The following is a 55,412-nucleotide window of genomic DNA, read 5'->3' as shown; positions in this document are numbered from 1 at the left end:
GTATGGTGTTATGTTGCCTTTCTCCCGTAAGCACGAATCCGAGGCTGACTATATGGGACTGGTCTTTATGGCAATGGCCGGCTATAACCCCGAAGTCGCCGTCAACTTCTGGCAAAAAATGTCCGCCGGCAAATCCGGCTCTACCCCCGAATTTATGAGCACGCACCCCAGCGATGCCACCCGCATCAATGAGATTAAGCAGCATTTGCCGGAGATAGAGAAGTATAGGGCAAAGAAATAGAAGGTATAAGCAAAACAAATCTCCTAATTTTGAGTATATACGGTTTGATTAGGAGATTTGATTTGTTATGTGATAAAACTTATTGTTGTTTGATATCACCAGTATTTATATTTATAGAAAAATTGATTTGTTGTTTGCTACCATCATAATTGAGAATATCCACTTGATAAATCCAAATATCGGATTGGCTATCTAATAAGTTCCATGTAACTTTTGAGTTGTCTGGTATAGTCGCAATTGTTTGTTGCCAAATGGGAAAGGTAGCATAGCTAACCAAACTATATCGTCTGATTCTTAATGACGCTGTTCCATTTCCCCACCCCCAATAGTCATTCCAAATGTATTCTGTAAAAGAAACTGGTATTGGTTTTGTATTACCTGTCCTAAAAGGATCAACATAATGATCTGGTGTCTTTTTTTGTTGTAAAATTAGCTCTCCATTTTCTGAATATATTGTATAAACTATGGAATATTCGTATATGAGAAACGAATCATCATACCAATTATGTAGAGAAAAATCATGAGAAGGTGCATCTATCCTCTTCATTTTTCCATCTTTGCATATGAATAAATCAAAAGTGATATAATCAGTTGAATAAGCTGCCCCTGGAGCAAAAATATATCCCCAATTTGTTTTTAATAAATTCCTAAAAAGAAATTCTTTTACATAGTAATTTTCATATTCTCCATATCCTTTGTATATTTTCTTATTCCGATCATAAACATCATCCCCTACATATTCTTGAATGAGTTTATTGCCTTTATATATACCAAGCCATGCTTTCCCTTGTTTAAATCCAGATAGGAAATCATTTTCTTCATCGGTTTGTTTATATTTAATTACAACTGTATTAACAAGTTCTTCTCCTTCTTTAGAATAGATATATCCATTATTAGATGAATGATAAATTAATATATTGTTATCTATTTCTGATACTCTAAACCATTTGTCATTACCCCAAGCTATGTTATCATAACTTTTTAAAAGAATAGCATTATTCTTTTGTAATAGAAATGGTTCACATGTGAAAAAATCTACATGGTTAATCGTTTCTTTATTTGGATATTCTATGAAAATATAAATCCATCTGATATTTTAAATGGTTTAAAAGGTATGCTTGCTTGATTATTTAACGAATATGATGCTGTACCTAACCATTCGTCAAGTTGCTCTTTTGTAAGGGGGGATAAACGAAATGTATAAAAACAGACAACCCCAATATTATACGTGATTCACTGTAAAACAATAAATTAAACACAAGGACACGCAAGACAAAATGAAAAACAAGAAGCGTAATTCAGTTGAATCGGCTTGAACTGGTGTTTAATTTTTAAAGGGATTTGAACGGTTTACCGGAAATAGGCTTTAATCGGATGGTTGATATAGTTTAATATTGGGGCTGTATGGGCGTAAACGGGGCGCACAGGTGCGTTTCTCCGGCCTGGTTGATGACTTGGCTGCCAGAAGAATAAAGAGGCTTAAAACGGCCTCTTTTATTTTGCCCTTTTGTTGTGTGTGAGTGGCTCAATATATAGCCATATTATTCCATATAATTATTATTTAGTACATTTGCGACAAAGAAAATACTAAATGAGTTATGACAAAGGTTATCCATGTACATTTGATCTTCGAAAAGAAAAACTACTATTTCGGTAGCATATCGGCCATATTTGACGTACTGAGTGAGGCTGAGGTTGGCATTACCAAAAGCAGCCTTCAGCACGCTGGTTTGACCGATGGAGGCTGCAAGATCACCAAACGGGCGATGATTATCCAGTCGCACCTGATAAGAAGTTGTAAGTAGTTGTTTTATTAACGTTTAAGCTGTATTTGAACAGCATTTTATGGGAAGGCGGTATTCTTTGCTGGTTTGAACGGCAAAAAATACCGTTTTTTTGTGTTGGATGGACACGAGGATGGACACAAGGATGGACATTTAGGTGTTTGCAAAAACGAAATGTGTTTAAAGGATGGACATAAGGATGGACAAAAACGTGTGTTTTTTATGTATATTGATATTGGCATATTGGTTTTAAAATTGAAAATAAAGTAGATTTTGTATGTATTCCGTAGGGGAAAATATGTTTTTATCACAATATTCCCCTATCTAATATTTTGTTTATTACTTTATCTATCAGTTATTTATAAAAAAATGAAACCTCTAAAACATCTCATCCTACACTCGCAATTTCTGAAGTGGATACAGCCGAAGCATGTTTTTTAAGCTCATATTCAAGTTGTTTTATACGTTCTCTGAGACCTCCTATTTCTTCCGCTTGTTTGCGTAGTTCCTTTTCTTTTTCAGATAATGAATCAAACAATTTGTTGAGAACTTCGGTGTCTGAATTAGTTTTTCTTTCAGAAACTTCAGTTTGAGGAATATGTGGTACTGGCATAATATTAGTCTTTTGAGAGCGCCCATTTTCTTTCAGCATTTCACCTTCTCCCCTCATTAGCCATTCAGCCGAAATCTCCGGATATACGGATAAAATTTTAACCAGCATATCTCCGCCTGGCTGAGACTGCATATTTTTCCCTTTAAAGTTACTGGCCTGTATGCCTGTAGCCTCAAAAAAATCATTCTTCTTTATATTTTGCAATCGCAAAAAAGTCACTATTTTGTCCTTTATGGTTAAAAAATCTCCCATTTTTATTTCGAGGTTAAAATTTTGTCCTTATATTTGCAGCATATTCAAAATATGAACACGCCCCAAAGATATGAAAAGGCAGTCATATAAACGAATTTTAGAAGTAAAACTTAAAAAAGATAAGGAGATGAGAAGGTACTGGTTCGAATTGGAAGATGATTGCTACAACGATTTAGGTGCGGCGATTCCGGATGGCAGCAACAAGCAAGCCGCCATCAACAGAGCGAGACAATGGATGAAGAGTAATGGCATCAAGGAGGCGAAACTTATAGTCAATAGTATGCGGACGGACAACATCTTGGATGTGATAGATATAGAGTTAAACTAAAAATACATAGAGAAATATGACACAGAAAGAATTTGAAGATCGTACAGGATGGCTAATAAAAGCAGAAGACTTTTATATCATCAACAACCTTTACATGGCTACTGAAATGGATAAAGATGTGTTTTGTAAGGAGTTTAGGAGTATGCAAGCAAGTGGAAAACTGGAAATCCGTCAATCATTAAAAGAAATTGGTAACCGTATAGGTACTATGGAGACTGAAAATCAAACAATGAGAAAAGCTATGAGGCAGCGGAATGCCGACCTTGCCGACTTCCTGATTGGAAAGGCACATGCGTATGACGACACCGATTTTCGTAGCCAAGCGGTGAAGTTAGTAGGTGAAGCTGATGTGGTCAAACGGACTATCGAATTAGGGCTTCCGCTTTGGGATGAAGATAGAAAGTTTGTCCTTTCAATGATAGAGACACAAGGCTAATAGATTGCAGGTTAACTGGCAGCCTGGAAAGACGGGCGGGCGATTAGTTCAGGCAGGTAGAACAGGCGAAACTTACCCACAGAAGCCATTGTCCCCGGTTCGAATCCGGGATCGCCCACAAGAAATAACGATAAAAGATTTAAGAATATGAAAGCAATTAGAGTTATCGTGAATTTTCGCGAATGGTCGAAGGTCAAGGACTTTTTAGACCGGTTTAAGGGTGAAGAAGATACCTTCATCTACCAAGTGGATAACGTGACGTTTGTTGCCGTATTCGACGGCGAGTGTACGATGGCTTATTTCAAAGCGGAGTTGGCCAGAACGTTTGATGAAGAACTGATTATTGTTGAACTAAGATAAATAAGTACAATGAAAAATCAATCCGAATTGAATACCGGATATACAACAAATTCTATGAGTGAGGATTCCGTCTTTTTTAATTTAAAGACGGATCCATATCCTCGATTAATAAGTTTTCAAGACTTGCTGCAGTCACACAAAGAGTCTTTTCTTTCCCATTATGGACTTCCACATACGGATATGATAATGGACGATAAAACTTTTCAGGAAAAGGATACACTTTTGAATATTTCTGCAATAGTCTCTGAACATCGAAAAAATGACCACATAGAAAGACCTCATAACCTCGAAAGATATTGTCAATTATTGAACGAAATTCCTTTATTGAAGATAATGAGTTTGGTGAAGAACGAAAATAAAACATGTCTGCAACAACATCTTGCAGTTCTCCATGCAAATTATCGCGCATTTCGTCATAAACTGGGGATTCGATCTTTATCGCGTAGTCAATTCTGCGAAGTGTTGCAACAGAGATTAGAGTATCATGGACAAAGCGTCTGAATCCTTCTGCTTTGTCGGAATCCAAATATGTAACAACATAGTTTAATCTCCATCTTCTTGGAGTTTTTTTACTTGTTTTCATGAATAATAATTTTAGTGTTTGATATGCTACAAATGTAGCAAAACTTCCGTGGTTCGGGAGAATAGCGGAAGACTTTTAATGACAATGAATTAAAATAGATATAGCAATGAAGAAACGAATAGTAGTAGATCATGGTGAAGTAAAGCGGATAGCCCGCCTTATGAACTGCACTTACGAAATGGTGTCACATTCGCTGGCTTACCGGAAGGATACAAAGCTGGCAAAGGCGATCCGAAAAATGGCTTTGATGCGAGGTGGTGTTGAAGTGGGTGACGAACCAATAAACGACGTGAACCATGAAAGCGGATTGGTTGAAACCGTTTAGCGGTGAGATTGCCTGGTGGAACAGCCTCGCCGGGAAAGAAAAGTGGTATGTGGGTTACTTCTTACTGAGCTTTACCCTATTGGTCGGGATGGCTGATTGTAATCCGGTATGGATAATGTTTTTAGCCGTATTGAACTTCGGTAATTCTGCACGGCTGATAAAAAGAGTACCGATAGACAAACTGGAAGATTATTAACCGGTAAAACAACTGAGAGATGGAATATTTCGATAACGAACTATGTGTGACATACGAGGAGCTTACCTCTGGGGATGACCCTGTAATAAAACGGGGTACGCTTGATAAAGCTATGCAAAGAGGAAGAATACTTCGTCACCATCGTGGAGGTGGTGAAGGCTCCTATGCGTTGATAGTTTATTCCTCACTCCGTGAAAAATACAAGGTCCGTTATGTGGCAAAATATGGCAATCCGGAAGAAGCATTCAAATTACAGCGTATGAGAGACAGAGTGAAAACAGACGAAAAGGCAAGGGAGTTTTTCGAGACATTCAAATACAATATGAATGGTGTTCAAACAAAGCTCAGCGATAAATTAATAGCCGAATACACGCAGAACGCCTCCGTCCTGAACGCGCTGGTGCTCGACCTGGAGGACAAGACCACCAAACGCAAGATGTACGGCAACAGTCTGAGCACCGTGTGGGAAAACGTCGCCGCCACCAGCGAGAACCTGCGCAAAATCTACGGGCATACCTTACCGGAAAACCTGTCGCGCCTGCGGGAGAAAATCAATCGCTACAAGAAAGAAAGCTACGTTTCCCTGATCTCCGGAAAGGTGGGAAACGCCAGCACGGTAAAGATCACCGAAGAGGCAGGCCGTTTCCTAATTGCTTTGAAGCGCAGCCGGGTCCCGGTCTATACCGACATACGGATATTCGAAGAGTATAACCGTGTGGCTCCGGATAAGGACTGGAAGCCGTTGAAGAGCAAGCGCAGCCTGACGATGTGGTTTGCCCGTCCGGAGATTGAACCCTTGTGGTATGATGCCGTACATGGCGAACTTGCCGCCCATCAACGTTACGGACGCAAGCATCGGACGGAACTGCCCATGCGTCGCGACACACTTTGGTATGGTGACGGAACGAAACTGAACTTGTATTATCGGGACGAAGATGGAAATATGCGCACCACGATGGTGTATGAAGTGATGGACGCATATAGCGAAGTGTTGCTGGGCTACCATATCAGTGACCATGAGAACTTCGAGGCACAATATAACGCCTACCGTATGGCCGTCCAAACAAGCGGGCACAAACCTTACGAGATTGTACACGATAATCAAGGGGGCCACAAACGGCTGGAAAAAGAGAAAGGTTCGAAAGAACAAGGCTTTTTCGATCTGATCTGCCACATACACCGCCCGACTGCACCCTACAGCGGCCAATCGAAAACGATAGAAAGTGTATTCAAACGTTTCCAGGAACAGGAACTGAGCAAGGACTGGCGGTTTACCGGAATGAACATTACCGCCAAGAAGGACAGCTGCCGCCCGAATTTGGAGCTTGTCGAGGCGAACAAGGACAAACTTTTCACGCTGGAGGAACTGGAGGCCCACTATATCGAGGCACGTAAGGCATGGAACGAGGCCAAGCATCCGGCAACCGGCATCCCCCGCATCGAAATGTACGAAAAGAGCGTGAACGAGGAGACGGACGTTGTGACGGTTTATGACATGGTGGACATCTTCTGGATATGGACAAAGCGACCGGCCACCTTCACCGATTCCGGCATAGAAATCACTATCGGCGGGAAGAAGTTGGCATACGAGGTGTATGAGCGTCCCGGCGTCCCCGACCATAAATGGCGCATGAAGAATACCTACCGTACATTCCACGTGAAATATGATCCAAACGACCTGCGCAGCATCCGGCTTTATTGGGAGGATAAAGCCAAGGAACGCCGGTTTGAACGGATTGCCGAACCCTATATGGTCATCCATCGTGCCATTCAAGACCAGACAGAAGGCGAAGCCGCATTCATCCGTCAAGAACAGGAAGCTAACATTCGCGACCGCATCGACCGTCAGGTGATTGCCAAGGAGATTGAATATGCTTATGGCGTGGCTCCGGAACAGAACGGGTTGAGTACTCCGAAGGTGAAGGGCGTAACGAAAGAGGTACAACAGGAAATCGACCGCCGCACGAGGACGTACAGCCGAAAGCCGGAAGAATACCGCATCGGCCGTGCCACCAAGAAAGCCAGCCTGATGACCTGGGACCAGTTGACGGAAAACAAGACAATGGATACCCGCAAGGTAGCCGGCAAACTATAACACTGAAAATAACAACGAATAAAATACAATTAACATGGAAGCATTAAGCAACAACGAGAAAGACGCAATCCGCGAAGCACTTCGCGCCTACGTCGCCAAATATCCGAGCCAGAACAAGGCGGTCGGAAGCCTGAAGAACACAAGTGTCGGGACGGTCAGCAACATCCTGAACGGCAAGTACGACAACATCAGCGACAAGATGTTCCGCGACATCGCCGCACAGGTGGGAAACCGGACGAAGGAAACCGGCTGGCAGATCGTGGAAACATCGGCCTATCAAGAAATCCGCTACGCGCTGGACGATGCCCAGCATTGGCGCAACGTGACCTGGATCGTTGGAGAAGCCGGGTGCGGAAAGACAACAACGGCAAACCTTTATACCCGGGAGAACCGGGAAGTGTTCTACATCCTTTGCTCCGAAGACATGAAGAAAGGCGACTTCGTGCGTGAGATAGCACGAAAGGTGGGTATCAAGACGGACGGCCACAACATCCGCGAAATCTGGAGCCTGATCCTGGACGACGTGATACAGATGGACGCGCCCCTCTTGATATTCGACGAAGCCGACAAACTGACCGAACCGGTCTTCCACTACTTCATCAGCATGTACAACAAGCTGGAGGACAAAAGCGGGATCGTATTCATGAGTACCGACTATATCAAGAAGCGTATCAGCCTCGGCCTGCGCCACCAAAAGCCCGGATATAAGGAGTTCTTCAGCCGCATGGGCCGCAAGTACTTCGAACTGGAGGAAACGACCGCGAATGACGTGTATTCCATCTGCGTGGCCAACGGCATACAGGATAAAAAGAAGATCGAAGAGGTGATACGCGACGCCGAGCCGTGCGACTTCGACCTCCGCCGGGTAAAGAAAGCCATCCACCGCGCCAAACGGATGGGCGAATAACAGCATTTTAACAGCATTCAAATACCGTTCAAAGGACATGAAAAGAGCATTAAGCGTAAGGGACATATTGGATAAGAAATACGACACCTTCCCCTTCGAGGGGAAATGGAAAGAGGCGTTCGGCACGCCGGAGCGTGTCGGCGTGTGGTTCATCTGGGGCAACAGCGGCAACGGCAAGACATCGTTTGTCATGCAGCTCTGCAAGGAACTCTGTAAATACGACCGGGTGGTTTATAACAGTCTGGAAGAGGGTGCCTGCCTGACGGTGCAGAACAGCCTACGGATGCACGGCATGTCGGAAGTGAGCCGCCGGTTGGCCTTCATACAGGAGGACATGGAGGCGTTGAAAGCCCGCCTGCGCCGGCATAAGAGTTATAACATCATCGTGGTAGACAGCTTTCAATACACCCGCATGAGTTACCGCGAATACATCACGCTGAAAGAGGCCTTCCCCGGCAAGCTGTTCATCTTCATCAGCCACGCCAGGGGCAAGAACCCGAAAGGCGACGCCGCCGAGAGCGTGATGTACGATGCCTCGCTGAAGATATGGGTCGAGGGCGGGAAAGCCTTCAGCAAAGGACGGTTTATCGGTGAGACGGGCGAGTACGTCGCTTACCCAAAACTGGCCGAGGAGTATTGGAGTGAAAACGGAACAAAATCCTGGAATCATGAATAATACAATTTGATTGGACATGAAAATCATACAAATGAAACCCAAGCAGGGTTACGCGAGACCAGACAATTACGCAGCCTTTTACGGCCTGTTGAAGAAGATGCCGGGAGCAATCAAGGAAGAAATCGTTCTCCAGTTCACGGGTGGACGCACTGATAGCCTGCGTGAAATGTCGCTCCACGAATACAACGAAGCCATCCGATCAATGGAGGAGCTGACACGTATGGAAGAAACCGAAACCGAGCGTCTTCTAAGAAAGAAGCGTTCGGATGTATTGAAACAGATGCAACTGTTTGGAGTCAACACGGCCGACTGGCAGAAGGTTGATGCCTTCTGCCTTGACAAACGGATCGCCGGAAAACGGTTTGCCATGTTGGATTACGAAGAACTGGAACGGTTGCTGGTGAAGATGCGTGCCATCCGCCGGAAACAAAAGGAAGGGGAGAAATGACAATGGCACGATACATCCCTCTACAAGACAAACTGGACGAAATCGAGGAACAGGGCAAACGCCTCCTCCGCCGGCAGGACTACCTGAAGGGAGAACGCGACTTCCTCACCGACATGCTGCTCACCCGCCCGGTAAAGGACATGGAGGCGCAACGCCGCCTCTTACGCGAATGGGACGAGGAAATCGACCGGCTGGAACAGTCGCTCACCTACCTTCGACAGGAATATGCGAAATACAAACAAAGACAGAATAAACAGATGTGTAACACTCAAAAACAAACAACAACATGGAAACAATGAAACAAACCGTCGAAATGACACCGGAAGAAAAACAAGAGTACGAAGCCTTCAAAGCGGCACAGGCCGAAAAGAAAGCCAAGGAACAAGCCAAACGCGACCGCGAGGCTTATAAAGAACTGGTGGACGAAACCATCGAGGAAGCGATTATGAGACTGCAAGCTGTCAGCCATCACATCAAGACAGACAAGCAAAATGTATTGAACGACTTCCGCCGCGTCATCGACATGAAGTCGGAAGTATTGAAACTGAAAAAGGACGGCCAGCGTTCGGACACCTTCACCAACTCAGCCGGGGACAAACGTATCACGGTCGGCGTGTATGTCACCGACGGCTACCGCGACACAGTGGAAGACGGCATCACCATCGTGAAGGAATATATCGAAGGATTGGCAAGCGACGCCAAGACGCAATCGCTTGTGAAAATGGTGCTCCGCCTATTGGCCCGTGACGCGAAAGGAACCCTGAAGGCAAGCCGTGTAGTCCAGCTTCGCAAGATTGCCGAAGAAACCGGATCGGACCGCTTCATGGAGGGCGTACAGATCATCGAAGAGGCCTACCAGCCCGCCATCAGCAAACAGTTCATCCGTGCCGAAGTCAAAGATGAAAACGGGGCTTGGACCAATATCCCTTTAGGCATGACAGAAGCGTGAAAGTCAAAACCGCCACCCTCACCCCCGGCCGTTGGATATACGTCTGCCCCTGCGGCTTTCGTTACACCGCCTGCCGGGTGGTGAGGACCTCCGGCAAATGGATGGTTTACTGCTTCAAATGCAAACAACAAACAGGAAAATATTATAAGATCATGGACGAACGACTGGAATTTGAAGAGAACTTCAACAATAAACTGAACTGTACCTGTTTCACGACGATCCGCCTCCACCATCCGGTGAAGAACGCCATCGGCGCAGTGAAGCAAATCTATCTGAAAGGCATCTGGAAAGGCAACGCAAAGATCATGCACGCCGTCACTCTCACGCTCGACCGCATCAACCTCCCGATGGCGAAGCTCGACACCGGCCTCATGCCGGAAGAGTGCCGCCGGTTGATCCGGAACCTCTACAAACACCGCCCCGGCATCAACTGGGCGACGCAACCGCTGGACTATCTGGTGCTGGAGTATATCAAGGAATCAAAAGAACCGACATTATTCTAAAGAAGAAAGGAAAATAATATGAGCGAAATGAAACACATTTTGGAAATCAGCCCCGACCGCTACGGCACACGGACAGAAATCCGCTACGCTTCCGGCTTCACCTGCCCCCGTTGCAGTGGCCAAGGCGGTTTTCCGGATACGAACGGCCACGGTAACCGCATCTTTATCCCCTGCGACCTCTGCGACGGCACCGGCAAGGTGAGAGCCAACATCACGGTGGAATGGGAAGCGGATTATGAATCATAGACGAACAAATATGAATTAAAAATAGGAGGATTTATGAACAACATTTTAGAACGATTCAGAAGAAAGCAGGAAAAGCGTCGCTTGAATGCACAGCGACCAATCGGCGCAGAGATAACGGTACCCAAACGTGAAAAGATAATCCCGCCACACATCGTGGCCTGTAAAGTGTGCGAGGGGAAAGGGATAAAGGAAGGCGATACTTGCCCGCAGTGCAAAGGTTCCGGCCGGGTGATCGTGTCGTGTGAGGTAACAACGTATGTGACGGCTTATGTACCGGAAAAACAATTTTAAAACAATGAATTATGGGATATGACTTAATACCTAAGAAAGAAGGGGTCGATAGTAAAAGCGGAATGATATTTACATGGCCCGTCATACTGAATGAAACAGGAGCTTGCTACCTGTTCGGCTATGGAGATTTTAAATTCGAACCGGGGAGATACATTTATGACGGTTCCCGAAAAGATGGGAGTCCGGTAAGCAATGACGGATTCGAGGTCACAAAAGAGGAGGCCGTTATCATGGCAAGGATGTTCAAAGGATATGTCTCTGTAAAAAGGGCATTACGGGAAGAATGGGATAAAAAGACGGAAAGAGAACAAATCATGATTAAAAGCATGATGGGGAATAAAGTCGAGCCACCCGCCGAAGAGTTCTTGCACAAAGTAGAAATGCTGGCGGATTTTTGCGAACAGTCGGAAGGGTTTAATATATATTGAAACAGACAAGGTTATAAATATTTAGAACCTTATGGTGTATAGGTCAACCGTAGATAATTATGAATAAAAGATTTTCAGGAGCATTTTGTGGAACTGTAGTTGTATGGGCCATTGTGATCGTCGTATTTGGTGGTTTATATGGATATCCCCGGTACAATGTTTGGCAGCAGGAAATGTCAGGAAAAGCAGAGTTTGCCAAAGCAGAACAAAACCGGCGTATCAAGATCGAGGAAGCAAAGGCAAATTTGGAAGCCGAGAAACTGAACGCGCAAGCAGAAGTGGAACGAGCCAAAGGAGCAGCGGAGGCCATTAAAATTGAAAACGGGAGCATCACGCCGGCCTACATTCAATATTTGTGGGTCCGACAACAAAATAACCTGAACGACAAAACGGTTATTTATGTTCCTACCGAAACGAATTTGCCAGTGTTAGAAGCCTCACGGAATAACAAACAATGATGGCCATGAAAGATTTGAGTTTAATGCCAAGTGTTGCCCAATGTATCAAAGATGCAGAAGGAACGATTGAGTGTATCAAGGAAAGAATGCCTCGTTTAAGAAGCCGGGACGCGAAACGGCAAAGCAAAAGAAGCCTTGAATTTTTCGAGGCGGTAGTCCACCACTTGAAACGATTGCAACAAATGGAATTAGGAAAGGAGCAATAATCATGGACAAAACAAAATCCGTCCTGATCCGCAACCTGACCGAAGAAGACAACCGGATGCTACAGGGGATAAAAAAAAAGACAGGCTACCGGCAATCCTCGAAGGCCCTGTTGCAAACGGGACATGCTTATCTCAGGCTTTTGGAAACAAGTGGATCGCAAAAGAAGAAAATAGCTGCGCTGGAGGAAGAGAACCGGAAACTCCGCCAAAGTTCGGCAGCCATACTGAAGGCGGTCAAGGACATAGAAAGTGTTATCAAAAACGACACGTGAAAGACGTTCGGAAAGAAAGATGATAACACTATGAAAGAAAGGCCCGGAAATGGTTGTAATAACCTTCCGGGCCTTTTATCTTTGTGTGGAAAGGTTGTTTAGTTTATCTGTTTACATGGGATACCACCGGAATACGTTAAGGAGAATCGAGCTTGTTTGCGACATCGTCCGCACGCATTACGAACCGGGCAGGCGCGACCGCTGCTACAAAGAAGTTTGGCGGCGGTACGTCTGCCCGGTCTATCCCATGTGCTACCGCACATTTCTCAATTATATCGGGGTGAACGTGGAGCGTGAACGCCATCGGGAGGACAACCGGCGGCAGCTTTCGTTATTCTGACCCGTCCGTCTCGATCAGGTACTCCGTCGTGAAGGTCATTGCATATTCCCTCACCGCATCCTCGCGGTTGTAGCGCGTGATCTCTTGTTGTTCCAACTCGTTGAACGCATCGCCCCCGAACCCATACAGGCAGTTACCGATCCGTTCCATCAGGTCGAAGATGGCGAACGCCCGCTGTTTGTCCCGTTCCGGCGCGGCCATCGTGGCCGACACCGCCGGCGCGTCCGCCACGCGGATCAGGATGCTCATCCGCACCCGGCGCGTCTGTAGCGTTTCCGACTCGAATTGCAGCCGGTTCATGCTGACCAGCGCACAAGGGAACTTCGCCGGCGGCGTGTCATGGTAATAATCCAACTGCCCCCAGTCTTCGGCGATATAACGGAGGTCGCCCACCTCTTCCTGTAGCCGTTCCATGACGGCTTCCAAAATCTCTTTCATATCTACATTTATCTATTAAAGTTACGTGTCGCTTCCTGTAGGGTTCGTTCGGCCTCTTCCCGGACAACCTTCCCGGCGATCTCCCATACGCGGGAATGTTCCCCGACAAAAGGACGCGGGGGTACTACGATCGTCCGCTTGATCCGTTTGGCCAAAGCCATGCGGCGGAATTTCTCTTCACCGGGTTTGTCGCCCTGTTCCTTCCGTTCGCGGGCTTTTGCCCAAGCCCACCGGCGCATCTTGTCGGAGGGAACAAAATCCTGCTTCACCGTCCCACCGTAGTTTTGCAATCCTGCATATTTCAGGCTGCTCTCATAGACCAACTTCGTGCCGTCTATCCGGCTACGGAGGCTCTTGCGCAAGGCACCGGTGCGCATCAGCATCGACCCCTCCGACGGGTTGTAGTTCGGGCTGAGCGGTGCCCACGGTTGGTCGAAAAAGGCTTTCCGCTCGAAATTGCGGTCAAACTCGCCGTCCAGCTCGACTTTGATGTCCTTCAGGACGTTTTGCATGAAATCGTTGTTGTCCATATTGAAAATGTTTGTATATTTGCAATGGTTCTAAGCCGCAAGGCCGTGAGCCCCCTTCTGGCAGATTTGATTATTTCAGGTCTGCCAGTCGTATTTTAAAGTCTTCCGATATAATTTCTGTTCGAGTCCAACGAATATCCTTGCCACCCATCACAAGCGTAATCGTTTGTATGTTTTCAGATCGTCTTACCCGCGAACGTATTGCCGCGCTTAAATCCTCAAAAGAAATATCCGATTCAACCCATAACACAATATGGTCCGCCTGCTTTTTAGCATCCCGAATCAATCGGTCGATTGAATTTTTAGTCGGGTGCTCCTTTTGGTTCACCTTGTACTCCTCTTCCCATCCCAACGTCCGGTTGTAGCTGTCTGCCGATTTCACCCCGTCGGGATTGTCGAGCAGGTCGATCTCGTAGCCATACTTGTTGGCGAAGTGGGAAGCCACCCGGATATTCTCCTGCCGTTCCCCCTTGCCATGACCGGAGTGGATGCGGAGCGTCCCGTTTTGGGTGGGTACCACCGTGTATTCCTTCTCCTCCGGACGCAGGGCAGCTTGTACCGCCTCCCGTTCCCGTTGGCTGACGTTATAATACGGGTGGTGCTTGGGAAACACGACCTGCTGCTTGCCGGGATTGAAGCGGAACATCTCGGCACGGTTTACCCCGTTCTTCCCTGCCTGGTAGGTCGCCTCGCGTCCCTGCTGGATGGCGGTCGCGCTGTCCGACTCGGGGTATTTTCCTTTGCGCACCTGTACCACCGTGCAACGGCAGCGCCAGCCATTGGGCGGGAAGAACTCGTCCCAGAACGGGTCGGACGCCGGTAGCGTCGTACCATGTAACACGCGGTGTTCCGGGCGTACCTTGCCATCGTGGGCGGTGCGGTATTGCAGGTTGTAGCGGTCGCCGTCCGCCTCGAACGCCTTCCATTTGGCGGCCATTTCCGAGGATGCCTGTGCAAAGACATATTCCGACTTCAACCAATGGCGGTTATACTCCTCCTTGATCGCCGTTATGTCGTTGTAGAAACGGTGGAAAGGTTTCACCGTCCCGTCGTCGTCGCGAAGCAGACGGGATGCCTCCTTCAGCCCTTGATAGGTCTTAAAGCCGGAGAAAACAAACACGTCCTCCTCCAGTTTCCGCGCCATCGCCTCCGGGATGATACCGTTCTCCAGTGCGGGTCGGGTGGCAGTGTTCAGGACCCGGGCATATTCATCCACCAACGCCCGTACCTCGCGGGTCTCCATCATATCGACAGTAAAACCGGACCGGCGGAAGATGCTGCGGACGGCTTTGCGATAAACCGCTTCGTCCACCGGCCGGAAATCTTCTCCACTTTCAGCCAGCTTCGCTTCCCCGTCCAGGTACAGCCCCGCGATGTCGGCGGGGCTTACCCGAAAAAACCGTCCTGCCCGGTGCTACGCTTTCCGGTCACCTCAATGCCGAACTTGTCACGAATCCATGCGGGGTCGATCTCGTAATACTGCATCGCCTGCGCGGTGCGCTCCCAGAGCTGGCCGGTGTCTTCCTCCGAGTTGAACGAGAATCGCAGCCCCTCCGGAAGGAAACCGAGACGGTAGAGGGCGGGCAGCACGAGACTGTTCATCCAGTCCTCCACCTGCCGTTTGTCGGAACCGACATATTTCTTCAACTGGCCGATGGCGACCTCCTCCTTCGAGCGGTTGCCGTTCTTGGTGTCCTGCCCGATCTGTGCCCCGCTGATCAGCATGGACATCTCGGAGTTGCAGAGCGCGATCAGGTTGTTATAGACATCACCGTTGGTGTCCGCGCCTTTGGCAAACTCGAACTCCTCGGTGGTGTCGATAATGAAATAGGCCGCAGCCCCCATGTCGCGTAACATATCTTCAGCCCGGTCAAGCATCGCCGGGTCCTGCGTGTTGGTCTTGATATAGCGGGGCGGGATACCGTAAATCTCGCACAGTTCCGACCAGCACGAATGGGCGAACTTCTTGAAAAGCGCGTGCGGCACCGCTTTGTTGAGCAGCCCGTAATTGCCGGGTGCGCCGAACTCCACGATGTAGGTGCCGAACTCACGCAGTTCCCGGTAATATTCGCCTTTATCAGCCGAACTGTCGAAAAGGAACAACCCCTGTTCCGGTACCACATTCTGCCGGGGGATCAGGGTTACGCAGATGCCGTCCGTCTCCGTCACGTCGAACTCGACCAACGAATGGCCGTAAAACACCGATTCCAACATATAGCGGAGCAGCAGCGGGAACCAGACGGCCTCCGAAAGTAACCGGGTAGATGCCTCGTCCACCTTGTCCGAAGCGTTCTTCAGGCTAAATTCCGACGACAATGTCCGGCCAATGCGTTGTTCGATCTGGCTGGTCAGGAGCGCGTCCAGCATCACGTCGGCATACAGGTCCATCAGCTGCCGCCGACGAGGACGGTCGACGCTGTCCGCTTCGCGCAAGGCACGACGCCAGCTGTCGAGGTCTTTCCTTACACGGCTGATCGATTTGGGGACGACTTTTCTGACCAGTCCTTCCCGTTGTGGAACGGACGGCTTCCGGGGCTTTTGGGGGCCTCTTTTATTTGTAGGTATATACTTGTTCGTTTTCATCTTTGTTGTTTATTAGAGGACTGTTTAAACAGCGTTTTAACGGCGTGGCGCGTTTACCAGGAATGGCTGAACTTCGGATTGCTGCCGAACCGGACGGCACCAACCGGACGGCCTCCGGTTTCGTGAAGGGGAAGCCCGGAAGGGATATCGCCCTTCATAAGTTCTTTCAGATAGGCCATGTCGCGGTCGTAAGTCTCTTTCACCCGGCTGTAGAGGATATCCACATTGCACCGCCGGATCAGGAACCAAAGGGCGATATTCTTGCATATTTCCAACAGCTCCGCATCGCGCTCTGCGCCGGTGGCCGAAAAGATCTTCTCCACGTCATAACGTCCGGACAGCAACCGGCTGACCCTCGTCACGGCGGCCAGTATGCACTGCCCGGTGATCGTATCGTCGTAATCGGCAATCTCCTCCAGCTTATATTCGGCGACCACCGTCTTCATTTCGTCTAATTCCAGGAACATGATATGATTTTTGATTTATAAACTAATTGTCAACTGTCAACTAATACCGTCTGCTTGGTCGACGGCCTACCCGATAGGTTCCGGAACAGGCCATGCTACGCTGGTTCAACAGGAATACGGCACCTTCCAAGGCATCCGGGGCGTCATCGTGTACACGGCTTCCCTTCTCAAACATCAGGAGCTGTTCCACCAACTGCATCATGCCGGGGCTCTCTTTCTCTTTTTCGTTCAAGATGACCAAACCCCGCTCAAACAGTGGCTGCATCGCCTCGATACGCGAAAACTTGTCCGGCTTCTTGCGCGAGTCGCCCCGGATGGGGATCTGGTGGCCGATTGCATCGCCTACCTTTTTGAACTCGTCCAGCATCAGGTCTTGTATGAAGTTCGATTCCATGTAGTATAGAACCGGGACACGTCCGGCGATGTATCCATCGATGTCGTAATGCCAAGCGACCATGTTGCTGACGCTGGTCTGGTCGGCGTAGGCTTTCAAGAGGTGGTATTGTCCTTCCTTTGTCTTGCCCACCAGCATGGTTGCCTTGAAGTCGTTCTGCGAAGAGGCCTTGAACGAAGGGTCGGTATAGCAAACCAGGCTGCGGTATTCTTTCAGTGGCAGCATCTTCCCATACCGGATATGCTTGCGCAGGAACACCGCCCCCTCGTTGACCGGATTGTTCATGTATTCCTTCTGGAAGCGTCGTTCGCCCATATAGGTACGCAGTTTCAAAATCTCCTCCCGGGTGTACTTTTCCGACCAGGAAGGCTGACCGGATGCATCGATGGCGTTGACGGTGGTGTGGTGCGTGTCCGGACGTTCGGCAAAACGGCTCAGGATGCTGTCTTTGCCAATCCGGTTGCCCACCAGCACGAACCGCCCGCGCCCCATATCCATTGCACCCAGCAGGGCCGACAGGCACCAATCGAACGCCTGGGAAACACGTGCCTGGTTGCGGACCATCTCATCGTCGTCGATATCATCTATCACGATGTAGTCCGGGCGTTGCCCCCGGTTCTTGATACCACGGGGCGACTGCCCACGACCCAGTGCCATGAAAAGCAACCCGTCGGTCGTCTTGAACTCGCCGGTACTCCAGTTGCCTTCGTCTATCCGGATGTTAAAATCGGAACGTAGCAGGGTGTTGAACTCCAGTTCGCATTGCAGGTCGGAAAGCAGGCGGTCGGCACTGTCCTCCGATTTGCTTACGAGCAGCATGACGTTGATGGTGCGCTCCTCCTGGATCATCAGCCAGATGGGGATCATCAGACTGACGTGCGTGCTCTTGGCATGTCCGCGTGCCCATTCGAATACGGCACGGGTATGGCGGTGCGTCTTCAGATACTTGGCGGCATCGATCTGGAACTTGCCGCATCGGATGATCTCCTTGGTCTCCTTGTCGGTACACAGGTGCGGGAAATAGGTCTCCACGAAATAGGCATAGTCCCTTCGTGCCTCGCGAATACGTGCCTCCTTGTGTTCGGATGTCCCGGAGAGGCAGAAATCGGCGGACAGGATCAGCCTCCTGCGCTCTTCCCATGCCCTCCATCGTTCTTTGCTCAGTCTGTTCTTAGCCATTGTTGATCCGCATTAAAAGGTATTTGTCCTGGTACTTGGTGAGCAGCTGCACGAACTCGGTCGTGATGGCCTTGTCGTTGGCCGATTCCCGGATAACCCAGTCGCCGAACCTTGTCAGGATGTCAGCGATGTTGTCCGGCGTGACACCCGACTGGATGCTTTTCAGCTGGCTGATGGCCTTGGCGAAGGCATCCGCGTTGAAGGCCTCCTCGCTGTCGAGCATTTCGTTGGCCTTTACCAGCACCTTGTTGATGATCTCGTCCCGGCTGATGGTCTTGGCCACGCGCTTAAATTCCCACCCGCCGTCGTCCTTCCACTTGACCAGCGTCTGCTGGCTCACGCCCACCCGTTCGGCGATCTCCTTTTGGGGTACCTTCTGCATATACAGCAGGTAGGCGTATTCATACTTTTGCGGATCCTTCACACGGATGCCCGTCTTTTCCTTGTTTGTTTTTTCTGCCATAAACAATCGTTGTTTTGGGCAAAGTTCAAGTGAATTAAAGTGACCGGAAATAAAAGTGTAAAGAATTTCCACTCTGTTTTCCGACCTGTACCCGTCCCGGTAATTTCGCACCCAAAAAGGTATCGCACCATGAACGAAGACGAATATGTACTCAATGATGAGAGCGTGGTAAACAGCCACGGTTTTGTCCTTTTAAATTCAGCCGGACGCTTCGAGCGTTACAACGCCAACCCGGTGATGCTATTCAACCACGAGTCGTCCAACCTGATCGGTCAGATGGCCGGTTTGCGTGTGGAGGGTACGAAACTGATCGGCAAGGCTGAATATGACGAAGAGGACAAGTTGGGGGCCAAATGTAAACGCCAGGCGAAGAAAGGAATCCTGAAAGGATGCAGCCCCGGAATCATCATCCACGCCGTGGAACTGCGCACCACGCCTGACGGTGAGGAGCGCGTGACGGTGACCGACTGGGAACTGTGCGAAGTAAGCCTGGTAAGCGTCCCCAGCAACAGGAATGCCCTCCGCCTGTACACAAACGGGGGCGACATCATCCCCGACGACCGGGTAAAACTGAGCGTCGAAGCATTGTTGAACATCAACCAAAAAGACAAAGAAGAGATGGACAAAATCATCCTGACAGCCGAGGCGTACACCGCGTTAGGCTTAAAAAGCAACGAGGCGGATGGCAAATCGATTTCCGCCGCCATCATGGAACTACAAGCCCGTGCTGAGAAAGCGGAAGGCGAACTGGACAAACAGCGCAAACAGCAGGCTGAAGATTTAGTCGCGCTGGCTGTAAAAGAGGGCCGTATCACGGCGGACAAAAAGGAATCGTTTGTCAAGTTGGCATTGGCTGACTTCGACACGGCCAAAGCGACGCTGGAGGCGATCCCCGCCAAGGAATCGTTGTCTGCCAAAGTGACCCATTCGACCGGAAAACCGGCTGTAGCAAGTGAGCGAAAGGACTGGACGTACCTCCGCTGGGCGAAAGAGGACCCGGAAGGGTTGAGACGCCTGAAAGCGGAAGATCCGGAGGCGTTCGAGGAATTGAAGAAACGAATTAAATAACCATTAAACAAGTATTTTATGCCTATAGAAAAGCAAATTTGGATTGCCATGCTGATGGAGGGATTTTATCCCGACCGTACATTCCTGACCCGTTCGGTGGACATGACGGCGATGGTGGAGTACAACAAAATCAACCTGGCAGAAGCGGGTGTCGCTCCGGATGTATTGATAGACAATACGGAATTCCCGGTACCGACCGCATCACGTACTGACGTGGCCTTGGAATTGCCACTCCATACGTTCGACACGAAAAACACGGTGGTTCGTAATGTGGAAGAAATGGAGACGGCCTATGCCAAAATGGAGAGTGTCGTGCGCCAGCACCGTAACACCTTACAGGCGAAAACGGCCGCATACGCCGCTAATAATTGGGCACCGGAGGAAGCAAAAGAGTTGACGCCGGTCAAAACTACTACCGGATCAGGAAAGATCTCATTCGAAGACATCCTGAAGATGGATGCCTGGTTCCGCTCGCAGGACATTGATCCGGCCACCTTGGTAGCCGTATTGAACCCGTATCACCTGGCTGACCTGCAATTGGAGGACATGAAACTCTACAAGGCAATGCTGGAAAGTAACAAACTGTTTGGTTTCTCGCTCTACACCTTCAGTCAGTTACCTTATTACAACCAAGAAACCGGAAAGAAAGTGGCATTTGGAACGGCAGCAGCAGAGACAGATGTCCAGTGTTCCCTGTTCTACTCCGACCAGGAGGTAATGCGTGCCGACGGTGACATTGAGGTGTTCGCCAAGTATAAGGACCCGGGCGAGCGTGGCGATGTGATCGGTTTTCAGAAACGCTTTACGGCACTTCCGATCCGGAACAAGTACCAAGCGGTCATCTATAACAAGGCGTAAATCGATGGCACAATTGAAACACTTAGTCCTCCACTGCACCGCCACCCCTCCCGGCCGTGAAGTATCGGCGGCAGACATCCGCCGTTGGCATTGCGCCCCCCTTTCGAAAGGTGGCCGCGGCTGGAAGCAGGTGGGCTATACCGACATGGTCCACCTGGACGGCAGGGTGGAACGGTTAGTGGCGAACAACGAAGACGACGTGGTCGATCCCTGGGAGATTACCAATGGGGCAAAAGGGCATAATAGTACGGCCCGGCACATCGTGTACGTCGGCGGCGTGGCTGCCGACGGGAAGACTCCCAAGGACACTCGGACGGCGGAGCAGCGGAAAGCCCTTGCAAACTACGTGAGGGACTTCCACCGCCGCTTCCCATCGGTGAGGATCGTCGGACATAACGAACTGGCGGCGAAGGCCTGCCCCAGCTTCGATGTACAAAAATGGCTGAAAGAAATAGGTATTAACCAGTAAAACAACAAAAACAACATGAAACAGAAATTCATTCTTTCCCTTTTCGGGATGATGGCATCGTTTGCCGTATGCCTGCCGGTGTTGGCAGTAGTGGCAGGTTCGCCGGAAGTGGCGGTAGAAACTCCGGACTACAACGCTGTATTCCTTTCGCTCTCCGCGCTCGTGGCGACAATCCCTTTTGTGGTGGAAATCGTGAAAGGCTTTTTCCCAAGCCTGAAAGGGATATGGACGCAGGTCGTTTCCTGGCTGGTCGCCGTCGGGCTGTGTATGTTCGGCTGGTGGCAGCATTTGGGAATTTATGACGGCATCGAGTGGTATATTGCCCTGCTCTATGGATTGGGTAGCGGACTGGCGGCAAACGGTATCGCCGACATCGGGCTGGTGCAGTGGATAATCGGACTATTCAGCGAGAAGAAATCCTAACTGTCAACTGTCAATTGTCAACTTTCAACTGAAAAGACATGGACTGGGACGCATTATTTGGTTATCTCGGCACGGGCGGCGGCCTGATCGTCCTTTTGAACTGGCTGGCCGGGCTTCCCCTGCTGCGCCGGAAGAACCGGCTGGAGAAAGACAATGTGTCCCGCCATATCGCCGAAAAGGACAACGAGACAATAGTAAACCTTTATGACGAGATTCGAGATTTTCAAGCACGCATGTCGCGCCTGGAGGGGTGTATTGCGAAGATCGTGGTTTGCCCTGTGTATGACCGTTGTCCTGCCCGTACTCTCGTGCAGGACTATAAAAGAAGATACTTCTATCCGGGTGGCCGACAGTCTCCGGTGGGACAAAAAGGTGAACGTCACCCTCGCGACAACCCCGTTGCCCCCGGTCCGGCTGACGGCCCCGCTGGACAGCCTCCGTAAGCTCCCCGCCGGAGCGGTCTATACCGGCAGTTCAGGCGGTTTGCGCGTAACGGCGAGCCTGAAAGGTGACAGCCTGTGCGTGACGGCAGAAGCGGAAAACCAGCCTCGGCTGGAATACCGGGAAGAGGAAAGCCGGGAACAAACCCGCAGCGGGCAGTCGGAATTGGTAACGGTAAAAGAGCCTGCCGTCGTCCCGTTTTGGAATTGTCTTAAACACGGTTTGAACGGCATTTTAATAGCATTCATTATAATAATCATTTTCAAACGATATAAGCAATGGCAGAAAACAAGAAAACAAGATCGATCGGCCTGAAGATCGCCATGTTCGGCGACGTGAACCAGAACGGGGGGATGCCGGAAGTGATGAAGCAGCTGGCCAAGACGCTGAAAGGAACCGCTTCGTTCAACACCGAAGCCAACCAGACGCAGGACTTCTATTCGGAAGAGGAACCGGAAGTCCCGGAAGAAACCGTTGTGACCGAAGCCGGACTCAAGCAAATCAAACTGAACTTCATGGAGTGGGACAACGACGTGCTGGTCACTGTCTTTGGAGGAACGACCGTGACGGAAGATGTGACCATCAACGGGGTGACCTACAACGTCGAGAAATACAAAGCCCCGAAATCCACCGTACAGGTTGAAAAGGCGGTGCGTGTCATTTCTCGCTATGGCGTGGTGATCGATGTCCCGCGGGCAAAGATCGTGGCACGTTTCATCTGGAACCTGACGAATACCGACATTGCCCAGATCGAGGTGACGGCTACCGCACAAGCGCCGATCGGTGAAAACGACGGCCCGTATGAGATTTACCGGCTGGGTGAACCCAAAGCAAAAGAAACGGCAGATGAAAACAGAGCCGATTGAAGCCTATGCCGCCGACGCGCTGTTGAACCGGCAGCTGACCATCAACCTGCCGGCCCCCTGGCTGCTCCGGAAGTTCGGTAAACGGACCATCCGTTACGGCGTCCCATTCCCGACAGGCGAGACCCTTTGCCGGATGGCTGCAATCTTCTGCCGGATGAACCTCGATTTGAAGGAACTGAAGGCGGGTGACCTGGGCACGACGCTGGAGTGCATCGCCCGCAACGGTAAACGGGTGTCGCGTGTCATCGCCGAAGGGATGGTCGGGAACAGCCTGCTCTCGCGGTGGCTGGTTCGCCCGTTGGCCTGGTACATCCGTTGCCATACCACCATGAAAGGGATGGCGGAACTGGCGCAGGTGATCCTCCTGATGGCATCGCCGGAGGGTTTTATGAATACTATCGACTCGGTCGCCACCATGAACCTGATGGCACCGACACCGAGCCAACCGACGGAGGAAGGGAGTTAAAGGAGGCATACGAACCTCCCCATAGCCCTTTCGGACGCATCTACGCGCTGGTCTCCTCCGGCACGTTCACCTACGATGAAGTGATGCGCAAGATACCTTGGTGCGTCGTCCTCACGATGATCAGCGATATAGGTCGGACACGGAAAAAGGAGGAGAATGAAAAAGAAGATATTATCCAAACGGAAGAAGAGGAACTGGCATTTTTGGGACTGGCATGAATAACGAACCGATATATGTGACATTTGAGTTCAAAGGCAACCTTTCGGAGGAGGTCGAGAAGGTGAAGTTAGGGATCGCGGGCTTGCGTAACGAGTCCACACAGACCTACCAGCGTCTGATCGCCGACAGCAACGAAGCATTTGCCTCTATGAACAAGGGCAACCAGCAGCTGGCCGTCAGCATCCAGGAGGACATTAACAGCCTCCGACAGCTGGATGCGGCCGGCAAAGCGTTGGATGAAAGTTTTGCCCGTGGCGCGATCACGACCGCCCAGTATGCCGAAGGCAAGGCGAAACTCGCTATCCAGGAAACCGACCTCCGTAATGGCATCCAGGAGAATATCAAAGTGCTCCAGGAATCCATCGAGCAGGAACGGATGGCCGAGGGAAGCATCGAATCGCTACGCGCCTCACTCGCCAAAATGGAAACCGCCTGGCGCAAGATGTCAGCTGCCGAACGCGAAGGGGCAGCCGGTGAGGAGCTTCGCGCGAAGATCGAATCGTTGAAAGAGGAACTGGCAGAGCTGGAGAAAGGAACCGGTGGTGCCGCCTCCGGCTTGAAGCAGTTTCAGAGCCAAATCGAATCGTGTCCAGGCCCAATCGGGCAGACGGCCACCGCTATCGGAAAAATGACCAAGGCGGCACTCGCCTTTATCGCCACGCCGCTCGGCATGGTGCTTGCCGCCATCGCCGCCGGGCTTGCCGCCGTCAGCAGTTGGTTCCACCGCACCGAGGAGGGGGAAAACGCCTTGGCGAACGCCACGGCAGCATTCAACCAAGTGCTGGGCAGTCTGCTGGACGTGGTCGATAAGGTAGGCGAATGGCTATACAAGGCTTTCACCGAACCGAAAAAGGCACTATCCGACCTGGGCGATTTCCTCTCCGGCCAATTGATGAACCGCCTCCGTTCCGTTGGAAAAGCGGGCGAAGCGGTTTGGAAGATATTGAAGGGCGATTTCAAAGAAGGAACCGCCGACTTTGCCAACGCTTGGTTGCAAGGCTTGACCGGTATCGAGGATGCCGGACGGAAAGCTGCCGACTGGATGGCCGATACCAACGAGAAGATCAAGGAATCGGTCGAACTACAAAAACGTCGCAACGCCCTCGATGTAGCCGAACGCGACCTCTTGGTGGAACGTTCCCGCTTGGAGGCGAAAATCGGCGAACTGCGCGACAAGGCATACGACATGAACTCACCGGAGGCGGAACGTGCCAAAGCCCTGAAGGAGGCGATCCGCCTGACGGACGAACTCTTTGCCAAGGAACAGGCCATCGCCCGCGAGAAATACGAGATCATCAAGGCACAGAACGGCCTTGCCAACTCCAACAAGGCCGACCTCCGCGCCGAAGCGGAAGCCTTGGCCGAAGTGAATCGCCTGGAGGCACAACGCTATGCCTCGCGCCGCATGATGTTGCGTCAAAGCAACACATTGGATGGCAAGGCTGCAAAAAACAACGGGGATGACGGTCCGCTTGGTTCCATCCGTTATTACGAAAAGGTCATTGCCAAACTGAAGGAGGCACACGCCCTGGCCACCGACGACCAAAGCCGTGAAAAGCTGAATGCCGAGATCGAACGCAACGTCAAAGAACTGGAGCGTATCTCTGAACGGGTGGGAAAAGTCGCGCTTGAATCATCCAAAGGACTGCTGGAAGATGTGATGAACGGCCTTACCCGCAAGCAGAAGGAATTGGAAGCCGAAGCCCAAAAGCGGGCGGAAATGTTGGGTAAACTCGATACCTCTGACCTTGAACGACTACGCCAAAAGATCGAACAGACTACCAATCAGACGAAAGAAGCCCGCGAAGGGGTCTTGGGCTTGCTGGATGCCTGGGATACATTGTCTGATTCGGACAAAGCTTCTGCCATCGCCGATGAATGTTTCATGATCGCCGACGGCCTTTCGTTGGCAGCGGAGACGGCAGAAATGTTCGAAGGAACATTGGGCAGCACGCTTTCCACCGTTTCCGATCTGGTGGCTGGCGTAGGCGATATCGCTGCCGGTACCGGACGTGCCCTTTCGGGCGACCTGATCGGTGGTGCTACCGGTATCCTTTCCGGCGTGACCGGCATTATAGGTTCGTTCAAAAAACGGACGGAGGAAAACAAGCGTATCCTTGCCGAATACCGGCAGGGCCTCTTGGAAACTGAGATGAAGGAACTGGAGTACAACGCCATCCTGCGCAAACGACTCCGTATCCAACAGCAGATCGGTGAAACCTCCCTGAAATACTTCGACCGTCTGAAGACGGAACTGTCCGGGCAAGCCACCGACATCGCCGCCGAATACGACAAGGTCTGGGCAAAGCTGATGGGCGAAGAATATATCTCCGGAACCCACTACAAGCACGGCACCTGGTTCCGAAAGGCGAAGACATGGAACGATTACAGTTCACTCTCCGGAAAGACCTACGAGGAGATCGAATCACTCTATACTGAGGACAAACTGACCGATGCAGCCCGAACGCTTTTCGAGCAGCTCCAAAAGCTGAAGGAAGAGGGCGAAGAAGTCTCCGACATGATGGACGACCTGAACGAAGAGATGAAGGAGGCCTTCACGGGAACCACCGTCGATTCGATCACCGACAGCATCATCCGTGGCTTCGCCGAGGGCAAACGTTCCGCCAAGGACTTTGCCGACGATTTCCAGCAGATGCTGAACAATGCCGTCCTACAAGGCATCAAGATGAAGGCACTGGAAGAACCTTTAAGGAAATGGTACGAATCATTCGCCGAAGCGAGCGGTGCCGGCCTGACGGAAAGCAACATCGCCGACCTGAAAGCGCAATACGACCAGATCATCGAGAATGCTGCCCGGCAGTTGGAGGACATGGAGAAGATAACAGGCACAGCCATCGGAAACATCGCTTCCGACCGGACGGCCACTGCTAAAAGTGGTGCCCTTATTAGTCAAGACAGCGCAAACGAGATAAGCGGCAATATATATGCCCTCCTGATCTATGCCGACAAGACATGCCATGGGGTGACGAATATCAACACGCTGCTGGTGGAAAGCCTTACGCTCATGGAGCGCATCGCCAAGAACACGGACCGGTTGGAAAACATCGAAAGGGACATCGCAATCATGCGCAGCAGCTTCCAGGACGTAGAGAACAGGGGACTCATTTTACGAAAAACGGCATAATGGAAAACGCTTTATACATAGACGACTTGCACGTAAGGAGCCGTTTCGGTTGTTGGATCATCCGTGGCGGGTATGCCGGTTTGCTCACTTTCCCCGCCATGCGCGAACCGGAATACAACGACTGGCCCGAAGAGGACGGTATCGAGGTGGACCTTTCGGAGCCGAAGCTGGAGGACAAAGAAATAGCGATCCCGTTCCTGGCCGATACCCATGTCGGGGCAACCGACTTGGTCGCTTACCTCAGTGAACCGGGGTACCATAGCTTTTATATTCCTTCCTTGGGCAGACGGTGGAACCTCAGACTAAGCAGCCAGTCGGCTGGTCGCGTCTATCCGCTGGCCACTTCTTTCGAGTTGAAGTTGGTGGAAGACGTGCCGGTACGCCCGGTACCGGAGACGATGCCCGATCCGGGTGTCCGGCCCACGGAAAGCCGGTACCTGCTGGACGGTGTCCCCTTCTCGGCCTACGGGGTGGCGACCGACGACACACGTGCCTCGTTCTTGAAATCCCCCACGGCAAAACGGAACATGGACCGGACGGTTTCGACCGAGGACGGGCGCATATACGATGCGGACCACTTGGTATTCCAGAAAAAGGAAGTGACGTTCAAATGCCATTTCAAAGCCGTTTCAATGGAAGCCTTCTGGAAGTGTTACGATGCTTTCTTTTCCGCACTGATTCAACCGGAAGAGCGCAAACTGTATGTGGAAGAGATCGGCAAGGAATATCTCTGCTATTATAAGAACAGCAGCGGTTTCAAAATCCTGACAATGGCGGGGCCGGTTGTCGTTACGTTCAACCTGACATTGGTGTTTACGATGTTCCGCCTGTATGAAACGGATTACTTCTTGGCAACAGAGGCGGGAGACTGGATCGTGACCGAAGACGGGGAATATTTAATCGATATGAAATGATATGACTGGACAAGAGAAAAAAATACGGATCAGTGAACTACCGGCTTCTGTGACGTTCCGGGGGCTATGGACGATCGGCTACCAGATGGTGGACGGCAAGAAGACCAGTGTGCGGGTAAGCCTCTCGGAGATAGAAGATGCCTACGAAAACTGTCTCGCCGCCACAGCTTCTGTCGGCGATGCCGTCAAGCGTGCCGACGATGCGACCGATTTGGCAAACCGGGCGGCAGCTGAAGCCTTTGCCGTCAAAGAGGCGACCGACAAAGTGCGCCAAGATACGCAGGCGGTCAAGGAGGCTACCGAACAGGTTAAGACTGAAACAGAAACCGTCCGCGATGAGACTGCCCAGGTGAAAGCAGACACTCTGTCGGTGAAAGAAGCGACCGACAAAGTACGCCAAGACACCCTTTCCGTCAAGGAAGCCACCGAACAGGTCAAGACTGAAACGGAAACAGTCCGTGATGAAACAGCTGGGGTGAAGGCAGACGCCCTTGCGGTGAAAGAGGCGACCGACAAAGTACGCCAGGATACCCTTGCCGTCAAAGAAGCTACCGAACAGGTCAAGACCGAGACTGAAACCGTTCGTGATGAAACCGCCCAGGTGAAAGCAGACACCCTTGCGGTGAAAGAAGCGACTGACCAAGTACGCCAGGATACGCTGGCCGTCAAGGAAGCTACCGAACAGGTCAAGACTGAGACGAAAACGGTTCGGGATGAGACAGTCCAGGTGAAGTCAGACACCCTTGCGGTGAAAGAGGCAACCGAACAGGTACGCAAGGATACTCTTGCCGTTAAGGAAGTTGCCGACGAAGCGACTGAAAATGCCAAAGATGCTACAGCCATAGCCAAATCCGTATCGGATCATCCTGGCTACATCGGAAGCGACTATCATGTATATGTGTGGGACTATGTGACAGGAACCTATAACAAAACGGCTACCGTCCTTCGTCCCGAAGGGTTCAGCATATACCGCACTTATCCTTCCGTGGAGATGATGGAAGCGGATTTGATGAATGTGCCGGAAGGGAAATTCGTGCTCATCAATACGAACGATGTGGAAGTTCCGGATAATGCAAAGCTGTATGTCCGGGGTGCGGTCTCATTCGAATATCTGGTCGATATGTCCGGTGCCATCGGTTTCACCGGCAAGACCCCGCAAATCACTATCGGGAACGTCACGGTTGGCAGTTCAGCTTCGGCGACCCTTTCCCCGGACGGTTTTGATGAAGACGGTAACCCCATGTATAAACTGAACCTGGTGGTGGTTCCCGGCCCCAGGGGATTCATCCCCCTGATCGAAACAGGAACCGTAACGACGGGAGAAGCCGGAGGCGAAGCGGCCGTAGACTTGCTGCCAAACGGACAAACCGAGGACGGCAGGGACAAATACTTGCTGAATTTTGTCATCCCGCAAGGTCTGCCGGGAGAAGGTTTCGGGAATCTGGCTGTGGATCCTTCCGGAGTCCTGGCAGGTAAAAAGTGCCTGTTGATGTTTTCCCGTGACGGGATGCCGGAGAGTGGCACGCTGATCGAATATGTAGACCCAATCATCCCGAAAAAAACAAGCGACCTTGAAAATGACTGCGATTTTATCGATACGGCCGGGGTGACACTAAGGATCGGGACACATGATGGTGATCCCGGTGCGCATGGTGATATCCGGCAAAGGATAACGGACGTGGAAGCGATCGCCCGTGGGAAGTCGCGTGCGAAAATTTTCGATACGGTAGACGAACTGGACGAATGGCTTTCCAAAGAGGAGAACACGCTGTTGCTGCAAAAAGGGGATAACCTCTACATCCGGGACAAAGGCGTTCCCGATTATTGGTGGGACGGTGCGGCAAAACAGGAATTGGAAGTGGAGAAAGTGGACCTTTCCGTTTTTTATGACAAGGGTACGTCAGACAAACGTTTTTCTTTCAAACCGTTGCAGAAAACAGCGGTCTTATTGCCCGGCTCTTGGATAGAAGACGAAAAAGAGAGGCTATGGTGGCAAGAGGTGGAAGACGGTGATGTCCGGGAGGGTTGTTTTCTTGAAGCCTGGCCCGAAGATAAAAAATCAGCCGATGAAGCCATCCATATCCATATCTACGAAAATATGCCTGTTACGGACGGCCGGTTCCGGGTTGCAGCCGAGAAAAAAGCATCTGAAGCAATAAACATAACTTATACGATAATAAAATGAGTTACGGGGTATTCAAGTTGAACAGATGTTATTCAGGTCCGAAGACACTGATCGCATCGGCAGAAGAACATGGCCCGTTCGTCTGGGAAGAATGGTGGCATGATATGCGGTTTGTGAATGCCGAAGAAATCCATGTACCGGTTAAAGATTCGGCAACATTTTCGTTTGACCGCATGGTATTTCCATACGCCGTTGAAAAAGGCCCAACCATACAGGAAGGTGGATGGCATGACATGACATTTACAAGGTTTGAGGAATCTGCCGTGAACGTATGTGACGAAGACAGATGCGTCTTCGATGTCATGTTACGACCGGAGGCGGTAGAAAAAACGGATTCACAGGACTTGATACATGTCAAAGTTGGCGATCCGCATATCGTCACGCCGGTATCCATGTTGCCAGCCGACAAGATTGACGTTTCCAAGAAAACAACCGGATCCGGCGGGTATATGGAAAAAACGACTTCTTCCGATTCCGTGGCTGTATTCCTCGAACGCGGAAAGGATGCGGGTGAGACACCGGACGAAGAAGAAATTTGAAAGAAATGAAACATAATACGAACCATTAATTTTTTTGTTTATGAAAGAGAAAGAAGTAAAAGTCAGGGGCGAAGTGGAGATCATCCTTGAAGACGAAAACGGTAAAGTGAAACACCGCGAATTACACAAGAACACGATCACAAGGCCGATCTTGTGGCAAATGCTGGGCTATGTGCTTAACACCGGCGGCCCGCAGGCGGTGACAAAATTCAACACGAGAAGCGACTACAGCGCAGCAACCAATTGTGGCATTTATCTGCTGGACGGGGACATCGACATCAAGAAAGAGACCTATGAACCTCCCCATTTGAATATTCTCGGTGCGTTAAACGGGCGGGTGGCATTCAAAAATGAAAACGGGGAAACCGTCGAAAGCGAAAAGGTGATGACGCTCATCCCGCAAAAGGTCAGCTACAATATCGGCAATGAGATGCGTTACACGATGGAGTATGTAAAAAACACTTTCAAGGGTTCGTTCAAATCTATCCTTGTCGCACCGATGGGAGGACAAACCAACGTCGTTTGGTACTGCGGTTCCAAGGACCCTGAATTTCCAGACAGGACAATGGATGAAAAATTCCTGTACGAAGCCACGACGAACGGGACTGTCGTGTACAAGAAAAAATCCGACAATACAGAACTTTACCGGATGAATCTCAAAACCAAGGAAATCGAGACATATACGGACACCACGACACCGATGACATCCATGAATGCGATTCTTCACGGGATTGTGATCGGGGATAATGTTTACCAAGTTTCCTCTCCCGGTTCATATATGAGCGGAAATACCGGGCATATATTGCAGCTTGTCGCATACCCGAATTGGAGAACGGTTGACTATGCGACAGCTGCGACGGCGAATGCAAATAAAAAGACAACAAACCTGGAGATGTCTTTGATCCAAACATTGGGTGAAGATGGTGAAACGGTAGTCGATCCCATCACGATTACCGCAACGGACAGGTGGCCTCCTGTCTTGGTTCCGAGACCTGACCTTACCGATGAGCTCGGATCGGACAGCATCCTGGACATCATTATGGCTGCCGGTATCAGATTCCCGAATACGGTTAATGCCCGGTATGCGATCCATCGTTTACGTATCAAGGTTGATCCAACCGGAGCCACCCCGGAAACCATTTCCAATGAAATCATTGCGGAAATCCCTTACAAGGTCATGTGTTATCCGTTCTCTGGGGCATCGTACCCTCAGATTGGAGCCTACAGGGAGGGTAAATATTACCTGCCTTTCATGAAAGTGCTCAATCCGGTTTCCGGAGCCGAAACGAATTATTATTCACAGGATTTTGTGGAAGGCGTCATACTCGATGAAACATCGGGAAAAGTGCTGGATAAGTTCCGTCACATCAACAACCGGACAAACCAGGCGTATATATTCGTGGATTCGAATGAATTTCGCCAGATGCGTATAAACAATGCGGATATGCGCTATGCGATGTTTACACGGACCTTTTCAGGGACCAACCTTGAAGAGACGGTGGAAAAGGGGCATAACGACACATTACGTGTAAGATACAGTTATGTGATCGAATAATAGGTATTCCCAAAAGGGTGCACCCTTTTCCCGAAAAGCATGCACCCTTTTTCAAAAAAGCATACACCCTTTTTCAAAAAAGCATACATCCTTTTTTAACACCATTCGAACAATGATCATATACAACCCAAAAGGCGAAACATTGCTTGACATTCCGGTGAACGACACCAGCTACCGTTACCGTGCCATCCGGCAGGGCGACCGGGTCTTCCTCTATTTCTCCCTTACGGAGCACGTAGAGATACCCGTCGGCAGCCACATCCGTTTCCAAGGGTTGCGCTACACCCTTTGGCGGCCGCAGGACCTCACCAAGCACGGGACGCGCAACCTGGAATACGCGCTGACGCTGGGCGGTGACTGGGAACTGCTGAACCGGACGAAGTACAAGCACCTCTCGGCCATCCCGGTAAAGTTGAAATTCCAGTTGACCGGCAAACCACGGTTTTTCCTCCAGCTCATGGTCGACAACCTGAATCGCCAGCAGGGTGGCGGATGGACCATTGGCACCTGTATCGACGCGCCGGAAAAAACGTTCGCCTTCAGCCACGAGTTTTGTCTGGAGGTATTGAACCGCATGGCGGATGAGTGGGACACCGAGTTTGAATTTGTCGGAAAGGTCATCAACTTCGGCAAGGTGGAACGCTTCAAGGACGACCCGCTTTCCCTCTCATACGGACGCGGTAACGGTTTCAAAACCGGTATCGGCAGGAAGGTGCAAGGGGACAAATCGCCCGTCTCCATCCTATACGTGCAAGGTGGCGAGCGGAACATCGATCCCGCCACCTACCACAGCGAAACGCTTCTGCTTCCCAAAGCGCAGGAATTGGAATATGACGGACGCCGTTACAAGACGGACGCGGACGGGATGTTTGTCACCCGTGCCGACCGCGAGCTGCCGAACAAAAATGAGGACAGCTACGACGCAAGCCATATCTACCCGTCGCGTGTCGGGACAGTCTCGGAGGTCATTGCGGTGGATGCCGGAAACAACCTGTACGACTTCAAAGACAATTCAATCCCCGACAACCTAAATTATTCCGATTGCCGGATCGTTGGGGAAAAGGCGACCGTTATCTTCCAGTCAGGTGTACTGACCGGCGAGGAGTTCGACATCGAGCAGACGGACGACGCCCTGACCGGCTACATCCATGCCGAACGCCGTTTCAAACTTGTTCCGGTAGAAAAGAACGGGGGGACGATCCCCAACGAGAACCGCCATCCGTCCGTTGGCGACAAATATGCCGTCTTCAACATCTCGCTACCGGAAGCCTACGTATGCGACAATGCCGGCAAGTCCGGTGCCTCATGGGAGATGTTCCGCGAAGCTGCCCGCTATCTGCGCGAGCATGAAGAGGAAGCATTCACCTTCACGGGCGAACTGGACGGCATCTGGGCGAAGAAGCGTTGGACGGAAATCGGCGGAAAACTGCAACCGGGCAGTTACATCTATTTCAGCGACGACCAGTTCCAGCCGGAAAGCGTCCTGATCCGGATCACCGGCATCAAGGACTACATCAACCGCCCGCACAGCCCGGAAATCGAACTGTCGAATACCCCCGTGGCCGGCTTCGTCTCTTCCGAACTGGGGAAGATCGACAGCAACGAGGTAAAAGAGGATGAACGTTACCGGGATGCCTTACATTATACGAAACGCCGCTGGCGGGATGCCATCGAAGCCCAGGAAATGCTGGAGAAGGCTTTTGACAACTACTCGAAGGGAATCGACCCGATTTGGGTACGTACCATGTCGCTACTGGTCGGCGATGAAAGCCTGCAATTCCGTTTCGTCAATAGCAAGACGAACCCGCAGACGGTGGAACTCGACTTCGTTTATAACGACAATACGGAAGTGTTCACCGCTCCAAAGGCTATCCTGCAACACATGACGCTGGGTATCTCCGAGATCAAAGGCGAACACAAGGCAAGCGAGTACAAATACTGGGACCTTCCGGCCTACACCAGCCCACCGCTGGGTGACTTCGGGAAAATGTATCTCTATGCCAAATGCAGCAAAAGCGACCAGAGCGGGAACTTCCTCCTGTCCGAAACGGCGCACAAGTTGGAAGAAGGAAGTTTCTATTACTTCCTGGTCGGCTTGTTAGGTAGCCAGTTTGACGGGGTACGTTCGTTCGTGACCGTTTATGGCTTTACGGAAGTATTGCCGGGCCGGATCACGGTGGACAGGATTGTTTCGACCGACGGCCGAAACTATTTCAATTTGGGTATCGGTGAATTTGGTGGTGTAATGAAATTCGCATCGGGTTCAACCGGCTATGAGAATATCATGGACAAACCGGATTTGTCCATATACGGCACGATCGCCATGCTCAACGCCGTAAAGGGAGACCTTCAGAACCAAATCGATGGCAAGATAGAAACATACTACCAGTCGTCCAACCCCTGGAACTCGTGGCCGTCCGGAACGGAACCCGACCATGTCGGGGACTTGTGGTATAACACAAGTACAAAGGAATTGAAAAGTTATGTGGGACCATCGTCCAACACCTGGGCAATCATTCGCGACCAGGCGGCTATTGATGCCGCTGAAGCGGCAAGCCGGGCACAAGACACGGCAGACGGGAAACGGCGCGTGTTCCTCTCGACACCTTACCCGCCTTATGATGCCGGCGACCAGTGGATAACCTATGGTTCCGACGGCAGTTCCATGCGTGTTTGCGTGCAGGGTAGGCAGAGCGGACGGTATGTCTCTTCCGACTGGCAACTGTCAGACGCGGATGGTAATGTGAAAGTCTCCATCGACCGGGGAGTGGTCTCGGCAGCCGGATTTATCACATTCGGAGGTTCTGCCGGTATGGTCGGCAACGGGAATATTCGGATTTGGTCCGGCGGGAACAATGCGGACAATGCCACGTTCAAGGTCTACAAGGACGGAAGCATCGACAGCAAAGGGGAAATCTACATCACCAATGACAATGGCGAAAGGCTGGCTGGTTTTTCCGGTTATGGCACCTCTGGTGACTCCGTCCGGATTTGGGCAGGGGAATCAAAGGCGAACGCGAAATTCAAGGTCTACCAGAATGGGAACGCCTATATCGGAGGACTCCGTATGGAAAGCGGAGGATTGTTTTCCGACAACCAATATTCTGGGCTGTCCAATTCCAAATTTTTCCTCTATTCCAATGGGGCAAGCGCCTTTTTAGGATTTTCGGCTACCGGAAAATGGGCTGGTATCGGTCTTAACACACTTCCGGCGAGTACAGGTACGGCAGCACTTTTGAGGCTGGAAAATACAAATTCAGAACCTTACAGTACAAAATATGGTGCTGTTATAACTGTGTCCGGAGGCTCAAAGAATATCGCTTTGCTTACAAAAGGCGATATCCAGGTAGACGGAACCGTACAGGCGAATGTATATGTGGCCAAAAGTGTCAAGAACCGGATGCTGATCGGTATGGACGGGGCCGTGCGGATTGACAACAGCGACACGTGGTTCGTCTTTGCCAAAGGGATATGTGTCGGAGCACGCAAAATGCGCCAATATGATCCTAACGCAGACGAATGACATCATAATAAGAATCAAACAACCATTAAACAATAGAACAAAATGAAACTGACATTAAAAGACAGGGTTCTGATCCTGAACACGGTGCTTCCCAAGTTCGACACCCGTAAAAACATGGAACTGAAAATCTCGATTGACGGCAAAATCTCCATTTCGGAAGCAGACCAGAAACGAATCGTGATAAAGTATTTGGGGGGCGAAGAAATCAACATCGGATTCACCGACGCTGCGGCCATAACCGACACGGTCGAAATCTCGTTTACGGACGAGGAACTGGCTTACCTCAAAAGCCGGGTCGAATTTATCGACCGCAACGGTATGTTCTCCGAGTTTACCATGTCCACCTACACAAAAATCCTGGACACACCGTACAGCGATCCGGACTTTGAGAAACTGAACAACCAGTAATTATGATATCGGGGGAAGAAAAGAAAGCCCCCGGCTCGTTAGTAAAGACGCCAATCACATACTAACAATAAAATGCGAGACACCGCACGACCGGGGGCAATATGCCTTCAGTCGCGATGTCTCGTTTTTTATTATGTGATTGGCAACACAAATATACTTCAAAATTGGAAATTATGACTGTCTTTGATGTTTTAAATTTATATCAAACACCCTTTGAATGGATGTTGAACTCAGGCATTCACATAGAAGATGTATCCTATGTGGGTCTGTATAAAGAATATACCCGGATGAAGAAAGAAGGACACAAAACGACCTACATCGTCGTCTGTCTGGCCGAGAAATACCGGATAAGCGAGCGCAAGGTATATACCTTGCTCAAGCGGCTATCACAACGCTGCGAGCCGCTTGAGCGTTGAACGTATGCAGGATGTTTACAGTAAGAAAAAAAGGAGCCCGCCCATTTGTTTTCTGTAGCATGTTACTTTTATGTGAACAAAAAACAGACACCATGAACAAATACCATCAACTATTAAGCCGGATCATCGTGTCCGGAAAAGAGCAAGAGAACAAGAAAGGAAGCATCCGTTATCTGCTGAACGAAACCCTCATACTAACCCCGTCTGACCTGCTGGATATTTTTGAAGGACATGGAATCGCACGGAAGAAACTGCGTGCGGAGCTTCGTCTTTTTATGGAGGGGGAGCGGAATGTTGAAAAATATCGGCAGGAGGGCATTACGTGGTGGGACTATTGCGGGCAGACCCTCGTAAACAGTTACCCGACCTATTTCGAGAAATTGCCCTCCCTTATTGAACGGATCAACCGCGAAAAACGAAGCAGTAAGAACTACGTCCTATTCCTCGGTTCCACCGACGTGGAGACCAACCAAGCCCCCTGCCTGAGCCTCGTGCAGTTCCAGATAGACGGCGGGGAACTGGTCCTGTCGGCCTACCAGCGCAGCAGCGATGCCAATCTGGGGTTGCCTTCCGACCTCTACCACCTGTATCTGATGGCCCGGCAAATCAATCTGCCCCTGAAGTCCATCACCCTCAATTTGGCCAACGTCCATATCTACAAGAACAACCTGGAACGCACCTGCGCCCTGTTAGACGGCAAAGAGGGAATCCGTTTTGAACTCAATGTTTGAGAATCGCTGTAAGTCTGGTGCAGTGTGGATCATTGTTTTTTCATAGCTATCCGAAAGAAAAGCGAGACTTTTGCAACCCGTTTTTAAACAAAATGCAAATGAGGAAACAATATTTATCTGCCCCGCTTCCGTTCGTGGGGCAAAAGCGAATGTTCGCAAAAGAGTTTATCAAAGTATTGGAGCGTTATCCGGAGGATACCCTGTTCGTTGATTTGTTCGGTGGTTCCGGCCTGTTGTCACATATAACCAAGTGCCGCAAGCCGGATGCCACCGTCGTTTATAACGATTACGACAATTACCGGCGCAGGCTGGAGAACATCCCGCAAACCAACGCGCTGCTTGCGAAAATCCGTCCGCTGGCCGCATCGACACCCCGGCAAAAAGCCCTTCCTAAAGAGACAAAAGACGCAATCCTGCACCTGATCGAACAAGAGGAACAGAAATACGGATATGTGGATTATATCACACTTTCATCCTCCTTGCTCTTTTCCATGAAGTATGTCACCGATTTGTCCGGACTGCGGAAGGAAACGTTTTACAACACCGTGCGCAAATGTGATTACAGCCCATGCCTCGACTATCTGGACGATCTGGAGGTCGTTTCATGCGATTACAGGGAACTGTTCGACAAATATAAAGATGTCCCGAATGTAGTGTTCCTGATAGACCCTCCGTATCTATCCACCGAAGTCGGCACCTACACAATGAACTGGGGGCTTTCCGATTACTTAGATGTGTTGCAGACACTCGTAGGAACGAACTATATCTATTTCACGTCAAACAAATCGTCCATCATCGAACTATGCGCCTGGATGGACAAGAACAACACCATCGGCAACCCGTTTGCCGGCAGTGAAAAGGTCGAGTTCAACACGCACATGAACTACAATTCGTCCTACACGGATATCATGTTGTTCAAGAAAGCAGACGACCAATCCATAAAGATGGCATCCTAACTACCTTGTAAAGGTACGGATTTTTGCTGGGTTGGCAATGGGTTTTAGCTGTTATTTTAGTAGAAAAAAGCGTCATTCAAATAGCTTTCAAAAGGCATTTGAATGACGCTTTTTTATTGGGACAAATAGTTCAAACAAGAATGACAATCGGGATTTTTGAAGCGCTTTTCGTTTTTGACGCAAAAGATGCTTTTCGTTTTTCGCGATGATCACTTTTCGTTTTGCGGGATTTATTTGTGTTTTCATTAAACATACCAAACCATGGTTTTTTATTTTTCATTGCAAAAAGCCATGTTGTATCATTGGAATGTATGGTTTTCAAGGTTTCTGTTTGAAGTCCGGTTGTATCTTTTACATGATATCCCCAAAATTCAGCATAATCGTGAGGTTGTTCTGGTATAGGAGTATCCGGTTCTTCTCCTTCTTCTCCTTCTTTTTCACATCCGATACAAAAAATCAATAATAAAAATAGCCCAATAAGTTTTTTCATGCTAAAATATTATTTTCCTCCCTGTCCCCTCCGTTCGGCATTATTAAATAAAAAAGCGTGAGGACCATCGTCTATCACTGCTTTGAGGCTCTGGACTGCCCACCAATCAATAATAGAACAATGATCCCACGCTTAATGCAGGTATATAATCTACCCATTACCGGATAGGTATATAACAAACACAAGCGCAGGAGTCATTTTCCCATTATCTTGATTGGTTGAAATTGTCCAGATTTCAAAGCAAGATAATATCGAAACGCTTCTACGTTATTTTCAATACATTGCAAATGTCGTGTTTTTTAGCGATTGTTGCAAGTCTTTTAGGCATGGGAATTAAATTCTTAATGCCCTTAAATTTCATATAAGAACAATTTATTTATGTATTGCTTCGTTCTATGGACATAAACAACTAAAACGAAAAGAATATGAATGTGAGAAAATTATTGTCCTCAGTAGTTGTCCTGTTCCTTTTCTTTCCTCTATATGCCCAATGGGCTGTTGGAGGGAAAGTCGGGCTGAATGGTTCTTCCGTGCATTTTCCAGGTGGTGGGGGGGTGGAACTTGATGGTAAATACTGTATGGGGCTGAACGGTGGTTTCTTTACCCAATATCAGTTCAACCATTATTTTGGTTTGCAGGCTGAATTGTTGTATATGAAAAGTGGATACAAGTTGAAGGATTATGTTTATGAATATGAAAATATAGGAGAGGCTCCATCGGATATGGATGTCGCCCTTCATTATCTGGAAATCCCTCTTTTGGCCAAATTTACGCATCGGACAGGGCTGAACCTCCAGTTGGGACCGCAGGTCGGCTTTATGTTGAAAAGAAGATTAAGGTATGGTGAAGAGGTGCAGTCGCAGGCACTGTTGGGAAAGAAACAGCCTTTCGATCTCAGCCTCGCCTTCGGGGCTGGATATGAAGCGCAAAACGGGTTGCTCTTTGATTTCAGATATTTACTGGGATTGACAAGCGTTTATAAGGGCGTAGGAGGGTTCCAAAACCGAGCTTTTTATTTATCGTTAGGTTATAAGTTTGATTTGTAAGCTCTCGTTACTACCTTATCGGCACAAGAATGACTCAAAATAGATGCCTGTCGCTCCCCGAAAAGGTAGGCATCGGTTGCCGAATAGGTGCCTATCTTTTTGCTGCTAATGCTGTATATTGCCCCATAAATAATAAATCTTTTTTCCCTTTTTCTTTTGGCCTGTTCTTATAGTACGCAGGCGGAATCCGAAGTAGTCGGACATGTAGTAAAAACAAAAGGTTGTCCCCCTTTTTGAGAGAACAACCTTTTATACTTGTTTTGCTTGTGTCGATTACAACTGGATCCAGCGAACGAAAGCGAAGTCCATGCGGTGAGGCAATTCCTTGTTTACGGGGTAAACGCGGAAGCCCATCTTGTGAAGACCGGCTTCACTCGGAGTCGTTTTCAGTTCGAAGAACAGTTTGGAACCTTCTTCCTTTATTAACTTGAACTGTTCTGTCGTGATTAATTCTAACTGGTGATTGTCCGGATTTTCTTTTGTAACAACCAGTTCGGCACCCAGCATTCCTTTCAGTTCGTGGCGGTCGATAACCAGATCGAACTTATAATCTTTGCCGATAACCAGACCGTCTATAGACAGATCCTTTGAACTTGTAAACGATTCTACCTGGAAGCTGTCCCAGTGTTCAGCCACTTCTTCTTTCCAGGCAGCGAGTGCTTTGGCTTCGGCAAAGTCGTTTTCGCGCAAGTGGGCGGAACGGGTGGCCAGTTTGTTGTAGAAGCGGTCGATATAGTCGTCCAACATACGTTTCATTGTATAGTCGGGAGCGATTTCGGACATCGAGTTCTTGATATACTGGATCCATTCGGGAGAGTAGCCCTTGCTGTTTTTAGCATAATAAGTCGGGATGATCTCTGTTTCCAGTGTATGGTAGATTGTAGCGGCATCCAACTGATCCTGGTATTGCTGGTTCTCGTACGTGCGTTTGTCGGTCAATGCCCAACCGGCGCCCGGTTTGTAACCTTCGTACCACCATCCATCCAATACGGAGAAGTTCAGAACACCGTTCATTTCCGCTTTTTCACCGGATGTGCCGGATGCTTCCAGAGGACGGGTCGGAGTGTTCAACCAAACATCGACACCTGCGATCAGGTGGCGGGCCAGACGCATATCGTAGTTTTCCAGGAAGATGATCTTACCTAAGAATTCCGGACGGCGGGAGATTTCGACAATGTGTTTGATCAATCCTTGTCCGCCACCATCGGCCGGGTGGGCTTTACCGGTGAATACGAACTGGATCGGGTATTGTTCGTTGTTTACGATTTTAGCCAAACGATCCAAGTCAGTGAACAGCAAGTGGGCACGTTTGTAAGTAGCGAAACGGCGACCGAAACCGATCAGCAGGGCGTTCGGGTTGATCTTGTCCAGGATGGAAACAACCTTTGCAGGATCTCCCTGGTTCTTCAGCCAGTTTGTCTTGTACTGGTTCTTGATATATGTGATCAGTTTGTTCTTCAGTGTCTTGCGGATAGACCAGATATCTTCGTCCGCAACGTTTTGGATGGCTTCCCAATATAACTTGTTCGACTGGTCCTTGAAGAATTTCTTATTGAAGTTTTCAGCAAAGAAACGTTTCCATTCGGTTGAAGCCCAAGTCGGCATGTGCACGCCGTTGGTGACATATCCTACGTGCAGTTCATCGGGGAAGTAGCCTTTCCATACCGGAGCGAACATGCGTTGGGATACTTTTCCGTGCAACCAGCTTACGCCGTTTGCTTCCTGGCAAGTGTTCAATGCGAATACGCTCATGGAGAATTTCTCGTTGGAGCCTGGGTTTTCACGTCCCATGTCGATAAATTCCTGCCAGCTGATACCTAACTTGCCGGGGAACTCGCCCATGTAACGACCGAACAGACCTTCGTCGAAGTAGTCGTGACCAGCCGGAACCGGTGTGTGGACGGTGTACAAAGCAGATGCGCGTACGACTTCCAAAGCCTGGTTGAATGACAGGCCGTCGTTCTGGATGAAGTCAACCAAGCGCTGTGCGTTGATCAATGCGGCGTGTCCTTCGTTGCAGTGGTAAATCTGTTTTTTGATTCCCAACTTGTTAAGCATCAGGATACCGCCGATACCCAGCAGGTATTCCTGCTTCATACGGTTTTCCCAGTCACCGCCATACAGTTGGTGAGTGATGGAACGGTCCCATTCGCTGTTCTGAGGGATATCCGTATCCATCAAATATAAAGGAACGCGTCCTACGCTTACTTTCCAGATGTGCGCATAAACGGTACGGCCGGGGTAGGGGACTTCCAATACCATCGGTTCGCCGTTTGCCTGCATGACCTGTGTAAGAGGCAGTGCGTTGAAGTTTTGCGGTTCGTAATTGGCAATCTGTTGTCCGTCCATAGACAGAGACTGAGTAAAGTAGCCGTAGCGATAGAGGAATCCTACAGCTGTCAGGTCGATGTTGCTGTCACTGGCTTCTTTCAGATAGTCGCCTGCCAGTACACCCAGACCGCCGGAATAGATTTTCAGTACGTTTGTCAAGCCATACTCCATACTGAAATAGGCAACAGACGGTTTTGTCTGATCCGGTTTGACATTTACATAATCCTTGAATATCGAGTACACAGCTTTGATTTCTGCCATCAGGACGTCATCAGCCAGGATTTCCTCAATACGCTTGTAGGACAAACTTTGAAGTAGAAGTACGGGATTGCCTTCCGTTGATGCCCAAAGTTCAGAATCGATCTTACCGAATAATTTGGCTCCTTCATGGTTCCATACCCACCATAGGTTTGTAGCCATTTCATATAAGGGCTGTAATTGTTCGGGGAGCATAGAATGGGAATAAACATCTTTCCAAATCGGGCTGTTTGCGTTATTCGCTTTGATTTTCATTATTGTGAAGTTTAAAATGTTTCAATTACTATATTAATATTGTATAATCTCTTTTTTGCTTAAAAACATTGCAAAGATAGAGATTATCTGTTTAATTATGAGCGTATTTTAATTATTTCTTTTGCCGGCACGCTCTAAAGCGATCCTGAAAGCTTCTTCATAGTAGACAATGAATTTGCTCCATTCTGCTTTTGCCGCCAGGTTGAAACTGCGTTTACGGATTTCTGCCGCTTCCTTTTTGTCCTTTCCGGCAAGCGTCAGGATCGAGGAGGTGATGGCATCTGCCACTTCGAAATAATTAAAATCGTCGCGGTTCACGACGGCTACGCCTTCGCCGATATTGTTGCCTGTCACATGCTTCTTCGCCCATAGACCGAAACCGGCAAGATCGGTGGTAATGGTCGGGATCCCGAATGCGATACTCTCCAGCGGAGTGTATCCCCAGGGTTCGTAGTAAGAAGGATAGACGGTTGCATCCATGCCGATCAGCAGATCGTAGTAGGGTTTGTCGAGGATGCCGTCGCGTCCGTCCAGGTAGCAGGGAACGAAAATGATTTTCAGCTTGTCGGTTGCCGAATTGGTGAAACCGGAGTGGGAGATATAGTTCAGCACTTTGTCCTGCTCCATCAGGTTCAGCCAATGCGTGACGAACGGCATTTGCATGGGAGAGGCGGTGCGGATATTCTTGTCGATGACTTCTTTCAGGTCTGCGCGTGCATCGCGTACCCAGGCCGGTACCATGATGAAGGCGACGACTTCGCGCTGGAGCCTGCCGGATGTGCGTACCCGGTTCATCGCTTCGATAAAGACATCGATACCCTTGTTGCGGTATTCGTAACGGCCGCTGGTAGAAACCAGAAATGCATCCGGCGAGATGGGGCATCCGAGCAGTTTCTCAGCGACGTTGAGCAGGTCGCGGCGGGCTGCCGTACGTTTCTTGTCGTATTCCTTTTTGGCCGGGACGAAGTTGGGCTCGAAGCCGTTCGGCGTGACGATGTCCGGTGCTTTGTCCAGCAACTGTCCGCACTCGCGTGCTGTGATGTCGCTCACCGTCGTAAAGCAGTCTACATGCAAGGCAGTCTGTTTTTCCAACGAATGTTTCGCTTCCATATTCAGCTCTTTTGCCATCTGGTCGCCGTTATAACCGTCCATATATGCATACAGGGCTTTGTTGTTTCCGGCGATAGAACGTCCGATGGAAGTGGCATGTGTCGTGAAGAGCGTTGCGATGGCCGGGATTTGCTTTCGGATGTAAAGCGCACCCATTCCCAACATCCATTCGTTGAACAGGGCGGCAACCTTTTTGTTCTCCAGTTTGTAGAAATGATAAAAACTTTCGATGACTTTGCCTACTGCGTAAGCGAAGATACAGGATTCGTCGTAGTCGCCGTATGCATGAATCGAGTCTACGCGGAAACTTTCCCACATCGAGTAGAAAAAAGAATCTCTTTCTTTGAAGAAAGGTTTAAAATCTACCAAGATTACAGGCGGTGTCCCCGGAACATTCCAGCGACCTACTTTTACTTTCAGGTTTTCTGTGGTCTCCGTATAAGTTCTCCAGTCAGCAAACAGAACATCATCTTCAATAAAGTCGGGAGCGTTTGTGTTAGCCCACACATCGGGCCCTATAAAGATTAATTTATCTTTAAATAACTGTTGTAACGTATGCGCTTTCGTTGAAAGGACGGTATAGATGCCGCCTACTTTGTTACATACTTCCCAACTGCTCTCGAAAAGATATTCTGGCGTTGTTGTTATATTATCCATAAACGATTTTGTTTATAATCAGATATTTTGAGGGGGCAAAGATACGAATTTTTGTCTTTTTTTCAACTATAGGGCTTGTTTAATGAATGAATTATGTAGATTTGTGGATATTTTAATGTAAACAACTATGGCTAAAAGAAGAATTTTAAAGAAAGACATCAGCTATGTGGCTGGTGATTTGTTTTCGGAAGCATTGTTTTGTAAACTGTATCTCCCGGGTGTCGATCCTGAGAAGGCTGATGTGGTGATGGCGAGAATACTCGATATGCAGGACGAATTTGTTCGTCGTGCCAACCGTCCTGACGGAAAAGAAAACAAAAAACGGGTGAAAGAATACTATTGTAAATTGCGGGCGGACCTGCAAACGGAAATAAACGCAATAGCAACTGAAATCGGAGAGTTGAGCAAATAGGAAGTAAAGAATGAAGAAAGCTATTAGTAAGGCGCTTCTTCGCCTGGCCGGCTGGAAACTGGGACCGGTGGTCGAGGATGTGCCTAAATGTGTGATATGCGTAGCTCCGCATACCAGTAACTGGGATTTTATCGTAGGAAAGTTGTTTTATACCTCGATCGGACGTAATGCCAGTTTCCTGATTAAAAAGGAATGGTTCTTTTTCCCGTTCAACCTGTTGTTTAACTGGTTGGGCGGCGTGCCTGTGGACCGTCATAAACGGACCTCGGTGACGGACCAGATGGTGGACCAGTTTAACCGGCGGAAAGAATTTCAGTTGGCCGTGACTCCCGAAGGTACGCGCAAACGGGTGAATGACTGGAAGAAGGGGTTTTACTATATCGCGCAAAAAGCCGACGTGCCTATCCTGATGGCTTATTTCGACTATAAAAAGAAAGAAGCCGGTTTCAAAGGAATATTCTATCCTACGGGTGATGCGGATAAAGATATCCGTGAGATCCGTGAGCATTATAGAGGAGTGACAGCTTGTCATCCGGAAAACTTTGTTCAAATTTAATATTATGGCAGACAATTTGCGTATCAGTATGGTCCAGTCCCATATTATCTGGGAGGACAGAGATGAAAACCTGGGTTATTATGGTGAATTGCTTCGGCGGGTCAGCGGTAAGACGGATATAGCCGTTTTGCCGGAAACGTTTACGACGGGTTTCTCTATGGAAGTTGAAAAACTGGCCGACACGATGGACGGGCCGACCATCCCCACTGTAAAAGGGTGGGCGAAGAAGTATAAACTCGCCGTGGCAGGGAGTTTTATTGCAAAAGAAGACGGGAAATATTTTAACCGCGCTTTCTTCATAACTCCTGAAGGTGAAACTTATTTGTATGACAAGCGTCATTTATTCCGGATGGCAGGCGAAGACCGGCATTTCACTGCCGGGGATAAACAGACCATTGTACGGTATAAGGATTGGAATATCTGTTTGCAAGTTTGCTATGATCTTCGCTTCCCGGTTTGGAGCCGGAACGTGAACAACGGATACGACCTGCTGATCTATGTCGCCAACTGGCCTGAGGCACGTAAGAAAGTTTGGAAAACTCTGCTTCAGGCACGTGCTATGGAGAATATGGCGTATGTCTGCGGGGTGAACCGGGTAGGAATCGACGGCAAGGGTTTTGTGTACCGGGGCGATTCCATGATCTTCTCTCCGAAAGGCAAAAAGCTGGCGGATGCCGGCAAACGTGAGGAAGTTACCCGTACCTGTACGCTTACCCGCGCAGACCTGGAAGACCTGAGGGCTAAGTTCCCGGCATGGAAAGATGCGGATGCGTTTGAGATCAAGTGATATTTCCCTGATAGGATTTCGGATTTGAACACAAAAAAGCGATTGTCGGTTATGCCCGGCAATCGCTTTTTGTATTATGTGAAAAATATGTTTACTTCACTTCCTCAAAATCAACATCCGTCACACCGCCATCCTGCTTGTTGCTGTTTCCGGCGTTGCTTCCGGCTTGTTGGCCGAAGTCGGGACCCGGTTGTGCGCCACCCTGGGCGTTCTGGGCGTTGTACATTTCCTGGCTTGCAGCCTGGAATACGGTGTTCAGTTCGGCCGTGGCGGCATCGATGCCGGCGATATCCTGGGCCTTGTGGGCTTCTTTCAGCTTGTTCAGGGCTGTTTCGATAGGAGCCTTCTTGTCGGCCGGAAGTTTGTCGCCCAGATCTTTCAACTGTTTTTCCGTCTGGAAGATCATGCTGTCGGCCTGGTTCAGTTTGTCGATACGTTCTTTTTCCTTCTTATCGGCTTCGGCGTTTGCCTGAGCTTCTTCTTTCATGCGTTTTACTTCGTCGTCGCTCAAACCGCTGGAAGCTTCGATACGGATACTCTGTACTTTGCCTGTGCCCTTATCTTTGGCTGATACGTTGAGGATACCGTTTGCATCGATATCGAAAGTGACTTCGATCTGAGGAACGCCACGCTGTGCGGCAGGAATTCCGTCGAGGTGGAAGCGGCCGATCGATTTGTTGTCTTTAGCCAGTGAACGTTCGCCCTGCAATACGTGGATTTCTACAGAAGGCTGGTTGTCAACGGCAGTTGTAAATGTTTCGGACTTCTTGGTCGGAATAGTCGTATTGGCCTCGATCAGTTTGGTCATTACGCCACCCATGGTTTCGATACCTAATGACAACGGGGTCACATCGAGCAGCAGAACGTCTTTTACTTCGCCTGTCAATACACCCCCCTGGATAGCGGCACCTACAGCTACCACTTCGTCCGGATTGACGCCTTTGGACGGAGCCTTGCCGAAGAATTTCTCAACGATAGCCTGTACGGCCGGAATACGTGTCGAACCACCTACCAGGATGACTTCGTCGATGTCGGAAGTGCTCAGGCCGGCATCTTTCAAAGCCTGACGGCACGGTTCGACGCAAGCCTGGATCAGGCTGTCTGCCAGCTGTTCGAATTTAGCACGTGTCAGTGTCTTGACCAAGTGCTTGGGAACACCGTTTACCGGCATGATATACGGCAGGTTGATTTCCGTGCTTGTCGTGCTTGACAATTCGATCTTGGCTTTTTCGGCAGCTTCTTTCAAACGTTGCAAAGCCATCGGGTCCTTGCGCAGGTCGACGCCTTCTTCGCGCAGGAATTCTTCTGCCAACCAGTCGATGATCACATGGTCGAAGTCATCGCCACCCAAGTGAGTATCACCGTTTGTCGATTTCACTTCAAACACACCGTCACCCAGTTCCAGTATAGAGATATCGAATGTACCGCCACCCAAGTCGAATACGGCGATCTTCATGTCTTTGTTCGTCTTGTCCAGACCGTAAGCCAAAGAAGCGGCAGTCGGTTCGTTTACGATACGGCGGACGTTCAAGCCTGCGATTTCACCGGCTTCCTTAGTAGCCTGTCGCTGTGCGTCGCTAAAGTATGCCGGAACGGTGATGACGGCTTCCGTCACTTCCTGTCCTAAGTAGTCTTCAGCCGTTTTCTTCATCTTCTGAAGCACCATAGCCGAAATTTCCTGGGGAGTATAGAGGCGTCCCTCAATGTCGACACGCGGTGTATTGTTGTCACCACGCACCACCTTATAAGGCACTCGACTGATTTCTTTTTGAACCTGATCATAGGTTTCACCCATGAAACGTTTGATAGAAAATATTGTTTTTTCCGGGTTTGTGATAGCCTGACGTTTTGCAGGGTCACCGACCTTTCGTTCGCCGCCTTCAATAAAAGCAACGATTGAAGGTGTTGTTCTTTTACCTTCACTGTTTGCAATTACAACCGGTTCGTTGCCTTCGAGTACGGCAACACAAGAATTGGTTGTTCCTAAGTCGATACCGATAATTTTTCCCATAATTTTCTACTATTTTAATTGTTATTATTTTCCTGTATTTGCTTTTCTCTTTCGAGTTGCATTAACTATTCTACAAATCGTATGCCAAAGTAACAAGGATCGGTTTGGAAAAGTTCAGGTGGCAGGAAGTGTGACAATACGTCAGTCTTCACATCCGCCGTTATGCGGAAGAGATGACTGTTTATATAATGTATAAAATGCTATCGACCATTTATCCTTCTATAGTTCTTGGGGAACTGTGGTCAGATAAATCTTTTTTTTGTTCAAATAAAAATCTATAATTTGCAATTATTAGAAAAAGTGCGTATGTTTGCGGCCACAAAAACAAAAAAATAGAGTGAGTGTTAATTTTTTTATCTAACAAATACCACAGTTCCCCAAGGACTACGGTATGAATTAAATGTAATATCATGATGTCTTTGTTTTTATTCTCGAAAATTTCAGTTTGGTTTCCTTTTGGCATTTAATGCCTTGATGATCATGTTTTGTTGTGATTTTTTATGTCTAATATATTACCTAAATCAAAATGCAAAAGTGTAAATTGAATTTTTTGCTACGATTCGGTTTGATCTCAATTCTGTTAGGGCTGTTTGTTACCCAGTCTTTTGCTCAGAATGTGATAATCACCGGTGTCGTAAAAGACCAGTCGGGTGAACCTCTGATTGGTGTGAATGTGATGGAAAAGGGGACGACCAATGGTTCCATCACGGATGTGGATGGGAAATACAGTGTTTCTGTAAAAGGAGGCAAGACCATCCTTGTGTTCTCTTATATCGGTTATATCTCCCAGGAGATTCCGGTCGGAAATCAGAAAACGCTCAACGTGACGATGAAAGAAGACACGGAAGAGCTGGAAGAAGTGGTTGTGATCGGTTACGGCACGGCCAAGAAGAAAGACTTGACGGGGGCGATCTCGACTGTAAAAGCGGAGAATTTAGAAAAGGAAACCCCTCGTTCCGTCCAGGACTTGCTTCGTGCGAATGCTCCTGGCGTTTCGATCGGTGCATCTGCAAACGCCGACGGTTCGACTACTGTTCAGATTCGTGGTAAAAACACGTTAAGTGCAGGATCTTCACCTTTGTATGTGTTGGATGGTGTGATCTTTAACGGTGACTTGTCGGATATCAATCCTATGGATGTCCAATCCATCGATGTTTTGAAGGATGCCAGTTCCGTGGCCGTATATGGTGCGAAAGCTGCCAACGGTGTGATTGCCATCACTACTAAGAAAGGAAAGTCCGGTAAGCCTGTTGTCAATTTCAATGCCAATATGGGATGGGTGCAAGCCAATTCGGTACCGAAGGTTGTAGACGGGGCTGGTTTTGTCAAGTTCCGTCAGGAATATTCCGAAGGTTTGCTGACAAAAGATGAATTGGTTGCTAAAAAAGGCATGTACAACGATCCTCGTACGTTGGGTAACTTAGGAGTCGACCCGTTGACTTGGTTCAATTACGACCAGGCAACTCCCGCTACGGCTTTGCCGTCGGAAGAGCAGATGTTGACAACCTGGCTGGGGCGTCTGAACTTTAAAAACATTGAAATTCAAAACTATTTGAACGGGATTGAGACGGACTGGACCGATCTTGTCTTCCAGACCGGTTTCCAACAAGATTACACGGCCAGCATCTCCAACCGTACGGACAACCTGTCTTATTTCTGGTCTATGGGGTATGCCGACCGCGAAGGTGTCAAAACGGGTGATCGTTTCAAAACATTCCGTACACGGTTGAATTTGGAATCTAAAGTAACTGATTTCCTGACTATTGGTTTGAATTCTTCTTTCGGAACGAAAGACAGGGGGGCCATGTCTGCCGATGTCGGACAGCGTATGAATAATTCTCCTTACACGACGAATGATATCGATGATCTGGATAGTCCGTACAGAATGTATCCTTCTGGAGACAATAATACGAAAAACCCGTTTTTCGATAATCTGTATCGGGATCGCAAAGATATGGAACATAAATTGAATGCCAATATTTATGCCATTGTCAAACTTCCGTTCGGATTTGAATATCAGATGAATTTCAACCCCTATTACAAGTGGTACGAATACTATAACCACGAATCTTCTCAGCATCCGGAATGGGCCGGCGAAGGTGGTAAGTCCGAACGACGTACGGAAAAAACATTCAATTGGCTGATTGATAATATCGTCCGTTGGAAAAAAGAATTCGGAGATGGCCATCGCTTCGAAGCAACTTTCTTGCAGAATGCGGAAAAGGGACAGTATTGGAAGACCGTAGCCAAGTCGTCTCAATTTACTCCGAGCGATGTTTTAGGCTTTCATAATATCGCGGCAGGAACCGTGCCCGTTGTCTCCAGCGATGACACCTATAAGACGGGAGATGCCCTGATGGGACGTTTGTTCTATTCATACAAAGACAAATATATGTTGACGGCATCCGTACGCCGTGACGGTTATTCCGCTTTCGGACAGATGAACCCGCGTGCGACTTTCCCCGCTGTCGCTTTAGGATGGGTCTTTACCTCCGAGAAATTCATGGAGCCGGCCGGCTCTTGGTTGAACTACGGTAAACTGCGTCTCTCTTGGGGACAGAACGGTAACCGCGACATCGGCCAATATGATGCTTTGGCCAGCTTGAACTCCAGTCTGCATCCTTATATCGGACAGAACGGGAACATTTATTTGACTTCCCAGATTTACGTGAACCGCATGGCCAACACGAATTTGAAATGGGAGCGTACCGGTTCTTATAACATCGGTCTGGACTTTTCTTTGTTTAACGACCGTCTGAGGGGAACTATGGAAACCTACCTGACCGAGACGACCGATTTGTTGGTAAACCGTGCCTTGCCTTCCATCTTGGGCTTTTCGGACGTAAAGGCCAATTTGGGTAAATTGGCTAACAAGGGATTCGAGTTGTCGTTGAATGGCGATATCATCCGTACGAACGACTTCACATGGACCTCTTCCGCAAGTTTCTCTTTCAACCGCCGAAAACTGAAAAGCCTGTATGGAGACATGGAGGACATCCTGGACGAAAACGGCAATGTGATCGGCCAGAAAGAAAAAGACGATCCTAAAAACAAGTGGTTCATCGGCCATGACCCCGACCAGATCTGGGATTATGAATTCGGAGGCGTATGGCAACTGGGACAAGAGGAAGAAGCAGCCAAGTATGGTTGCAAGCCTGGTGACTTCCGTTTCATAGACCAGGATGGCAATGGTGTGCTGGATGATGATGACCGGACGTTCCAGGGATATATGACTCCCCGTTTCTTCTGGTCTTGGAGAAATGAGTTTATTTACAAGGATTTCAGTTTGTCTTTCATGATGTATTCCGATGTCGGCCATTATGATTATTACAATCTTGCATCCAATAGCGGAGGGATGTTCGATCGTTTCACCACTTATGACCAACCTCGCTGGACTCCTGAAAATCCGTTGAATGACTACGGACGTATCGGTTCTTACCGTTTTGCCGACTATTATAAGAAAAAAACGTTTATCCGTATGGACAACATCACGTTGTCTTATGGAGTGCCCAAGGATTTCCTGAAGAAATTCAAAGTGGAGAATATGCGTGTTTCACTCTCTGCACGCAATCCGTTCACGATAACGGGTTGGGACTACTTTGATGTCGAAGCTACGAAAAAGAATCGTGACGACGGCGCTTATGGCATGAGATCCTATAACATCAGTGTTAATTTCACCCTTTAATAAGACGAAAGAAATATGAATAACAAACAAAAATATATCATAGGGGCGTTGGCTTTGCTTCCATTGTTGACGACCGGTTGCAGCGAAAGTTGGCTGGAACCGAAACCCCTTTCTTTTTATACACCTGAAAATACATACGTGGATGCCGAAGGTATGTATTCTGCCATCGTGGCATGTGAGCGTAACATGCGCCATGAGTTTTTTAATGACCAGGCGCCTATTATGACCGAGTATTTCACTTCGGATGTGGCCGTGAACGGAAAGACCGACGAAAGTGGCGCTTTGGTCGATTTTGACAACTATATGCTTCCGACCCAAGTAAGAAACGATGCCAAGAACAAAATGGGATGGTATTGGGACGAAGGTTTCAAGGGAATCAAGTATGCCAATGTCGTCCTTTCCCGTATCGACGCCGGTACGTATAAGGATGAAGCGGAACGCAATGCCGTTTTGGGTACGGCCTATTTCCAGAGAGCCTATCGTTATTACAAGCTGACCCATCAGTTCGGGAATGTGCCGTTTCTGGACAGGGAATATACGGGGCCGAAACTGGACTTCTATTCGTATGACCGCTGGAGTATTCTGGAACAACTGAAAAAAGACCTGGAATTCGCTTATCAATGGGTTCCCGAAAAAGTAGACCGCGGAAGAACATCCAAAGCCGCTTGCGGTGTCTTGCTGATGAAAGTCTCTATGTGCTTGGGCGAATTTGACCGGGCTATCGAAGTCGGCAAGGAGATCGTGGCAAACCATCCGTTGATGACCGCTCGCTTCACGACTAACCAGACGAAGCCGAACACGAATTTGATGCACGATTTGCACAGTGTGGAGGCCAAGATGGACATGTCGAACACCGAAGGACTGATGTATGTCGTTTCCTATCCGGACGTGGAAGGCCGCGACAGGATACAAACCATGCGTAATGCTACTCCTTACTGGGCGAAAGGCGCGGCGATCGTCACTCCCGACGGGAAGACCGGTACGGCCATTTCACCTGCGGCGGCCGACAAGGGGACGGAGATCGACAATGACTTCAATGTCGGTCGTGGTATCGGTTCCTGCCGTGCCAACAATTTCCTGCAATTCGACATTTGGGGCGAAAAGGAGAAGAATGACCTCCGAAGCCCGAACGCGCCGGGGAGCTGGCGTCGCATGACGGATTTGTACTATAACGATCCGGGGCTGAAAGGCAAATCCGAATGGTATGGCAAGCACTTGGTCCGTCCGGTCAATATGAGTGTATCCGACTCCGTACGTTGCTGGTTCTCATGGCCTCATTACAAATTGTTCGTTCCCGATCCTTCGAAACAGACGGACCGTAGCGGAGGTGAAACTCCGTGGTATATCTATCGCTCGGCGGAAGTTTACTTGTTGATGGGCGAATGCTACTATTGGAAAGGTCAGGCGCAGGAAGCTGCCGACATGTTGAACGTGGTCCGCAAACGTGCCGGTGCCGAACCGTTGACGGCTTCGGAAATCAATATCGGTGCGGTATTGGCTGAACGTGCCCGCGAATTGTACTACGAAGAGAACCGCCATGTTGAGTTGGTCCGTATCGCCTATACGTATGCTAAGACAGGTAAACCTTGTGAGGTGTTCGGCGGTTGTGTCTACAAGCTGGATAACTTCTCCGGTCCTGGTGGAACAGGTGCAAACGTGAAAGCGACCGGTTATAATTTCTGGTACGACTGGCTGATGAAGGTCAACAACTTCTTCCGTGATGGGACCGAGGTCGCAAACGGAAAGTACCGTATCAGCGTCCATCACGTGTTATGGCCTGTACCGTATAATGCGATCACGACTAACACCGGTGGCGTTATCAACCAGAACATCGGCTATCCGGGTGCCGAGAACAACATCACCCCGTTGAAAGTCGGTGAAGAAGTTCCGGCCGGAAAATGACGTGAGAAAACGCGCATAACAACAATAACAGCGTAAACGAGACGCACTCCCGCGGAGGCTTCAGGGCCTCCCACGGGGTGCGTCTTTTTTGTATTCCTTCGCCGCGTCGAATGAAGGGCAGGCCTTTTGAGGGTTCAGATCGCGGTGTCCCACGGTGAGGGCTGCCGGGAATTGCTGTCTCAAACCTTGCAACAGCTCTGCCAAGGAAGCCTTTTGGGCCGGTGTGCGGGTGTCTGCCGGGCGCCCGTCGCCGTCCAGTCCCCCTTCGTAGCAGATGCCGATGCTGTGGCGGTTGTGGCCGAAGCAATGCGCCCCTTCCAGGGAGAGCGGCCGGCCGGGATGAACCCGGCCGTCGCGTGTGATGTAGTAGTGGTAGCCGATGTCGCGGAAATGCCGGCCATTGATATGGTCCCGGCGGCAATCCTCGAACGAGTAGGGCTGCCCGCAGCGCGTGGCGCTGCAATGGATGATGAATAGCGTGATGCGTCTCATGTGCGGCTCTCCCTGTCCCTATATGCAAGCCGTGACGCCAAAGGCGCTACCGATGGCCGTAGCCACGACGATGATCACTTTGAGGATGACTCCCCAGACAGACTTTTTTTCGTTCTTTTCTTCCATAACAATTTACAATCTTTAATTTTTTAATTTTTAATTATTAATTTTTAATTCCCTACAGTTCCCCCGGCCGTTCCTCCTCGCCGCCACCGCCGGTATTTTCACCCTCGACGTCGTAGGGCGAAAGCTCCTTTAGCTGCGCTTCGAGTTTCAGCTGGTTGATGGCGAGTGTCCCCGTGGCGCGGCATTTGAGGCGCAGCCCGACCACGTGGGTCGTGACCGACCAGTCTTTCGACGTTTCGGCAGGTTTCCCGCGGATCCCCACGCCGAAGATGGCCAGGTCGTCCAGCTTCACGTTCTTGCCGTCGAGCAGCAACTCCTTGATGCAGGAGGTCATGTCCTTGAGGACCCCGTGGATCGCGCCTTGCGAATACGGCGTGTTGTGCTTGGCCATGTGTTCGGCCAAGGCACGCGTGTCGAGCGTCTCGTCCGCCACCGCCCTTGCCAGCCACTTGCCGCTGAGCGGGGTGGACTTGGTCTGGTTCTGATACTTCTTGTAACGAATCATGTTTGTTTGATTTTAAAGTGGATAATAAAGAAACCGATTACCGTTCCGGGAAGCTGCCCTGCCTTTCTTCCCTTTCCGGTACAACAAAGATAGCACCCCCGGCAGGCGCCTTTGCGCGTAAAGGGGAGTTACGGGGAGTTCTGTCGGAAAGGTGCGCATTATAGGGCAAAAACGGGGTGCGAAAGGTGCGTGTTATATTTTTTATCACCTGAAACAGCTTGTAATTCATTGTTTTTTCGTATATTCGTAGGAATAAATCAAACAAGGAAGACATGGAAAAACAGACTGATTTCCGCATCCGCAGTTACGGCCGTACGGAGCTGGCGCAACTTTACAACCCCTGCCTGACCCCCAAGGCCGCCTACCGGAAGCTGGTGGGGTGGATCGACCATTACCCCGGCCTCGCCGCCCGCCTTGCCGAGCTTGGCAAGCTGCCCGGCTCGCGTTCCTACACCCCTGCCCAGGTACGGGAGATCGTCGGGGCGCTCGGCGAACCGTAACCCATTGCTTTAGGGTGGCTAAGGCTATGGGTTAGGGAGTCCGAAGCATAGCTTTCCTGGCGGTGTGTCAAAACTCCTTTATCACGATCTTTAAGGCACGGATTACGCGGATTACA

At 49.4% G+C, this 55,412-nt stretch carries 63 protein-coding genes and 1 pseudogene (1 of these 64 running past the window's edge); 47 read left to right on the top strand and 17 right to left on the bottom strand.

Going from position 1 to position 55,412, the window contains the following annotated elements; translation table 11 throughout:
• Nucleotides 1–241, top strand: partial view of a M48 family metallopeptidase gene (locus RDN79_RS13130; RefSeq protein WP_298551756.1) — the final stretch only. 557 nt of this gene lie to the left of the window's left edge; the window shows 241 of its 798 coding nt (coding positions 558–798); the start codon falls outside the window, past its left edge; the stop codon is at nucleotides 239–241.
• Between the two features lie 79 nt (nucleotides 242–320).
• Here the strand turns inward: RDN79_RS13130 and RDN79_RS13125 are convergent, their stop codons facing one another.
• Nucleotides 321–788: a hypothetical protein gene (locus RDN79_RS13125; protein WP_298551755.1), complete on the bottom strand. Its 468-nt coding sequence runs from the start codon at nucleotides 786–788 to the stop codon at nucleotides 321–323.
• A gap of 1,051 nt (nucleotides 789–1,839) precedes the next feature.
• Here RDN79_RS13125 and RDN79_RS13120 point away from each other — a divergent pair.
• Entirely contained in the window at nucleotides 1,840–2,046 is a 207-nt protein-coding gene (locus RDN79_RS13120; RefSeq protein WP_298551753.1) for a hypothetical protein, read from the top strand.
• 367 nt (nucleotides 2,047–2,413) lie between these two features.
• Here RDN79_RS13120 and RDN79_RS13115 read toward each other — a convergent pair whose 3' ends face one another.
• The gene (locus RDN79_RS13115) at nucleotides 2,414–2,890 is read right to left on the bottom strand and encodes a hypothetical protein (RefSeq protein ID WP_298551752.1); all 477 of its coding nucleotides are present in this window, start codon (nucleotides 2,888–2,890) and stop codon (nucleotides 2,414–2,416) included.
• A 127-nt stretch (nucleotides 2,891–3,017) separates the two neighbouring features.
• Between RDN79_RS13115 and RDN79_RS13110 the strand changes: the two genes are divergently transcribed.
• The 4 genes and pseudogenes from RDN79_RS13110 to RDN79_RS13095 all read left to right on the top strand — a co-directional run bounded on the left by RDN79_RS13110 (nucleotide 3,018) and on the right by RDN79_RS13095 (nucleotide 4,014).
• Nucleotides 3,018–3,218 (top strand): hypothetical protein, encoded by a 201-nt coding sequence (locus tag RDN79_RS13110; RefSeq protein WP_298551751.1) that lies wholly within the window; start codon nucleotides 3,018–3,020, stop codon nucleotides 3,216–3,218.
• Between the two features lie 16 nt (nucleotides 3,219–3,234).
• Nucleotides 3,235–3,654, top strand: coding sequence for a hypothetical protein (locus RDN79_RS13105; RefSeq protein WP_298551750.1), 420 nt, complete (start codon nucleotides 3,235–3,237; stop codon nucleotides 3,652–3,654).
• A 37-nt stretch (nucleotides 3,655–3,691) separates the two neighbouring features.
• Nucleotides 3,692–3,772, top strand: a pseudogene (locus RDN79_RS13100).
• Nucleotides 3,773–3,801: 29 nt separating this feature from the next.
• The gene (locus RDN79_RS13095) at nucleotides 3,802–4,014 is read left to right on the top strand and encodes a hypothetical protein (RefSeq protein WP_298551749.1); all 213 of its coding nucleotides are present in this window, start codon (nucleotides 3,802–3,804) and stop codon (nucleotides 4,012–4,014) included.
• 76 nt (nucleotides 4,015–4,090) lie between these two features.
• Here the strand turns inward: RDN79_RS13095 and RDN79_RS13090 are convergent, their stop codons facing one another.
• Nucleotides 4,091–4,597 carry a hypothetical protein gene (locus RDN79_RS13090; protein ID WP_298551748.1) on the bottom strand — a complete coding sequence of 169 codons (507 nt, stop codon included), beginning with the start codon at nucleotides 4,595–4,597 and terminating at the stop codon, nucleotides 4,091–4,093.
• A gap of 106 nt (nucleotides 4,598–4,703) precedes the next feature.
• Between RDN79_RS13090 and RDN79_RS13085 the strand changes: the two genes are divergently transcribed.
• From RDN79_RS13085 to RDN79_RS13010, 16 genes are all read left to right on the top strand, one after another.
• The gene (locus tag RDN79_RS13085; RefSeq protein ID WP_298551747.1) at nucleotides 4,704–4,922 is read left to right on the top strand and encodes an ArsR family transcriptional regulator; all 219 of its coding nucleotides are present in this window, start codon (nucleotides 4,704–4,706) and stop codon (nucleotides 4,920–4,922) included.
• A complete protein-coding gene (locus tag RDN79_RS13080; protein ID WP_298551746.1) occupies nucleotides 4,894–5,118 on the top strand; it encodes a hypothetical protein in 225 nt (74 codons plus the stop codon). The genes RDN79_RS13085 and RDN79_RS13080 overlap by 29 nt, the downstream gene beginning before the upstream one ends.
• Nucleotides 5,119–5,137: 19 nt before the next feature.
• Entirely contained in the window at nucleotides 5,138–7,213 is a 2,076-nt protein-coding gene (locus tag RDN79_RS13075) for a kinase (RefSeq protein ID WP_298551744.1), read from the top strand.
• A gap of 34 nt (nucleotides 7,214–7,247) precedes the next feature.
• Entirely contained in the window at nucleotides 7,248–8,120 is an 873-nt protein-coding gene (locus RDN79_RS13070) for an ATP-binding protein (protein WP_298551743.1), read from the top strand.
• Nucleotides 8,121–8,157: 37 nt separating this feature from the next.
• Nucleotides 8,158–8,796: a hypothetical protein gene (locus RDN79_RS13065; protein WP_298551742.1), complete on the top strand. Its 639-nt coding sequence runs from the start codon at nucleotides 8,158–8,160 to the stop codon at nucleotides 8,794–8,796.
• A 16-nt stretch (nucleotides 8,797–8,812) separates the two neighbouring features.
• A complete protein-coding gene (locus RDN79_RS13060; protein ID WP_298551741.1) occupies nucleotides 8,813–9,244 on the top strand; it encodes a hypothetical protein in 432 nt (143 codons plus the stop codon).
• A gap of 2 nt (nucleotides 9,245–9,246) precedes the next feature.
• Nucleotides 9,247–9,543: a hypothetical protein gene (locus RDN79_RS13055; protein WP_298551740.1), complete on the top strand. Its 297-nt coding sequence runs from the start codon at nucleotides 9,247–9,249 to the stop codon at nucleotides 9,541–9,543.
• Nucleotides 9,531–10,193, top strand: a complete 663-nt coding sequence (locus RDN79_RS13050) for a DUF3164 family protein (protein ID WP_298551739.1) — start codon at nucleotides 9,531–9,533, stop codon at nucleotides 10,191–10,193. Before RDN79_RS13055 ends, RDN79_RS13050 begins: the two co-directional genes overlap by 13 nt.
• On the top strand, nucleotides 10,190–10,696 hold the full coding sequence (locus RDN79_RS13045; RefSeq protein ID WP_298551737.1) for a hypothetical protein: 507 nt from the start codon (nucleotides 10,190–10,192) through the stop codon (nucleotides 10,694–10,696). The genes RDN79_RS13050 and RDN79_RS13045 overlap by 4 nt, the downstream gene beginning before the upstream one ends.
• Nucleotides 10,697–10,723: 27 nt before the next feature.
• Nucleotides 10,724–10,942 carry a hypothetical protein gene (locus RDN79_RS13040; protein WP_298551736.1) on the top strand — a complete coding sequence of 73 codons (219 nt, stop codon included), beginning with the start codon at nucleotides 10,724–10,726 and terminating at the stop codon, nucleotides 10,940–10,942.
• Nucleotides 10,943–10,975: 33 nt separating this feature from the next.
• Nucleotides 10,976–11,233 (top strand): hypothetical protein, encoded by a 258-nt coding sequence (locus RDN79_RS13035; protein ID WP_298551735.1) that lies wholly within the window; start codon nucleotides 10,976–10,978, stop codon nucleotides 11,231–11,233.
• 11 nt (nucleotides 11,234–11,244) lie between these two features.
• Nucleotides 11,245–11,661, top strand: a complete 417-nt coding sequence (locus RDN79_RS13030; protein WP_259032941.1) for a hypothetical protein — start codon at nucleotides 11,245–11,247, stop codon at nucleotides 11,659–11,661.
• A gap of 59 nt (nucleotides 11,662–11,720) precedes the next feature.
• Entirely contained in the window at nucleotides 11,721–12,119 is a 399-nt protein-coding gene (locus RDN79_RS13025) for a hypothetical protein (RefSeq protein WP_374044517.1), read from the top strand.
• Nucleotides 12,120–12,124: 5 nt separating this feature from the next.
• Nucleotides 12,125–12,325, top strand: coding sequence for a hypothetical protein (locus RDN79_RS13020; RefSeq protein WP_298551733.1), 201 nt, complete (start codon nucleotides 12,125–12,127; stop codon nucleotides 12,323–12,325).
• 2 nt (nucleotides 12,326–12,327) lie between these two features.
• On the top strand, nucleotides 12,328–12,597 hold the full coding sequence (locus RDN79_RS13015) for a hypothetical protein (protein WP_298551732.1): 270 nt from the start codon (nucleotides 12,328–12,330) through the stop codon (nucleotides 12,595–12,597).
• A 115-nt stretch (nucleotides 12,598–12,712) separates the two neighbouring features.
• On the top strand, nucleotides 12,713–12,937 hold the full coding sequence (locus RDN79_RS13010) for a hypothetical protein (protein WP_308573237.1): 225 nt from the start codon (nucleotides 12,713–12,715) through the stop codon (nucleotides 12,935–12,937).
• Here the strand turns inward: RDN79_RS13010 and RDN79_RS13005 are convergent.
• From RDN79_RS13005 to RDN79_RS12975, 7 genes are all read right to left on the bottom strand, one after another.
• Nucleotides 12,929–13,375 (bottom strand): hypothetical protein, encoded by a 447-nt coding sequence (locus RDN79_RS13005; RefSeq protein ID WP_298551729.1) that lies wholly within the window; start codon nucleotides 13,373–13,375, stop codon nucleotides 12,929–12,931. The genes RDN79_RS13010 and RDN79_RS13005 overlap by 9 nt on opposite strands.
• Before the next feature lie 8 nt (nucleotides 13,376–13,383).
• Nucleotides 13,384–13,905, bottom strand: coding sequence for a phage morphogenesis protein (locus RDN79_RS13000; protein WP_298551728.1), 522 nt, complete (start codon nucleotides 13,903–13,905; stop codon nucleotides 13,384–13,386).
• Nucleotides 13,906–13,975: 70 nt separating this feature from the next.
• Nucleotides 13,976–15,217 carry a phage minor head protein gene (locus tag RDN79_RS12995; protein ID WP_298551727.1) on the bottom strand — a complete coding sequence of 414 codons (1,242 nt, stop codon included), beginning with the start codon at nucleotides 15,215–15,217 and terminating at the stop codon, nucleotides 13,976–13,978.
• 74 nt (nucleotides 15,218–15,291) lie between these two features.
• Nucleotides 15,292–16,488 (bottom strand): DUF935 family protein, encoded by a 1,197-nt coding sequence (locus RDN79_RS12990; protein WP_298551726.1) that lies wholly within the window; start codon nucleotides 16,486–16,488, stop codon nucleotides 15,292–15,294.
• 53 nt (nucleotides 16,489–16,541) lie between these two features.
• Nucleotides 16,542–16,955, bottom strand: coding sequence for a phage protein Gp36 family protein (locus tag RDN79_RS12985; protein ID WP_298551724.1), 414 nt, complete (start codon nucleotides 16,953–16,955; stop codon nucleotides 16,542–16,544).
• Nucleotides 16,956–16,995: 40 nt separating this feature from the next.
• A complete protein-coding gene (terL, locus tag RDN79_RS12980) occupies nucleotides 16,996–18,528 on the bottom strand; it encodes a phage terminase large subunit (RefSeq protein ID WP_298551723.1) in 1,533 nt (510 codons plus the stop codon).
• On the bottom strand, nucleotides 18,521–18,991 hold the full coding sequence (locus RDN79_RS12975) for a hypothetical protein (RefSeq protein WP_308573236.1): 471 nt from the start codon (nucleotides 18,989–18,991) through the stop codon (nucleotides 18,521–18,523). The genes terL and RDN79_RS12975 overlap by 8 nt, the downstream gene beginning before the upstream one ends.
• Before the next feature lie 129 nt (nucleotides 18,992–19,120).
• Between RDN79_RS12975 and RDN79_RS12970 the strand changes: the two genes are divergently transcribed.
• From RDN79_RS12970 to RDN79_RS12885, 18 genes are all read left to right on the top strand, one after another.
• Nucleotides 19,121–20,059 carry an HK97 family phage prohead protease gene (locus RDN79_RS12970; RefSeq protein WP_298551721.1) on the top strand — a complete coding sequence of 313 codons (939 nt, stop codon included), beginning with the start codon at nucleotides 19,121–19,123 and terminating at the stop codon, nucleotides 20,057–20,059.
• An 18-nt stretch (nucleotides 20,060–20,077) separates the two neighbouring features.
• Nucleotides 20,078–20,917 carry a hypothetical protein gene (locus RDN79_RS12965; protein ID WP_298551719.1) on the top strand — a complete coding sequence of 280 codons (840 nt, stop codon included), beginning with the start codon at nucleotides 20,078–20,080 and terminating at the stop codon, nucleotides 20,915–20,917.
• 4 nt (nucleotides 20,918–20,921) lie between these two features.
• The gene (locus RDN79_RS12960) at nucleotides 20,922–21,386 is read left to right on the top strand and encodes an N-acetylmuramoyl-L-alanine amidase (protein WP_298551718.1); all 465 of its coding nucleotides are present in this window, start codon (nucleotides 20,922–20,924) and stop codon (nucleotides 21,384–21,386) included.
• Nucleotides 21,387–21,401: 15 nt separating this feature from the next.
• Nucleotides 21,402–21,809 (top strand): hypothetical protein, encoded by a 408-nt coding sequence (locus RDN79_RS12955; protein ID WP_298551716.1) that lies wholly within the window; start codon nucleotides 21,402–21,404, stop codon nucleotides 21,807–21,809.
• Between the two features lie 204 nt (nucleotides 21,810–22,013).
• A complete protein-coding gene (locus tag RDN79_RS12950) occupies nucleotides 22,014–22,565 on the top strand; it encodes a hypothetical protein (protein ID WP_308573235.1) in 552 nt (183 codons plus the stop codon).
• The gene (locus RDN79_RS12945) at nucleotides 22,529–23,116 is read left to right on the top strand and encodes a hypothetical protein (protein WP_298551710.1); all 588 of its coding nucleotides are present in this window, start codon (nucleotides 22,529–22,531) and stop codon (nucleotides 23,114–23,116) included. Before RDN79_RS12950 ends, RDN79_RS12945 begins: the two co-directional genes overlap by 37 nt.
• Complete coding sequence (locus tag RDN79_RS12940) at nucleotides 23,097–23,582, top strand: hypothetical protein (RefSeq protein ID WP_270621254.1); 486 nt, start codon at nucleotides 23,097–23,099, stop codon at nucleotides 23,580–23,582. The genes RDN79_RS12945 and RDN79_RS12940 overlap by 20 nt, the downstream gene beginning before the upstream one ends.
• A gap of 83 nt (nucleotides 23,583–23,665) precedes the next feature.
• On the top strand, nucleotides 23,666–23,800 hold the full coding sequence (locus tag RDN79_RS12935; protein ID WP_262886333.1) for a hypothetical protein: 135 nt from the start codon (nucleotides 23,666–23,668) through the stop codon (nucleotides 23,798–23,800).
• Nucleotides 23,797–26,946, top strand: a complete 3,150-nt coding sequence (locus tag RDN79_RS12930) for a hypothetical protein (RefSeq protein ID WP_298551705.1) — start codon at nucleotides 23,797–23,799, stop codon at nucleotides 26,944–26,946. The genes RDN79_RS12935 and RDN79_RS12930 overlap by 4 nt, the downstream gene beginning before the upstream one ends.
• On the top strand, nucleotides 26,946–27,860 hold the full coding sequence (locus RDN79_RS12925; RefSeq protein ID WP_298551703.1) for a hypothetical protein: 915 nt from the start codon (nucleotides 26,946–26,948) through the stop codon (nucleotides 27,858–27,860). Before RDN79_RS12930 ends, RDN79_RS12925 begins: the two co-directional genes overlap by 1 nt.
• Nucleotide 27,861: 1 nt before the next feature.
• A complete protein-coding gene (locus RDN79_RS12920; RefSeq protein WP_298551701.1) occupies nucleotides 27,862–30,045 on the top strand; it encodes a hypothetical protein in 2,184 nt (727 codons plus the stop codon).
• The gene (locus RDN79_RS12915; RefSeq protein ID WP_259032964.1) at nucleotides 30,042–30,584 is read left to right on the top strand and encodes a hypothetical protein; all 543 of its coding nucleotides are present in this window, start codon (nucleotides 30,042–30,044) and stop codon (nucleotides 30,582–30,584) included. Before RDN79_RS12920 ends, RDN79_RS12915 begins: the two co-directional genes overlap by 4 nt.
• 40 nt (nucleotides 30,585–30,624) lie before the next feature.
• Nucleotides 30,625–32,139: a hypothetical protein gene (locus RDN79_RS12910; protein ID WP_259032965.1), complete on the top strand. Its 1,515-nt coding sequence runs from the start codon at nucleotides 30,625–30,627 to the stop codon at nucleotides 32,137–32,139.
• 112 nt (nucleotides 32,140–32,251) lie between these two features.
• On the top strand, nucleotides 32,252–35,662 hold the full coding sequence (locus RDN79_RS12905; RefSeq protein WP_298551697.1) for a hypothetical protein: 3,411 nt from the start codon (nucleotides 32,252–32,254) through the stop codon (nucleotides 35,660–35,662).
• A 42-nt stretch (nucleotides 35,663–35,704) separates the two neighbouring features.
• Nucleotides 35,705–36,070: a hypothetical protein gene (locus tag RDN79_RS12900; protein WP_298551696.1), complete on the top strand. Its 366-nt coding sequence runs from the start codon at nucleotides 35,705–35,707 to the stop codon at nucleotides 36,068–36,070.
• A gap of 260 nt (nucleotides 36,071–36,330) precedes the next feature.
• Nucleotides 36,331–36,486 carry a hypothetical protein gene (locus RDN79_RS12895; RefSeq protein ID WP_298551695.1) on the top strand — a complete coding sequence of 52 codons (156 nt, stop codon included), beginning with the start codon at nucleotides 36,331–36,333 and terminating at the stop codon, nucleotides 36,484–36,486.
• A 92-nt stretch (nucleotides 36,487–36,578) separates the two neighbouring features.
• Complete coding sequence (locus tag RDN79_RS12890) at nucleotides 36,579–37,217, top strand: thymidylate synthase (RefSeq protein ID WP_298551694.1); 639 nt, start codon at nucleotides 36,579–36,581, stop codon at nucleotides 37,215–37,217.
• Nucleotides 37,218–37,315: 98 nt separating this feature from the next.
• Nucleotides 37,316–38,173, top strand: coding sequence for a DNA adenine methylase (locus tag RDN79_RS12885; RefSeq protein WP_298551693.1), 858 nt, complete (start codon nucleotides 37,316–37,318; stop codon nucleotides 38,171–38,173).
• Nucleotides 38,174–38,303: 130 nt separating this feature from the next.
• Here the strand turns inward: RDN79_RS12885 and RDN79_RS12880 are convergent, their stop codons facing one another.
• The gene (locus RDN79_RS12880; RefSeq protein ID WP_298551691.1) at nucleotides 38,304–38,663 is read right to left on the bottom strand and encodes a hypothetical protein; all 360 of its coding nucleotides are present in this window, start codon (nucleotides 38,661–38,663) and stop codon (nucleotides 38,304–38,306) included.
• 425 nt (nucleotides 38,664–39,088) lie between these two features.
• On the opposite strand from RDN79_RS12880, the gene RDN79_RS12875 reads away from it, so the two are divergent.
• A complete protein-coding gene (locus RDN79_RS12875; protein ID WP_298551689.1) occupies nucleotides 39,089–39,709 on the top strand; it encodes a porin family protein in 621 nt (206 codons plus the stop codon).
• A gap of 273 nt (nucleotides 39,710–39,982) precedes the next feature.
• Here RDN79_RS12875 and glgP read toward each other — a convergent pair whose 3' ends face one another.
• On the bottom strand, nucleotides 39,983–42,553 hold the full coding sequence (glgP, locus tag RDN79_RS12870; protein WP_298551687.1) for an alpha-glucan family phosphorylase: 2,571 nt from the start codon (nucleotides 42,551–42,553) through the stop codon (nucleotides 39,983–39,985).
• Nucleotides 42,554–42,661: 108 nt separating this feature from the next.
• Nucleotides 42,662–44,320: a glycosyltransferase gene (locus RDN79_RS12865; protein ID WP_298551685.1), complete on the bottom strand. Its 1,659-nt coding sequence runs from the start codon at nucleotides 44,318–44,320 to the stop codon at nucleotides 42,662–42,664.
• A gap of 127 nt (nucleotides 44,321–44,447) precedes the next feature.
• On the opposite strand from RDN79_RS12865, the gene RDN79_RS12860 reads away from it, so the two are divergent.
• The 3 genes from RDN79_RS12860 to RDN79_RS12850 are packed head-to-tail and all read left to right on the top strand — an operon-like array spanning nucleotide 44,448 to nucleotide 46,075.
• Nucleotides 44,448–44,732: a hypothetical protein gene (locus RDN79_RS12860; protein ID WP_298551684.1), complete on the top strand. Its 285-nt coding sequence runs from the start codon at nucleotides 44,448–44,450 to the stop codon at nucleotides 44,730–44,732.
• 10 nt (nucleotides 44,733–44,742) lie between these two features.
• Entirely contained in the window at nucleotides 44,743–45,288 is a 546-nt protein-coding gene (locus RDN79_RS12855) for a 1-acyl-sn-glycerol-3-phosphate acyltransferase (RefSeq protein ID WP_298551682.1), read from the top strand.
• Between the two features lie 4 nt (nucleotides 45,289–45,292).
• Nucleotides 45,293–46,075, top strand: coding sequence for an amidohydrolase (locus RDN79_RS12850; RefSeq protein ID WP_298551680.1), 783 nt, complete (start codon nucleotides 45,293–45,295; stop codon nucleotides 46,073–46,075).
• 91 nt (nucleotides 46,076–46,166) lie between these two features.
• Here the strand turns inward: RDN79_RS12850 and dnaK are convergent, their stop codons facing one another.
• Entirely contained in the window at nucleotides 46,167–48,086 is a 1,920-nt protein-coding gene (dnaK, locus tag RDN79_RS12845) for a molecular chaperone DnaK (RefSeq protein ID WP_298551678.1), read from the bottom strand.
• A 526-nt stretch (nucleotides 48,087–48,612) separates the two neighbouring features.
• On the opposite strand from dnaK, the gene RDN79_RS12840 reads away from it, so the two are divergent.
• Together RDN79_RS12840 and RDN79_RS12835 are read left to right on the top strand one after the other, a co-directional pair.
• Nucleotides 48,613–51,771, top strand: a complete 3,159-nt coding sequence (locus RDN79_RS12840; protein ID WP_308573234.1) for a TonB-dependent receptor — start codon at nucleotides 48,613–48,615, stop codon at nucleotides 51,769–51,771.
• A gap of 15 nt (nucleotides 51,772–51,786) precedes the next feature.
• Nucleotides 51,787–53,673: a RagB/SusD family nutrient uptake outer membrane protein gene (locus RDN79_RS12835; RefSeq protein ID WP_298551674.1), complete on the top strand. Its 1,887-nt coding sequence runs from the start codon at nucleotides 51,787–51,789 to the stop codon at nucleotides 53,671–53,673.
• Nucleotides 53,674–53,733: 60 nt separating this feature from the next.
• Here RDN79_RS12835 and RDN79_RS12830 read toward each other — a convergent pair whose 3' ends face one another.
• Genes RDN79_RS12830 through RDN79_RS12820 form a run of 3 tightly spaced genes read right to left on the bottom strand, consistent with a single transcriptional unit; the run spans nucleotide 53,734 to nucleotide 54,796 of the window.
• Nucleotides 53,734–54,165, bottom strand: coding sequence for an N-acetylmuramoyl-L-alanine amidase (locus tag RDN79_RS12830; protein WP_298551672.1), 432 nt, complete (start codon nucleotides 54,163–54,165; stop codon nucleotides 53,734–53,736).
• Between the two features lie 18 nt (nucleotides 54,166–54,183).
• Entirely contained in the window at nucleotides 54,184–54,291 is a 108-nt protein-coding gene (locus RDN79_RS12825; RefSeq protein WP_298551670.1) for a smalltalk protein, read from the bottom strand.
• A 52-nt stretch (nucleotides 54,292–54,343) separates the two neighbouring features.
• Nucleotides 54,344–54,796 carry a DNA-binding protein gene (locus RDN79_RS12820; RefSeq protein WP_298551668.1) on the bottom strand — a complete coding sequence of 151 codons (453 nt, stop codon included), beginning with the start codon at nucleotides 54,794–54,796 and terminating at the stop codon, nucleotides 54,344–54,346.
• Between the two features lie 272 nt (nucleotides 54,797–55,068).
• Here RDN79_RS12820 and RDN79_RS12815 point away from each other — a divergent pair, with 272 nt between their 5' ends.
• Nucleotides 55,069–55,296: a DUF4248 domain-containing protein gene (locus RDN79_RS12815; protein WP_298551666.1), complete on the top strand. Its 228-nt coding sequence runs from the start codon at nucleotides 55,069–55,071 to the stop codon at nucleotides 55,294–55,296.
• Nucleotides 55,297–55,412 lie beyond the last annotated feature (116 nt).

The organism is uncultured Parabacteroides sp. (assembly GCF_902493135.1).
GTDB lineage: Bacteria > Bacteroidota > Bacteroidia > Bacteroidales > Tannerellaceae > Parabacteroides.
This window is presented reverse-complemented; position numbering and strand designations above follow the sequence as displayed.

What these genes read in the sequence shown, in the direction of transcription:
- RDN79_RS12855 (WP_298551682.1), top strand. Translation starts at nt 44,743, where the DNA reads ATGAAGAAAGCTATTAGTAAGGCGCTTCTTCGCCTGGCCGGCTGGAAA.
- RDN79_RS13105 (WP_298551750.1), top strand. Translation starts at nt 3,235, where the DNA reads ATGACACAGAAAGAATTTGAAGATCGTACAGGATGGCTAATAAAAGCA.
- RDN79_RS12985 (WP_298551724.1), bottom strand. Translation starts at nt 16,955, where the DNA reads ATGTTCCTGGAATTAGACGAAATGAAGACGGTGGTCGCCGAATATAAG.
- RDN79_RS13015 (WP_298551732.1), top strand. Translation starts at nt 12,328, where the DNA reads ATGGACAAAACAAAATCCGTCCTGATCCGCAACCTGACCGAAGAAGAC.
- RDN79_RS13060 (WP_298551741.1), top strand. Translation starts at nt 8,813, where the DNA reads ATGAAAATCATACAAATGAAACCCAAGCAGGGTTACGCGAGACCAGAC.
- glgP (WP_298551687.1), bottom strand. Translation starts at nt 42,553, where the DNA reads ATGAAAATCAAAGCGAATAACGCAAACAGCCCGATTTGGAAAGATGTT.
- RDN79_RS13035 (WP_298551735.1), top strand. Translation starts at nt 10,976, where the DNA reads ATGAACAACATTTTAGAACGATTCAGAAGAAAGCAGGAAAAGCGTCGC.
- RDN79_RS13055 (WP_298551740.1), top strand. Translation starts at nt 9,247, where the DNA reads ATGGCACGATACATCCCTCTACAAGACAAACTGGACGAAATCGAGGAA.
- RDN79_RS13005 (WP_298551729.1), bottom strand. Translation starts at nt 13,375, where the DNA reads ATGAAAGAGATTTTGGAAGCCGTCATGGAACGGCTACAGGAAGAGGTG.
- terL (WP_298551723.1), bottom strand. Translation starts at nt 18,528, where the DNA reads ATGGCTAAGAACAGACTGAGCAAAGAACGATGGAGGGCATGGGAAGAG.
- RDN79_RS12910 (WP_259032965.1), top strand. Translation starts at nt 30,625, where the DNA reads ATGAAAGAGAAAGAAGTAAAAGTCAGGGGCGAAGTGGAGATCATCCTT.
- RDN79_RS12890 (WP_298551694.1), top strand. Translation starts at nt 36,579, where the DNA reads ATGAACAAATACCATCAACTATTAAGCCGGATCATCGTGTCCGGAAAA.
- RDN79_RS13115 (WP_298551752.1), bottom strand. Translation starts at nt 2,890, where the DNA reads ATGGGAGATTTTTTAACCATAAAGGACAAAATAGTGACTTTTTTGCGA.
- RDN79_RS12920 (WP_298551701.1), top strand. Translation starts at nt 27,862, where the DNA reads ATGACTGGACAAGAGAAAAAAATACGGATCAGTGAACTACCGGCTTCT.
- RDN79_RS12885 (WP_298551693.1), top strand. Translation starts at nt 37,316, where the DNA reads ATGAGGAAACAATATTTATCTGCCCCGCTTCCGTTCGTGGGGCAAAAG.
- RDN79_RS12955 (WP_298551716.1), top strand. Translation starts at nt 21,402, where the DNA reads ATGAAACAGAAATTCATTCTTTCCCTTTTCGGGATGATGGCATCGTTT.
- RDN79_RS13065 (WP_298551742.1), top strand. Translation starts at nt 8,158, where the DNA reads ATGAAAAGAGCATTAAGCGTAAGGGACATATTGGATAAGAAATACGAC.
- RDN79_RS12850 (WP_298551680.1), top strand. Translation starts at nt 45,293, where the DNA reads ATGGCAGACAATTTGCGTATCAGTATGGTCCAGTCCCATATTATCTGG.
- RDN79_RS13125 (WP_298551755.1), bottom strand. Translation starts at nt 788, where the DNA reads ATGAAGAGGATAGATGCACCTTCTCATGATTTTTCTCTACATAATTGG.
- RDN79_RS12970 (WP_298551721.1), top strand. Translation starts at nt 19,121, where the DNA reads ATGAACGAAGACGAATATGTACTCAATGATGAGAGCGTGGTAAACAGC.
- RDN79_RS13000 (WP_298551728.1), bottom strand. Translation starts at nt 13,905, where the DNA reads ATGGACAACAACGATTTCATGCAAAACGTCCTGAAGGACATCAAAGTC.
- RDN79_RS13030 (WP_259032941.1), top strand. Translation starts at nt 11,245, where the DNA reads ATGGGATATGACTTAATACCTAAGAAAGAAGGGGTCGATAGTAAAAGC.
- RDN79_RS12815 (WP_298551666.1), top strand. Translation starts at nt 55,069, where the DNA reads ATGGAAAAACAGACTGATTTCCGCATCCGCAGTTACGGCCGTACGGAG.
- RDN79_RS12960 (WP_298551718.1), top strand. Translation starts at nt 20,922, where the DNA reads ATGGCACAATTGAAACACTTAGTCCTCCACTGCACCGCCACCCCTCCC.
- RDN79_RS12840 (WP_308573234.1), top strand. Translation starts at nt 48,613, where the DNA reads ATGCAAAAGTGTAAATTGAATTTTTTGCTACGATTCGGTTTGATCTCA.
- RDN79_RS12965 (WP_298551719.1), top strand. Translation starts at nt 20,078, where the DNA reads ATGCCTATAGAAAAGCAAATTTGGATTGCCATGCTGATGGAGGGATTT.
- RDN79_RS12935 (WP_262886333.1), top strand. Translation starts at nt 23,666, where the DNA reads ATGCGCAAGATACCTTGGTGCGTCGTCCTCACGATGATCAGCGATATA.
- RDN79_RS12830 (WP_298551672.1), bottom strand. Translation starts at nt 54,165, where the DNA reads ATGAGACGCATCACGCTATTCATCATCCATTGCAGCGCCACGCGCTGC.
- RDN79_RS12860 (WP_298551684.1), top strand. Translation starts at nt 44,448, where the DNA reads ATGGCTAAAAGAAGAATTTTAAAGAAAGACATCAGCTATGTGGCTGGT.
- RDN79_RS12925 (WP_298551703.1), top strand. Translation starts at nt 26,946, where the DNA reads ATGGAAAACGCTTTATACATAGACGACTTGCACGTAAGGAGCCGTTTC.
- RDN79_RS12915 (WP_259032964.1), top strand. Translation starts at nt 30,042, where the DNA reads ATGAGTTACGGGGTATTCAAGTTGAACAGATGTTATTCAGGTCCGAAG.
- RDN79_RS13120 (WP_298551753.1), top strand. Translation starts at nt 1,840, where the DNA reads ATGACAAAGGTTATCCATGTACATTTGATCTTCGAAAAGAAAAACTAC.
- RDN79_RS13070 (WP_298551743.1), top strand. Translation starts at nt 7,248, where the DNA reads ATGGAAGCATTAAGCAACAACGAGAAAGACGCAATCCGCGAAGCACTT.
- RDN79_RS12975 (WP_308573236.1), bottom strand. Translation starts at nt 18,991, where the DNA reads ATGGCAGAAAAAACAAACAAGGAAAAGACGGGCATCCGTGTGAAGGAT.
- RDN79_RS13075 (WP_298551744.1), top strand. Translation starts at nt 5,138, where the DNA reads ATGGAATATTTCGATAACGAACTATGTGTGACATACGAGGAGCTTACC.
- dnaK (WP_298551678.1), bottom strand. Translation starts at nt 48,086, where the DNA reads ATGGGAAAAATTATCGGTATCGACTTAGGAACAACCAATTCTTGTGTT.
- RDN79_RS12945 (WP_298551710.1), top strand. Translation starts at nt 22,529, where the DNA reads ATGGCAGAAAACAAGAAAACAAGATCGATCGGCCTGAAGATCGCCATG.
- RDN79_RS13010 (WP_308573237.1), top strand. Translation starts at nt 12,713, where the DNA reads ATGGGATACCACCGGAATACGTTAAGGAGAATCGAGCTTGTTTGCGAC.
- RDN79_RS12930 (WP_298551705.1), top strand. Translation starts at nt 23,797, where the DNA reads ATGAATAACGAACCGATATATGTGACATTTGAGTTCAAAGGCAACCTT.
- RDN79_RS13050 (WP_298551739.1), top strand. Translation starts at nt 9,531, where the DNA reads ATGGAAACAATGAAACAAACCGTCGAAATGACACCGGAAGAAAAACAA.
- RDN79_RS13110 (WP_298551751.1), top strand. Translation starts at nt 3,018, where the DNA reads ATGAGAAGGTACTGGTTCGAATTGGAAGATGATTGCTACAACGATTTA.
- RDN79_RS13025 (WP_374044517.1), top strand. Translation starts at nt 11,721, where the DNA reads ATGAATAAAAGATTTTCAGGAGCATTTTGTGGAACTGTAGTTGTATGG.
- RDN79_RS12875 (WP_298551689.1), top strand. Translation starts at nt 39,089, where the DNA reads ATGAATGTGAGAAAATTATTGTCCTCAGTAGTTGTCCTGTTCCTTTTC.
- RDN79_RS13090 (WP_298551748.1), bottom strand. Translation starts at nt 4,597, where the DNA reads ATGAAAACAAGTAAAAAAACTCCAAGAAGATGGAGATTAAACTATGTT.
- RDN79_RS12950 (WP_308573235.1), top strand. Translation starts at nt 22,014, where the DNA reads ATGACGAGATTCGAGATTTTCAAGCACGCATGTCGCGCCTGGAGGGGT.
- RDN79_RS12990 (WP_298551726.1), bottom strand. Translation starts at nt 16,488, where the DNA reads ATGAAAACGAACAAGTATATACCTACAAATAAAAGAGGCCCCCAAAAG.
- RDN79_RS13085 (WP_298551747.1), top strand. Translation starts at nt 4,704, where the DNA reads ATGAAGAAACGAATAGTAGTAGATCATGGTGAAGTAAAGCGGATAGCC.
- RDN79_RS13020 (WP_298551733.1), top strand. Translation starts at nt 12,125, where the DNA reads ATGAAAGATTTGAGTTTAATGCCAAGTGTTGCCCAATGTATCAAAGAT.
- RDN79_RS12900 (WP_298551696.1), top strand. Translation starts at nt 35,705, where the DNA reads ATGAAACTGACATTAAAAGACAGGGTTCTGATCCTGAACACGGTGCTT.
- RDN79_RS12880 (WP_298551691.1), bottom strand. Translation starts at nt 38,663, where the DNA reads ATGAAAAAACTTATTGGGCTATTTTTATTATTGATTTTTTGTATCGGA.
- RDN79_RS12905 (WP_298551697.1), top strand. Translation starts at nt 32,252, where the DNA reads ATGATCATATACAACCCAAAAGGCGAAACATTGCTTGACATTCCGGTG.
- RDN79_RS12825 (WP_298551670.1), bottom strand. Translation starts at nt 54,291, where the DNA reads ATGGAAGAAAAGAACGAAAAAAAGTCTGTCTGGGGAGTCATCCTCAAA.
- RDN79_RS13040 (WP_298551736.1), top strand. Translation starts at nt 10,724, where the DNA reads ATGAAACACATTTTGGAAATCAGCCCCGACCGCTACGGCACACGGACA.
- RDN79_RS12820 (WP_298551668.1), bottom strand. Translation starts at nt 54,796, where the DNA reads ATGATTCGTTACAAGAAGTATCAGAACCAGACCAAGTCCACCCCGCTC.
- RDN79_RS12835 (WP_298551674.1), top strand. Translation starts at nt 51,787, where the DNA reads ATGAATAACAAACAAAAATATATCATAGGGGCGTTGGCTTTGCTTCCA.
- RDN79_RS13080 (WP_298551746.1), top strand. Translation starts at nt 4,894, where the DNA reads ATGAAAGCGGATTGGTTGAAACCGTTTAGCGGTGAGATTGCCTGGTGG.
- RDN79_RS12940 (WP_270621254.1), top strand. Translation starts at nt 23,097, where the DNA reads ATGAAAACAGAGCCGATTGAAGCCTATGCCGCCGACGCGCTGTTGAAC.
- RDN79_RS12865 (WP_298551685.1), bottom strand. Translation starts at nt 44,320, where the DNA reads ATGGATAATATAACAACAACGCCAGAATATCTTTTCGAGAGCAGTTGG.
- RDN79_RS13095 (WP_298551749.1), top strand. Translation starts at nt 3,802, where the DNA reads ATGAAAGCAATTAGAGTTATCGTGAATTTTCGCGAATGGTCGAAGGTC.